This window comes from Nocardiopsis yanglingensis, from assembly GCF_045809185.1.
Classification (GTDB): domain Bacteria; phylum Pseudomonadota; class Gammaproteobacteria; order Xanthomonadales; family Xanthomonadaceae; genus Stenotrophomonas; species Stenotrophomonas yanglingensis.
Window position 1 is genome coordinate 1 of the sequence record NZ_JBJNRH010000006.1, and the last position, 57462, is coordinate 57462.

Genomic DNA, 57462 nt, shown 5'->3' on the forward strand with positions numbered 1-57462 from the left:
AGCCGAGCATGGCTTGTATGTTCCTTCCGGCTCCTACGAGGTATGTAGGAGCCAGGGTGGAGGGACCGTCAACATGATATCTGCGGGTAGCAGCCGACAGACGAGCCGAGCGATCCCCATCCCGCACCTTAACGTCGATAAAGGATCTAGCGGCCTTTGAGGACCGCCGATGTAGGCAAGCCAACGTGGTGCGGTACCACCCCAGCCCTTCAACAATAGCTGGGAGTTGCGCAGATGTCAGATCGTCACGCTGTCGGTATCGATACCGATTCAAGGACCCTGGTGGTGGCGTGCCACGGCACCAAGGGCAGCATCCGAATCGCCAATTCAGCCTCGGCCATCAACAAATGGCTGTCCAGCCTGCCCGCGAAGTCCCGTATTGGCGTTGAGGCAACCAACCGCTACCACGAGCTTGTGGTTCACGCTGCCCAGAAGGCCGATCACGCCGTCTTCGTGCTCAATCCTCGCGATATCAAGCACTACGCCAAGGGCGTGGCCTGCCGCGGCAAGACCGACTCCGGCGATGCCCAGGTCATTGCGCGCTACATCGCCAAAGAGGCCGACAATCTGCACGAGCATGTCGCTCGCTCGCCCGAGCAGGAGCGGCTGCACGTGCTGCTCCAGCAACGTGACAGTCTGGTCCGGAGCAAGGCGAAGTTGAATCTCTCTCTGGGCGCGGGGGCATCGGAGTCCGCCCTCTTTGGGCGCATTTTCAGTAGCCTGAAAGAGGCCATTGCCATGCTGGACCAGCAGATTCAGCAGCTGTGTCGCAGCGGCCAACAGCGCGACCTGTACCGGCGGATCATGACCATCCCCGGGATCGGGCCGACGGTGGCTGCCTTCGTCACCCATCACATCACCCGCTGGCCGCTGGCCAACTCCGACGCTTGGATCGCCTGCACCGGTCTGGATCCGCGACCCAACGAGTCCGGTGCACGGATCGGCCGACGCCGATTGTCCAAACGAGGCAATGCCAGCCTGCGCCAGATCCTCTACATGGCCGCCATGGGCCTGACCCGATCCAAAGGCGGCAAGCCTCTCTACCTCGCCATCCGCGAGCGCGGACACAGCAGCACCGCCAGCTTCAACATCCTGGCCAGAAAGCTGGCCAAGATCGCCTGGGGCGTCTTCAAGAGCGGCAAGGATTTCGATCCCGCCATGCTGAAGGTGGGTCAAACCTGCTTCCAGCAGGCTTGACCGCGAACATAGGATCTCGGCTCTACACAGCTACTTGGCAGACACCCGCCACACCACGTCGCCCACGTCGTCGGCGACCAGCAATGCACCTTCGGCATCCATCGCCATACCCACCGGTGCGCCCATCAGGGTCTTCTCGTCCTTGGAGGCGAAGCCACTGACTACGGTCTGCGGCCGCCCGGTCGGCTTGCCGTCCTTGAACGGTACGTAGACCACTTCGTAGCCGCTCAATGGTGAGCGATCCCAGCTGCCGTGTTCGCCGATGAAGGCACCTCCCTGGTATTGCGGCGGCAGCGCCTGACCGGTGTAGAACAGCAGGCCCAGCGGTGCTACGTGTGAACCGATGGCGTAGTCGGGCGTGATGGCCTTGGCCACCAGGTCCGGCCGCTGCGGCTGCACGCGCTCGTCCACGTGCTGGCCGTAGTAGCTGTAGGGCCAGCCGTAGAAGCCATCTTCCTTCACCGAGGTGAGGTAATCAGGCACCAGGTCGGCACCGATCTCGTCGCGTTCGTTTGCCACCGCCCACAGCTTCCCGGTGCTCGGCTCCCAATCCAGCCCGGTGGGGTTGCGGATGCCCGACGCAAAGATGCGGCTGCCACGGGTGGCCACGTCCACTTCCAGCACCACCGCGCGGCGGTATTCAACTGCCAGGCCGTTCTCGGTGATGTTGCTGTTGGAGCCCACGCCCACGTACAGCTTGCTGCCGTCACGGCTGGCCAGCAGTTCCTTGGTCCAGTGGTGGTTGATGGTGCTGGGCAGGTCGGTGAACTCGCTTCCCTTGTCGGACATGCGGGTTTCACCGGGTACGTAGTGGTACTGCACGATGTTGCCGGTGTTGGCCACGTACAGCGTCTCGCCGATCAACTGGATGCCGAACGGCGAATGCAGGCCTTCGATGTAGACGTGTTGGGTCCACGTGGAAGTGCCAGGCGCACGGCGCAGCAGGGTGACCCGGTTGCCGCCCTTGCCGGCCTTGCCCGAGCGCGCCTTCACCTTGCCGGCGATCCACTGCTTGGGCGTGGTGACCGGCTCCTCGCCCGGGCCATTGCCCTCCACCACCAGCACATCGCCGTTGGGCAGCGTCAACAATCGCCGCGGATGCTGCAGGTTGGCGGCGATGCGTTCGATCTTCAGGCCTTCGGCCACCGTGGGTGACTGACCCTCGGCCCAACCCACGCCGCGCGGCACCTGCATCGGCGGCATCAGGAAGTTCTTCGGTGCCGGCAGCGGCGGCTTCGCACCGGACTGATCGGTGGGGTGGTACTCGGCCTTGCCGGCACAGGCCGACAGCATCACGGCCAACGCCAGGGCGGCCACGGTGGGCAGGATGTACTTAGCCATGACGACCTCCCTGCAGCACCGGCGGCTGCAGTGACAGCAGGATCAGGCCCAGTGCGATCAGGGCCACGGTCAGCGCCGACAGGATCGTGCCCGGCACCGCAACGGCATAGGCATCGCGGCTGTGCACGAAGGCGTTCCAGATGGCCAGCACGACCGCGACCAGGTTGAGGAAGAAGTCGATGCGGTCGACGCGGGTGGCGGTGCCGTTGCGGCGCCAGACCGTGAACAGGTTGATCAGGCGCGGAATGATGGCAATCAGCAGGCCGAAGGTGATCAGCCAGGCGGCGGCCTTGCCCCACATCACCTCGGCGCTGTTGAGATAGATCGCGTCGAAGATCAGCGCGCCGACGAAGAAGCCGAAGGGTATCGGGTTCAACAGGCTGAACAGCGTGGTGCCGAGGCCGCGATGGGCCTGGGCGAGCGGATTGACCATCATCGTGCTCCGTGCGGAAGGGTGCACGGGCTGTAGTAGCACAGCGGGATGTGAGGGCGCGCGATGATGCCCCGGCGGGGCTGCCACACCCTCCGGGCAGGCGCCGCGCTACGCCGATTCGTCCTCGCGCACCTCGTGGAAGGGCAGCATGGTCTCGAAGCCGAATTCGTGTTCCATGCTGGTGCGGACCAGGCCGCCGATGGCGTAGTAGCTGGTATTGGCGTGTACATCGATGCCACTGGGACCATCCTCAGCCAGCAGGTGCAGTGTCTGCGCCCTACGCATCTTCACTCTCTCCTCCTGCAGCAGCGCGCGTCGGTGCCGCTTCATCAGCAGGCGCAGCTTTTTGATCGTGGTGATGTTGAATGCGGCGAGCGCCGGCAGCAGCTCGGCGATATCCGCGTCGGTCCAATAGTCATGGCGACGGTGATACATCGACAGCACCACCTTGCGGATAGCGGCAACCGAGAGCGGGGTCTGGTCCGCGCGCGCACGGCCACGCTGGCGCTTGTTCTTCATGTATGCCTTCACGTGCGTGTGATTACCCAAGTTTCCCGCACCCTGAAGCAAGCGTGCGAAGGCCGCGTGAAGGCATTTGAGTGCCTTGTCATAACTTGACGTACTAAGCGTTTGTGACGCAATCGGCACATCTGCAGATTGGGCATGTGAAGAGGTAGGGGGGTGTTCGTTGTGTCGCGTTTGGCTCGTTGCGATGGGGCAGTTCCGCCCCGCCGTCCTGCCATGCCGATTCACAACAGAAGGATTCGTGTATGAAGCGACACACGCAACGCTCCGCGCCACCGCGCTCCGCGCGCCTGGCCCTTGCCACTGCCCTGGTGCTGGGCAGCCTGGCCGTCACCGCCCAGGCCCAGCAGGCCGATCCGCTGGCCGGGCGTCAGTGGCATCTGCTCAACACCGGACAGGCCGTACTGGGCGATACCCTGCCGGTGGCCGGCAACGATCTGAACGTGGATGGCCTGTTCCGCAATGGCATCCGTGGCCAGGGCGTCACCATCGCCATCGTCGATGACGGCCTGCAGATTGCCCACCCGGACCTGGCCGCCAACGTCGCGGCAGTCGCGGGCAAGAACTTCGCCAACCAGAGCAACAACCCCTCACCGTCCAATCCGGACCGCGACAATCACGGCACCATGGTCGGCGGCATCGCCGGTGCAGTAGGTGCCAACAACCTGGGCGTGCGCGGCGTGGCCTCGGCCGCCACCCTGAAGGGCTTCAATTTCCTGGCGTCCAATGCCCAGGGCAATTCGAATTCCAACATCGAGTACTCGTGGTGGGACGGCGCCGAAGTGGCCGACGTGGGCGTCTTCAACAACAGCTGGGGCTCCAGCCCGGGCAACCCCAACCTGCCGTTGGCCTACAGCCAGAACGACATCGCCGCCTATGAGCAGGCCATGTCCGGCACCCGTGGCGGGCGCGGTGGCATCTACGTGAAAGCCGCCGGCAACAACCACAACAACGGCGCGCGCTCGGATGGCACCGACATCTGCTCGGCAGACACCAAGAACCGCAACACGGGTTGCATTCCGGCCGGCCGCGATCCGCGTAACAACCTGTTCAACGTGATCACCGTTGCCGCCGTACGCGCCGATGGCGTGCGCTCGTCCTACTCGTCCACCGGCTCGGCGCTGTGGGTGTCCGGCTTCGGCGGCGAGAATGGCTGGCAGCGGCAGGTCGTGCCGGGGCAGCTGGCGATCCGCTACGATCCGGCCATCCTCACCACCGATGTCACCGGCTGCGCGCAGGGCAGCAACAAGAACACGAGCCTGCGCAACACTTTGGACGGCGACCAGTCCGCCATCGACAGCACCTGCAACTACACCGGCAAGATGAACGGCACCTCGGCGGCCACGCCGATGGTGTCGGGTGTCGCGGCGCTGCTGCTGGAGACCAACCCGAACCTGTCCTACCGCGATGTGAAGTACATCCTGGCCACCACCGCCAACCGGACCGATCCGAACCAGGCTGCGGTGACCCACTCCGACGGCCGCGTGCTGGTGCCGGGTTGGACGGTGAATGCCGCTGGCCGCGCCTACAGCAACTGGTACGGCTTCGGTGTAGTCAACGCCGCGCGCGCGGTGCAGGTAGCGGAGAACTTCCAGTCGCTGGGTGCATTGGTGGACAGCGGCTGGCGCAACACGACGCGCACCGTGGCCATCGGCAATACCTCGGCCGCCGCTGCACGCCTGACCTTCCAGCTGGCCAATGGCGCGCGCAACATCGAAAGCGTGCAGCTGGGCTTCCGGGTCAACCACAGCAATACCCGCCAGTTGCAGTTCGTGCTGGTTTCGCCCAGTGGCACGCGCAGCGTGGTGCAGCCGGCATTCACCGCGATCGGCTCTGGCCTCAATGGTGTCCAGCGCAACTTCACCAACTGGGACCTGCTGTCCAGCAATGCCTTCCTGGATGAGAACGCCACGGGCACCTGGACACTGGAAGTAACCGACCTGGGGCAGGCCGCGAACGCTGCATCGCGTGGCAACCTCGAATTCTTCAAGATCCGCGTTCTGGGGCACTGATGATGAAGACGACCATTCTGTTGAGCACCCTCGCCCTGGCGGCGATGACCACCACCGCCTGGGCACAGAGCTCGGGCCAGACACCTCCGGCGAAGACCTTGTCGACCGTAGACACGCAGCAGTTGAAGGCGGAGGCCACCGGCCGTTCGTTCAATGTGGGCGGCTCGCGCTTCCAGCTGGCGCCGTCGGCAACCGTGCAGCAGGCCAGCGGCGGTCAGTTCCGGATCACCACCGGGGCTGATGCCAGCGCGGCGGCTGTCGGCACCCGCAGCAAGCGGTCCACCGATGCGTCTACCGGTGTGGCCGCACGTGCGGATGCCGGTGCCAGCAAGTTTGCGGCCGCTGTCTCCAACGATGGCGCGCCAGTCGTGGCGACCTCGCGGGTCAAGGTGTTCTTCACCGATGCGGCCTCGGCCCAGCGTGCGGCCACCGCCACCGGCGGCACCGTGGTGAAGGTATCCAAGGCCTCCGGCCGCGCGATTGTGGAGTACCCGTCGGTGAACGCGGCGCTGGATGCGACCACCAAGCTGCTGTCGACCGCCGGCATCAAGGCGGCCGAGCCGGACGTGGTGCAGTGGGAAGAAACCAAGTAAGGCGTTGAGTGGTACCCCCGGCCGGTTGGCTCTCCTGGCCGGCCGGGGGATTGGTGTGTTGGGGTGTGCCGACCAACGGTCGGCACCCACCGGATCGAATTTGCCGCTACCGGGCGGCAAGCATGTAGAGCCGAGCCTATGCTCGGCTGCTGTTTGTGGGGTGGCGCAGGCGCGGCAAGCGTTGAGCCGAGCATGGGCTCGGCTCTACAGGGTGCAGGATGTGCCGACCAACGGTCGGCACCCACCAGATTCATTCACCGCGTGTCGACCAAGGTCGACGCCTACCGGAGCAGCGGGCGCGACGAACAGGCGGCACCAGCCGCGCATGGCCCGGGATTACCGGGCGGCGAGCGTGTCGCTGTGCTTGAGGTGGCAGCTGGCCAGCGGGCCGTTGCCGGCGGCCGGATGGCCCGGCTCCAGCAGCAGGCGCTGCACGTCGGAGAACAGCTTGTCCACCGGCATGCCGTACGGTGCGAACAGGCGCAGGCGGCCCTGGCGGTCGAACACGTAGCCGCCGGCGATGTGGCTCATGGTGTAGGTCTCCGGCACCTGGCCGGGTTCCTTTTCATAGAACGCCTTGAAGTCGCTGGCCATCGCGGCCAGTTGTGCTTCGTTGCCAACCAGCGCGATGGCCTTGGGGTCGAACGCTTCCACATAGGTGCGCGCAACCTCCGGCGTATCACGCGCTGGGTCGACACTGACGAACACTACCTGCAACTGGTCGGCATCCTTGCCCATCAGGTGCTTGACCTGGCTGAGCTCGACCATGGTGGTCGGGCACACGTCCGGGCAGCTGGTGAAGCCGAAGAACAGATAGGTCACCTGCCCCTGCAGGTCCTTCGGGCCGCGCACGGTGCCGTGGCTGTCAGGCATCGACCACTGCTGGCCGAGCTCTTCGCAGGCGATGTCCTTGGAGTAGAAGTCCATGCGCGACTGCGCGCTGCAGCCGGCCAGCAGGCCGATGGCCAGGCCTGCCAGCAGCGGCAGGCGGAAACGGGGAGAGAACAACGAACGGACAACAGCAGCAGGACGCTTCACGGGTACCACCAACGCAGATGCGGGCGGGGTCTCGGTCAGGCCTGCCCTTGGGGGGAAAGAGGACGGAGGTGCCGGGGTGATCGCGCGGTCCATGCCGATCACCCCGGCCACGGTCAGTTGATCATCATGTGGTAGTGCATGCTCCAGATGATCCACACCGACAACGCGACGATGATGAACAGGATCACCAGGGTGAACACGAAGCTGGCCAGGTTCCAGCCGCCTTCGGACTTGCGGTCCATGTGCAGGAAATAGACCAGCTGCACCAGGATCTGCGCCACCGCGAAGCCGACCAGCAGGAACAGCGTGAGCGGCCGCGACAGCACCGGGTTCATCACCAGTGCGAACGGCACCACGGTCAACAGCGCGCACAGCACGAAGCCGATCAGGTAGGACTTGGTGGAGCCGTGCGCATTTCCGGCGCGCGAGGTTTCGACGTGGGCCATGTCAGAAGGCTCCGATCAGGTAGACGAAGGTGAAGACGCAGATCCACACCAGGTCCAGGAAGTGCCAGAACAGGCTCAGGCACGACACGCGGGTGATGTTGGTTGGGGTCAGGCCGCGGCTGTAGACCTGGTGCATGACCACCGCCATCCAGATCAGGCCGCTGGCCACGTGCAGGCCGTGGGTGGCGACCAGCGCGAAGAACGCCGACAGGTAGGCACTGGTGCTGGGGCCTGCGCCTTCGTGGATCAGGTGCGAGAACTCGTAGATCTCCATGCCGATGAACGAAGCGCCGAGCACGAAGGTCACGCCCAGCCAGCACAGCACAGCGGCCTTGTCCAGACGGTGCATGGCCAGCACGGCCTGGCCGTAGGTGATGCTGGAGACCAGCAGCAGGAAGGTCTCGGCCATCACGAACGGCAGCGAGAACAGGTCCTTGCCGGTGGGGCCGCCGGCGTAGGCGGTGCTGAGCACCGCGTACGAGGCGAACAGCGAACCGAACAGCACCAGGTCGGACATGAGGTAGACCCACATGCCGAACACCTTCATGCCGCCCTGTTCGTGGCCATGGTCGTGTTCGTGGTGGTCCTCGTGCGCCTGCGTGTCGCTGGCCAGCTCGGGGCGGGTCAACAGGTTCATGCGCGTACCTCCTTCAGCTTGGCAAGGTTGGCCGCTTCGGTGCGCGCCACCTCTTCGGAACTGACGTAGTAGTCCACGTCCTCGTCGTAGGACCGCACGATCAGGGTGACGATCATCGCGATGAAGCTGGCCGCGGCCATCCACCAGATGTGCCAGACCAGGGCGAAGCACAGCACCAGGATCCAGATATTGAGGATCAGCGGCACGCCGGTGTTCTTCGGCATGTGGATTGGCGCGTACTTCTTCGGCGGCGGCGGCAGACCACGCTTCTTCGCTTCGTGGAAGGCATCCAGCTCATCGGCCTTGGGCACCACGGCGAAGTTGTAGAACGGCGGCGGCGACGGCGTGGCCCATTCCAGCGTGCGTGCATTCCACGGGTCGCCGGTCAGGTCCAGGTTGCGCTTGCGGTCGCGCACGCTCACGTAGATCTGGACCAGCATCAGGATGATGCCGGCGAACACGAACAGCGCACCGATGAAGGCGGCGATCAGGTACGGCGTCCACGCCGGGTTGTCGTACTGGTTCATGCGGCGGGTCATGCCCATGAAGCCGAGCATGTACAGCGGCATGAAAGCCAGGTAGAAACCGATCACCCAGCAGGCGAACGACCACTTGCCCAGGCGCTCGTTGAGGGTGAAGCCGAACACCTTCGGGAACCAGTAGGCGAAACCGGCCAGGTAGCCGAACAGCGCGCCGCCGATGATGGTGTTGTGGAAGTGCGCGACCAGGAACAGGCTGTTGTGCAGCAGGAAGTCCGCGCCCGGGATGGCCAGCAGCACACCGGTCATGCCGCCGATGGTGAAGGTGACCAGGAAGGCGATGGTCCACAGCATCGGCACGCTGAACTCGACGCGGCCGCCATACATGGTGAACAGCCAGGTGAAGATCTTCACGCCGGTGGGAATGGCGATGATCATCGTCATGATGCCGAAGAAGGCATTGACGCTGGCACCGGAGCCCATGGTGAAGAAGTGGTGCAGCCAGACGATGAACGACAGGATGCCGATCGCCAGCGTGGCACCCACCATCGACTTGTAGCCGAACAGTTTCTTGCGCGCGAACGTGGCGGTCACTTCAGAGAAGATGCCGAACGCCGGCAGCACCAGGATGTACACCTCTGGATGGCCCCAGGCCCACACCAGGTTCACGTACATCATCGGGTTGCCACCCAACGTGTTGGTGTAGAAGTTGAAGTCCAGGTAGCGGTCCAGGGTGAGCGCACCCAGCGCCACGGTCAGGATCGGGAAGGCGGCGATGATGATCACGCTGGTGACCAGCACGGTCCAGGTGAACACCGGCATCTTCATCAGGGTCATGCCCGGCGCACGCATGCGCAGGATGGTGATGAACAGGTTGACGCCGGTCAGCAATGTGCCGATGCCCGAAGCCTGCAACGCCCAGATGTAGTAATCGACACCCACGCCTGGACTGAACTCGATGCCCGACAGCGGCGGATAGGCCACCCAGCCGGTCATGGCGAACTCGCCAACACCGAGCGAGATCATCATCAGTGCAGCGCCGACCACGAAGATCCAGAAGCTGAAGGCGTTGAGGAACGGGAACGCCATGTCGCGCGCGCCGATCTGCAGCGGCACGATGATGTTCATCAGGCCGACCACGAACGGAGTGGCCACGAAGAAGATCATGATCACGCCGTGCGCGGTGAAGATCTGGTCGTAGTGCTCCGGTGGCAGGAAGCCATCACTACCCGGGCCAGCCGCGGCCAGCTGCGCGCGCATCATCAGCGCATCGGCAAAACCGCGCACCAGCATGACCAGCGCCACCACCACGTACATGATGCCGATCTTCTTGTGGTCCACAGTGGTGAACCAGTCACGCCACAACGGGCCCCACAGCTTGAAGTACGTCACCGCGCCAAGCAGCGCGAGGCCACCCAGCACCATGGCCGCCAATGTGACCACGACGATCGGCTCGTGCAGCGGCACGGCCTCCCACGTCAATTTACCCAACATGTTCGTTACTCCTGGGAAACCTGGGCACCGCCGGCAGCGCCCGCCGGGGTCGCAGCAGCGGTGTTCTCACCAACGCCGATGAACTGGTCGATGACCTTCTTGAACAGCAGTGGTTCAACACTGGAGAAGTGCTGCACCGGTGCGTTCTTCGACGGCGCGGCCAGCGCCTTGAACTGCGTGAAACTGAGTGCGTCGGGCGCGCTGCGCACCTCGGCCACCCAACGATCGAAGTCTTCATTGCTGCTGGCGGTGGCGATGAACTTCATGTTCGAGAAGCCATGCCCGCTGTAGTTGCCGGACATGCCTCGGAACTGGCCGGGCTCGTTGGCGATCAGGTGCAGCTGCGTGCGCATGCCGGCCATCGCGTAGATCTGCCCACCCAGCTGCGGGATGAAGAAGGTATTCATCGTCGAGTTGGAGGTGATGTTGAACGCCAGCGGGCGGTTGGCCGGGAAGTTGAGCTGGTTGACCGTGGCGATGCCCAGGTCCGGGTACACGAACACCCATTTCCAGTCGGTCGCGATCACGTCCACGTGCAGCGGTTCACCGGCCACGTCCAGCGGCTTGTAGGGGTCCAGTTCGTGGGTGGACTTCCACACGATCACCGCCAGTACCGCGATGATGATCAGCGGCACGCCCCAGACCACGATCTCCACCTTGGTGGAGTGCGACCAGTCCGGCGTGTATTTCGCTTTGGTGTTGCCGGCGCGGTAGCGCCATGCGAACACGAAGGTCAGCACGATGGCCGGTATCACCACGATCAGCATCAGGCCGATGCAGATCAGGATCAGGTCGCGCTGGGCGAGCCCGACCATGCCCTTCGAATCCAGCAGCACCCAGTCACAGCCCGACAGGCCGACGCAGGCCAGGGCGACCAGCGCCAGGCGGATGCGGTTCCAGCAGATATTCATTGGAGGTCAACCCTGTTGAAGAAGCGCGCTTGACCGGCTCGCCTGCGCGCAGCGCCCGGGCGTGGAGCGGCTACACTGTGGGTACGAGGTCGCCTACAAGCAGGCGAACCACTCCAATCAAGCCCATACAAGATACAGCATTGTATGGACTTGTGCATCTGCACGTATGGAAAAAACTGACCGATGACGCCACCTGCCGCCGGCCGCCGCCTGAAACACCCCAATCGCACCTGGGTTCGCCCCTTCCGCGAGGGCGCCGGCCCGCTGTACCTGCAGATTGCCCAGCAGGTGCGCGAGGCGGTGGATGACGGCGTGCTGCGCCCGGGCGACCGGCTGCCGCCGCAGCGCGACCTGGCCCAGCAGGTGGGCGTGGACCTGACCACGGTCACCCGCGCCTTCGCCGAGCTGCGCCAGGCCGGCCTGCTCGACGCACAGGGCGCCGGCGGCACCTTCATCGCACTGTCGGCCGGCAACCGCAGCACCTCGGTCGACCTGAGCATGAACATCCCGCCGCTGCTGGGCAGCGCGCCGTTCGCACAGGGCATGGAGACCGGCTTCCAGCACGTCGGCCAGCAGCTGGGCCAGGGCGAATTGATGAGCTACCACGTCGGCGCCGGCACCCGCGAGGACCGCGCCGCTGCGGTGCAGTGGCTGGCGCCGATGCTGGGCACGGTGGGTGCCGACCAGGTGGTGATCTGCCCCGGCGCGCAGACCGCGCTGTGCGCGCTGATCCTGGCCCGCACCCAGCCGGGCGAGCTGATCGCCGCCGAGCAGCTGACCTACCCAGGCCTGTTGGCTGCCGCGCGCGTGCTGCAACGGGGCGTGGTGCCGGTGGCGATGGACGCCGAGGGCATGCTGCCGGACGCGCTGGAAGAAGCCTGCGAGCTGCGCCGCCCGCGCCTGCTGTACCTGGTGCCGACCATCCAGAACCCGACCACGGCAACGATGTCGGCGCAGCGCCGGCAGGCCCTGCTGGCGGTGGCGAAGCGCCACGATCTGACCGTGATCGAAGACGATCCCTACTGGTTGCTGGCCGGAGACGCCGCACCGCCGCTGGCCGCCCACCGCGACGCAGGCTGCCCGGTGTACTACATCTCCACCCTGTCCAAGTGCCTGGCACCGGGCCTGCGCACCGCCTACCTGGTGGTGCCGGCCGGCGAGCCGATGGAACCGGTGCTGGACGCCCTGCGCGCGATCGCGCTGATGCCGACCCAGTCGATGGTGGCGGTGGCCTCGCAGTGGATCCGCAGCGGCCAGGCCCAGGACATGGTGCAGCGCTTCCAGCAGGAGCTGCGCGAACGCCAGGCCATTGCCGCGCAGTACCTGCCGTCCCGCGCCCAGGCGCATCCGGCCGGCCTGCATGTGTGGCTGCCGCTGCCGCCGCGGCTGGACCAGTACCGGTTGATCCAGGCTGCACAGGAGCAGGGGCTGGGCATTGCCAGCTCCGATGCCTTCAGCGTGGAAGAGCCGCCACCGGGCAATGCGATCCGCCTGTCGTTGGGCGGCGCAGTCGACCAGGGCGCGCTGGCCGGGGCACTGGCCAAGCTGAACGAGATCCTGTCCGAGGCCCCCGAGGCACGCCACAACGCCATCGTCTGAACGGGGCGCATGGCGCTTTATCCATACAAGATGATATTTTGTATGCAATGTATGGATGAAGGGACGTGCATCGATGCGCGCCGAGAAACTGAAGTTCCACCTGGTGATGGCCGGCTGTGGCGGCTTTGTGGTGCTGATGCTGGCCGCGCTGGCCTGGGTCTGCCTGCAGCCGCAGACCGTGGATGTGCAGGCCGCCGAACGCCACGCCATCGAGCAGTGCGTGCAGCGCAGCGAGGATCCGTCCCGCAGTGAGATCCAGCGCCGCGCGCAGGCCGATTCCTGCCGCGAGATGCGCAAGCAGTACGTGCACAAGTTCGGCGGGGACGCGTCCTGATGGGCGCAGCCGCGCCGCGTCGCCGCTGGCTGCTGCCGACGATGATCGCACTCGCCTGCCTGTTCATGGCCGGCGTCGCGGCTGCGCTGTGGCAGTACTTCGGCTACAGCGCGCAGTCCACCTTCACCGAACAGGCCATCGTCTTCGACGACTCGCAGCTGCGCCTGCCGGCCGATCTGGCCGGTGATACCGGCCGCATCCGCGTGGTGCATTTCTGGGACCCGGCCTGCGGCGTGTGCAACCGCGAAACCGGTGCGCACCTGAGCTACCTGATCAGCATGTACCGCCGCGCCGGCATCGACTTCTATGCGATCCGCCGCCCGGGTACGCAGGGTGAGCTGCCCGAGCCGCTGCGCAACAAGGTGATCAACCTGCCGACCATCGACGGTATCGAACACATCCCGGCCAGCCCTGCCGTGGCGATCTGGGACCGGCACGGCCATCTGGCGTACGCCGGCCCGTACAGCATCGGCATGGTCTGCAACTCGGCCAACAGCTTCGTCGAACCGCTGCTGGACAAACTGGTGCGCGGCGAAACCGTACGCCCGAAAGGACTGCTTGCCGTGGGCTGCTACTGCCCGTGGCAGGCCAAGCGCTGAGGACGCGCAATGACATCATTGACGCTGGCCGGTGTGCCCGCCGTAAACAACAACGGCGGTCACCTGTCCGAACCGACCGATGGTTATGGACAGGCTCCCGCCGTTGGAAGCAACGATACGCCCCGACATGCTCCGTACATGCCGCGACCGGATGTCGCAGCGCGCGAGTGGGTGCAGGACGTGCTCGCGCACAGCGGGCCGATCTACCTGCGCATCGTCAATTCGCTGGAACGCACGGTGCGCCGTGGCGGCCTCGCACCCGGACAGCGCCTGCCCTCGCAGCGCGCGTTGGCGCACCAGCTCGGCGTCGACCTGACCACGGTGACGCGGGCCTTCGATGAAGCACGCAAGCGCGGCCTTATCGAAGCGCGTGGACCACAGGGCAGTTTCATCGCACCGCCCAAGGCCGGCTTCGACCAGGCGGTGGACCTGAGCATGAACGTGCCGCCGGTACCCGACGCCGATGCGCTGGCCGAGACGCTGCGCCGTGGTGCCGCCGCCGTGCTTGCGCGCAGCAACGCACCGAACCTGATGACCTATCACCTGGGAGGTGGCAACCCGACCGACCGCCACGCGGCGGCGCGCTGGCTGCAACCGATGCTGGGAAAGGTGGACGATGCCTGCCTGTTGCTGACCGAGGGCGCACAGGTGGCGCTGGCGGCGATCCTGGTCAGCCAGGGACGCGACGACGATGCGATCCTGTGCGATGCGCTGGTCTATCCGGGCCTGCTGCAGGCCGCCGGCGCACTGGGCCGGCGCCTGCTGCCAGTGGACAGCGACGAACACGGCATGTGCCCCGATGCACTGACCCGGCTGGCACGCGAAAGCGGTGCGCGGCTGGTCTATCTCAATCCCACCTGCCAGAACCCCACCGCACTGACCCTGCCGCTGCATCGGCGCGAAGCATTGGCGCGCGTGCTGGAAAGCGATGGCCTGCTGGCGATCGAAGACGATCCTTACTGGCACCTCGCCGAAGAGGCGCCGACACCGCTGGCAACCCTGGCGCCGCGCCACGTGTTCTACGTGGCGACGCTGTCGAAGGTGATCAGCCCCGGCCTGCGCACCGCCTTCGTGCGTTGCCCGAGCGCGGCGCACGCCGAGGCGATGACCGCTGCGTTGCGGGCGACGCGGTTGATGGGTCATCCGCTGGTCTCGGCGTTGGCCAGCCAGCTGCTGCTGGATGGTTCGGCGCAGTCACTGCTGGCGCAGGTGCGCACCGAGGCGCGCGAACGCGTGCGCCTGGCGCGCTACCTGCTCGCACCGTCGTTGCTGCAGCGCGCGGAAGGGCTGCATGCCTGGTGCCGGATACCAGCGCCATGGACCGACGCCACGCTGGTGCGTACCGCACAGCTGCAGGGGCTGGCGATCGCGCCTTCATCGGCGTTCTGTCCGCCGGAGGTATCGCATCAGAGCGGCGTGCGGCTGTCGCTGGGGCTGGCGGCGGATCGTCGGCAGCTGGAAAGTGCGCTGCGTCGCATCGATCGGTTGTTGTTGTCGGATGCGTTGCCGGCGATCGAGCGGTAGGTGGAGAGCATCCACGCATGGCGTGGATCTACGGGACCCGCTTCGGTAGATGCCAACCTTGGTTGGCAATGCCCGTGCACGCCATGCGTGGATGGAATGTGCCGACCAACGGTCGGCACCCACCAGGCTGGGGGAGGACCGGTAGCGCCGGGCCATGCCCGGCGGAAGATTCCCCGGCACGGACGGAATGTGCCAACCAAGGTTGGCACCCACCAAAGCAGGGTCAGGCCAGGGCGTCCAGCGCCTGCACCAACGCATCCATCTGCTCAGGCCGGGTGAACACTGATGGCGTCACCCGCACACACGCGCCAGACTCCAACCCGTCGCGATGGGTGGTGAACACGCGATGCTCATCCAGCAGGCGCTTCTGCAGCGCGATGTTGTCGGCCACGCTGGTACGCCCGCGCAGGCGGAAACTTGCCAATGCGCTCGCCAACGCCGGATCGGGCGAGGACAGCACTTCGATATGCGCCATCTGCCGCGCCGGCAGCGTCCAGCGCTCACGCAGGTAGCGCAGGCGCGCCTGCTTGTTGGCCACGCCGATGCGCTGGTGCAGGGCAATCGCTTCCGGCAGTGCCAGGTAGGCGGCGAAGTTGACCGTGCCGGTGTGCACGCGGCTGCCCACCCGGCCATCGTCGGTCTCCCCCATGTACGGGTCAAGATCGGCCACACGGCCCTTGCGCACGTACATCGCGCCGACGCCGACCGGCGCACCAATCCACTTATGCAGATTGATGCCGACGAAATCAGCTTTGAGCTGCGGCACCGCGTAGTCGATCTGGCCAAACCCATGGGCCGCATCAACGATCACATCAATACCGCGTGCACGCGCACGTTCGGCGATCTCGGCCACCGGCAGCACCAGCCCATGGCGGTGGCTGACCTGGGTCAGCAGCACCAGCTTCAGACGCGGCAACCGCGCGAATGCGTCCTCATACGCCTGCAGGATCTGCGCGTGGTCAGGCACCGCCGGCAGCGCGATACGCTCGACCTGCACGCCACGCCGCTGCTGCAGCCAGCGCATCGCGCCGATCATGCTGTCGTAGTCGATGTCGGCGTAGAGCACCTGGTCGCCAGGCTGCAGGCGGTTGTAGCCGCCGATCAGCGCCAGCATCGCCTCGGTGGCACCACGGGTCAGTGCGATCTCGTCGGCACCCACGCCCAGCAACTCGGCTACCTGCCGCTGCACCACCATGTACTGCGCCGGAAACTCACGACGGCCGTACCAGGCGTTGCCACGGTTCACTTCAGCGGTGTGCCGCTGGTAGCTCGCCAGCGTCTCGCGGCCCATCGCGCCCCAATAGCCGTTCTCCAGGTGGTTCACTTCATCGGTGATGTCGAAGTGGCTGGCCACGGCGGCCCAGTAGCCTTCATCGCGGGCCAGCACGTCCGGCGCCACGGTCGTTGCGGGAATCTGCATGGGCGCAGCGTAACGCGTGGCGGCCATGGCGGGCAGTGAAGACAGTGCAACTGCGGCCGGCAGCAAGGTGCCGGCACGCAACAGGTTACGGCGGCGGCTGTCCATCAGAAGCTCAGCCGGTACTGTGCGTACAGGTTGGCACCGTCGGTGTCGTACGGCGCGTTGCGCGAGTAGACCAGGCCACGGCTGGCCTGGAAGACCGCCTCGTCCGGGTAGCGGTCCAGCACATTGTCGGCGCCGACGCGCAGGCTGTGGTGCTCGTTGATGCGATAGCCCACGGCCAGGTCGAGGAAGCTCATCGCGCCGAAGCGCTGGTAGATATCGCCCACCGCATTGCCGCTGGCGTCGGTCCAGGCACCGTAGTAGCGCATGCGTGCCATCAGCGACCAGGCGCCGACATCCCAGCTGCCGGTCAGGCTGCCCTTGTGCTCGGGCAGGCGGTCTTCGAACAGCACGCGCTGGGTTTCGTTGGTGGCTACCGAGGTGCTGCCGTTGTCCACCCGCGTACGGTTGTAGTTGTAAGCCAGAGTCAGCGTCATGCGGCCGGCACCGAGGTCGCGCAGGTAGTTGCCGACCACGTCCACGCCGGTGGTGGTGGTATCGAAGTCATTGGTGAAGTAGTTCACCGAGGTATAGCCCAGCGGATTGGGAGTACCGGCCGGAATGGCGAAGCTGGCCGACTGGCTGAAGCGGTCGGTGAGCTTGATCTGGTAGACATCCACCGAGCCGGACAGGCCCAGGTCGGTGCGCCAGGTCAGGCCCAGCGACGCGGTACGCGATTCCTCCGGCTTCAGCGGCCTGGCGCCGAGCAGCTGCGCCAGCGGATCGTTCGGCGACAGGCGGCCACTGGTGAAGATCTGCAGCGTGCGCGTATCCAGGCCCTGGGTGGTGCTGGTGGTGTTGAGCTGCGCCGGGGTCGGCGCACGGAAGCCGGTGGACACCGTGCCGCGCAGGGCCACGTCCGGGGTGATCGCGAAGCGTGCCGACAGTTTGCCGTCCAGCGTGCTGCCGAAGCTGGAGAAGTCCTCGTAACGGCTGGCCGCGCCGATGCTCCAGCGCTCGCTCAGCGGCACTTCCATATCCACGTAGGCCGCCTTGCTGCGCTGGCTCCACTGCCCGGCCTGGCTGGCCGAGAAGCCCGGCGCACCGTTGGAATTGGCTTCCAGGCCAGCGGCAGCGCCCGGGCCCACTGCGTACGAAGCCGGATCACCGGCACGCACCTGGTAGGTTTCCTGGCGGAACTCGCCACCGAAGGCGACGTTGATCGGCTTGGCCAGCGCGGCTACGTCCCACTCGTAGTTGAAGTCGGCGTTGGCGTTCTTCTCGGTCTGGGTCAGGCGGCCGAGATCGAACGCGGTCGGGCTGGCCGGACCGAGCGAGGCGTTGATGGAGTTCTTCAGGCTGTAGTCGATGGCGTTGCGGCCATACGAGGCGCTGACATCCCAGCGCAGCTTCGGCGTGATCTCGCCACGCAGGCCGCCGACCAGCTGCAGGTCATTCTGGACGTTGCCGTACTGCGGGCTGAAGCCCACCGGATAGATCGAACGCAGGTTCCAGCCGGGGAAGATCGCCGTGGTGCGGTAGGCACCGGTGGTGGTGTCCGGGTTGCGCCAGTTGAAATCGCTGACGCCATCGCTGTGGCTGTACAGGCCAAAGGCATAGAGCTCCAGCGTGTCGCTGGCGTTGGCCTTCACGTTGAAGCCGACGCGGCGGCTTTCCAGTTCCGGTTGGCCCCAGCGCTGCACCGGGTTGGGCACGTCCAGCTCCGGATGCGCAGCCTGGAAGGCGATGGCATCGGGGCGCTGGCGGGTGCGCGAGGTGGCGTCGGAGTTGGACGATTCGGCGAACAGCACCAGGCTGCCATAATCACCCAGCGACCAACCGGTGCGTGCACTGAAATCGCGCGACGCGCCATCGCCCTGCGCATACTGCGAATAGCCGGCAGTGATCTCGGTGCCGGGGCCATCCTCGAGAATGATGTTGATGACGCCGGCGATGGCATCCGAGCCGTACTGCGCCGAGGCACCATCGCGCAGCACTTCGATGCGCTTGATCGCACTGGTTGGAATCTGTGCCAGATCGGCCGCCTGCGCGCCCCGGTTGCCAAGCAGCGCGCTGCGGTGGAAGCGACGACCGTTGACCAGCACCAGGGTCTGGTCCGGCGACAGGCCACGCAGCGTGGCCGGGCGCACGAACACCTGGCCGTCCGCCATCGGCAGGCGCTGCACCACGAACGATGGCACCAGCTGCGCCAGCACGTCCTTCAGGTCGGTGGATTCCACCGACTTGATGTCCTCCTTGGTGAACACGTCCACCGGCGCCAGCGTTTCGAACTGGGTGCGGTTGGACGCGCGGGTGCCGGTGACCAGCATCGCATCGAGCTGGGTGGGCGCCGCACGGCTGCTGCCCGCGGCATCGACCGCATCGGCCTCCGCTGCGATCGCGCCTCCTGCGCTGGCCATGGAAAGGGCAAGGAGGATGGAACGCGAAAGCTTCGAACGATGCACGGCAGGGCTCCGGGAGGACGCGACAGGGCCAGCACCTGCAGGGATATCGCAGGCCTGGACAAGGCGCGCAGTCTCGGCGCGATCTGTGAAGGAGCCATGACGTCAGTGCGACAACTTGATGCCGCTTGAGCGCAAGAACTGCTAAACGCGCTGTCTGCCGATCCGCTACTGTGCCCGGCATCGGAATCGGGGAACGGCTGGATGAGCGCGGCAGGCAAGGCGTTGTGGTACATCGAAACCCATGCGGACCAGCCGTTGGCACTGGCCGATATTGCCGCTGCGGCGGGGCTGTCGCCGTTCCACCTGTCGCGCCTGTTCCAGGCCCGCACCGGCACCTCGGTGGTGCGCTATCTGCGTGGACGGCGCCTGACCGCTGCCGCGCAACGACTGGCCGACGGGGCGGGCGACATCCTGCAGGTCGCGCTGGGCGCGGGCTACACCACCCATGCGGCGTTCACCCGTGCCTTCAGCGAACAGTTCGGACAGACTCCGGAGCGGGTGCGCGAACAGGGCACCGATGGGCTGGCACTGGTGCAGGCGATCCGCGTGGACGATGCACCTACTGCCTGCGGCGAAGCGCCACGCCTGCTCGACACCCCCGCCTTCCAGGTCGCCGGTATCGGCATGCGGCATACTCGCGACAGCGGTGGTGCGATACCCGGACAGTGGGCGCAGCTCAACCGCGAATGGCCGACACCCGCACCAATCAGTTTCGGCGTGTGCTGCAACAGCGATGACGACGGTGGATTCGACTACGTCGCCGCGCTGCCAGCAAGCGCAGTGCCGAGCGTGCCTGCGCACTGGCAACGCGTAGACATTCCGCCGCGCCGCTACCTGGTGGCGTGGCACGGTGAGCATATCTCGACCATCCGCTCGACCTGGTTCTGGCTGCTGGACCACTACCTGCCCGGCTCCGGCCTCAGCCTGGCCGATGCACCCGATCTGGAGCGCTACGACATGCGTTTCGATGAGCACACCGGCAACGGTGGCGTGGAGATCTGGCTGCCGGTGGACGAATGTCCTCACTGACAAGGAGCTGAAGATGCGCGTGATGGACGCTGTGTTGGGAATATTCCTGATGGCCTCCGCAGGTGTCGCCAGCGCCAGCGAGCTCTGGATGGCAGGCGAACGCCACGGCACCACCACGGTGGCCAGCGCCGTGGTGCGCGATGCACAGCAGCACGACGCCCTGCGCTACACGGTCTGGTATCCGGCGCCCGCTGGCAGCAGGGAAACCGCCCTGACCATCGGCCCGCCCGATGCACCGCTGTTTGACGTCGGCCGCTCAGCCATGGATGTCCCGATCGCGGGCGAGCGCCTGCCGACCCTGCTGCTCTCCCACGGCAACGGCGGCAGCGCGCGCATGATGGGCTGGCTGGGCACCGCATTGGCTCGCGCCGGATACCTGGTGATCGCGGTCGATCATCCCGGCAACAACGGCGTGGACGAGATGACCCTGCCCGGCAGCGTACTGAGCTGGTTGCGTGCGGATGATCTACGCGCGGCACTCGCTGCAGTACAGGCCGATCCGCAGCTGGGTGCGCACGTCGACCCTGAGCGACTGGGTGTGGCCGGGTTCTCGGCCGGGGGCTACACCGCGCTGCTGGCCGCCGGTGCACGCCCCGACCTGCAGCGGCTGCTGGCCTTCTGCCGCGCGCATCCGGGTGACGGCGTCTGCCGGCCACAACAGGAAACCGCCACGCACACAATGGAGGCGCGTGTTGCCGCCGCGAGTTCATCCGTGCTTTCACCGTGGATCTCCCACGCCAACGAATCGCGCGCGATCCCCGGCGTGCGCGCCGTGTTCCTGCTGGCGCCCGCGATCGTGCAGGCGTTCGCGCCCGAGCAGCTGTCCTCGCTGAGGCAGCCAGTGTCGATCGTGCTGGGCGAGGCTGACACGGTTGCGCCACCGCAGAGCAATGGCGAGGCTGCACAGGCACTGATTCCAGGCGCTGCGCTGCTGCGTCTGCCGGATGTCGGTCACTACGACTTCCTGGCGGCCTGTACCGCGGTGGGTGTGCAAAGGCTGCCCGAGCTCTGCAGCAGTTCGGTTCCAAGGGCGGGCACCCACGCGCAGGCAGTGGCTGCCGCGGTGCAATTCTTCGCCGAAGCACTGCGGTAGTGGCCGCCGGGCATGTCCCGGCGCTACAGTGGGCGCGTACAGGGAGGATCGATCATGCGCCTGCTTCATCTCACCCTGCCGGTGTCCGACGTCACCACCGTCGCCGCGTATTTCCACGATGTGCTGCAGCAGCGCGTGGTCGGCAATCATGTGCACATCGGCTGGAGCACGATCGAACTGCAGCCGGCGGCTGATCATCCGGTCGGTGGCGTGCACCTGGCCTTCAACGTACCGGACAACCGCTTCGGCGAGGGGATGACCTGGTTGCGTGAACGCACGCCGCTGCAACGCAATCCGGCGGGACTGGACTACTTCGCGCTGGAAAGCAGCTGGCAGTCGCAGTCGGTGTATTTCACCGGCCCCGATGGATTGATCCTGGAACTGATCGGCCGCCGCCGCTTGCCGGCCAGTGCGCGTCAGGGCGCCTTCCGCGGCAGCGAACTGATCTGCCTGAGCGAGGTCGGCCTGCCCAGCCACGATGTCGACGCTGTGCGCGAACAGTCCAGCCTGCGGTTCGGCCTGCAACCGATCAGCCCGCCTTCGTCGCAGTTCGCGCCGATGGGCGACGACGAGGGCCTGCTGATCGTGGTCGCTGCGGATCGACGCTGGTTCCCCGAGCAGAAGGACCTGCCGAACGCGCGCGGCCTGCTGCTGCAGGTCGGCGACGTGGCCGGCCCGGGTGTTGTGGAGGACGCCTCGCTCGGCTGGCGGGTGCAGGCGGCCTGAGAACTACCAGCTGCCGGACGCGCCGCCTCCGCCGCTGCGGCCGCCGCCTCCAGACCAGCTGCTGGAACTGCTCGACGACGAACTCGACGAGGACGACGAACGGGACGACGTGCGTTCGCGGGATGATGAAACCCGGCCACGTGCGCGCTCGCCCGGCAGCATGGTGAACAACCACACGAAGTACAGCAGTACGCCGCACACCCCGGACACGATCATTGCCAGCAGCCGTGGATCGTCACCTTCGGCACGATGGATCGCCAGCAACGCGCCCGCGGTATAGCCGAGGGTCAACAGCACCAGCACCGTCATGCGCACGACGAAGCTGCCGCGGTTCTTCTTCCAGCGTGTGCGGCAGGCCTGCACCAGCAGGAACACCATCAGGGTGAGAACGCCCGCGGCGGCCTGCAGCAGCAGGTGCCGGGCCAGGCTCGGTGGCAGCTGGCCACGAAGCAGCGCCTGCACCAGGAAGACCGCGCCGAGTACCAGCATGCCGCACAGGACGATGCGCACCCCGCGGCTGCGACGCCAGCACCAGCCGAGCAGGGCCGCCACCGGCACGCCCAGCACCATCACGAAGCACAGGCCCGGCAGCAGGTGGCGTGGCAGCAGCAACGCCACGGACAGCGCGCCTGCGGCAACCACCGCTGTCAGCAGCATCGGACGCCCCCAGGCCGGCAAGGTCGGCCAGCTCGGCCTCGGTGCCGACGCATTGGCGGCCAGTGCCTTGCGCCGCCGCTCCCGACGGCTGCCGCTGAAATCGTCCTCGGTCTTCGCCGGCGGGAGGGGCGGCGGCGAGCGCCACAGCCCGGCCAGGAAGCCGGCCAGCAGGGTCAACGCCACCACCGAGTCTGCACGTCGCCAGTCCGCAGGCAGCACGTTGCTGGCCGACGGTTCTTCCCATGCCGGCAGGTCCTCACCCTCGATCAGTGCCACCATGAACGTCGTGCCATCGAGCACGCCCTGGTCGAAATCACCCTCACGGAAGCGCGGCACGATCGCGTTATCGATGATGCGAGCCGCGTACGCGTCCGGTAGCGCACCTTCCAGGCCGTAGCCGGTCTGGATGCGTACGCGGCGGTCCTGTACCGCCACCAGCAGCAGCACACCGTCGTCGACACCGGCGCGACCCAGCTGCCACTGATCGAACACCCGCTGTGCATAGGCCTCGATGCCCTCGCTGCCGACGCTGGGTACCACCAGCACCTGCAGCTGTGCACCTTTCTGCACCTGCAGCTGCAGCGCCTGCCTGCGCAGGGTGGCGCGGGTTTCAGCGGACAGCGCGTTGGCAGTGTCCACCACGGGATCGTCCAGCGCCGGGACCGGGATTGCCGCCAGCGCTGCCATCGGCAGCAGGCACAGCAGCAACAACAGCCACGTCATTGCTGCAGTCCGCTGCCCTGTCCGCAGCAGGCTCACGTACCCTGCCCTGCCTCGATCCGCGCATGCAGCGCCTGCAGCTGTGCCGCCGTCTGGTTGAACACCTGCAGATCGGCATCCACCAGGGCCGCCCAGTCTGGCGCGTGCCCCAGCAGTTGCGCCACCTGCTCGTTCGGCGAGCGATCGAAGCCCTCGCCAAGCACGGCAAGATAGCGCTCACGGAAGCCTTCGGGGTCGCGCTGGTCCTGCACATACAGCTGCACGGCCAGCAGCCCTGCATACAGGTAGTTCACCAGGTAGTTCGGGTCTTCATACATCAAGCGCTTGCCGATCCAGGTGTTGCGCAGCTGCGGGTAGCGTTCCGGTTGCTGGCCGAAGCGCGCCAGCACCTGCCCGGTCAGCGCGTCCAGGTCATCGGCGGTACCCAGCGTGCCGGCGGCAACGCCCTGGTAGATCGACTGCTCCAGCTGCGCCTCCTCGGAAGAGGTGAACAGCTGCAGCACCATGTCGTCCAGCAGCGACTTCAGGTAATAGGCCTTGGCACGCGGGTCCTGTGCCTGCTGGTACAGCTGGTCGCGGAAGCGCAGCTCGTTGTAGATCGCGAACGCCTCGGTCAGCCACTGGCTGCCATTGCGCTGCAGCGGCGACGCATGACCGCGCTGCATCCACTCGCCATGCACGGCATGGCCAGCTTCATGGGCGATCTCGACGTCGCTTTCCAGATCACCACGGCGCACGCCAACGAACAGCATTGCCGGCACACCGGGAGCGCTCACTGGGAACGCGTCCTGGCTGCGGTCACCGCGTTCGGTGGCCAGATCCATACGCCGGTTGGCCGGATCGAGCAGCGCGCGCAGCTCACCGACGTACGCCGGCCCCAGGTGCTGCATGGCATCGGCGGCGTTGTCGCGCAGCTGCGCCAGCGTCAGCACCGGTGGCGTGTAGCCGGCATCGGGCACGGTGGTATCCCAGATCTGCGGCGCGTCGATGCCGGATCGCGCAGCGTGGTGCAGCAGCATCTCCTGGTAGGCGCGGCGGTCCCCCGCGTGCTGTTCGATCGCCACCAGCGTTGCATCCACGACGGCGGTATCCAGACCCATGCGCTGGTAGCCGTGTGCCGGCGCCGAGCCATCGCCCTGCAGGCGCGCGGCGGCATCGTTCACCTGCACCAGGCCCAGCAGCACCGAGGCCATCGGCTCGCGGCGCGAGTGCAGGCCCTGCCAGTAGCCCTTCCAGCCGGCCTCGCGCAGGGCGCGGTCGGGCTGCTGGGCCAGCGCCTGCTTGTCGCGCCCCGTGTCCCAGTGCCGGCCGCCGTGCTCGAGCTGCGGGTACTCGGCGCTGCGCAGGATCTGCCCACGCAGGCGCGCGAAGCTGTCCAGCGCCGGATCGGCCAGTGCCCCCACCGCCTCGTCCAGCGCCGCGTTGGCCGGGGTGGCAGCCTCCTTCAACGCGCGTGCGCGCAGGAAGCCATACGGTGCTGCCCACGCCGCATCTGCGGGCGCCTCGCGCAGTGCGGCGCGACCACTGCGAGCGATGCGGCTGCACAGCCCCGCTGCCTGCTCCATCGCCTGTGCCGGACGCTGATCACGCGCATTGCGGGCGGCCTGCAGGTGCAGGTAGCTGTGATGGCGCAGGCACCGCGCCTCCAGTGCCTCGGCCTGCTGGAAGCGTTCCGCGGGTGCAAGGTTGGACGCCTGCTGCAGGGCCTCGACGCGCTTGCCCAGCGCGTCACGCGCGGTCTGCTCGGCGGTGGCATTGGCGAAGTAGGCGCGGTCATCGGCATGCACCGACTGTGCCTGGGCGCCGCTGAAGGGGGCTATCGCCAATACGGCAGCGACGGCGGCGGCGGTGGTGGTGCGCTTCCTGAAAGCCTGCATCGGCGTCTCCCTGCCTGGACCAGGGATCGAGCCTAGCAGCCACTGGCCCACCGCGCCTGTGCCGGATCAGGCTTCAGATCGACTCGTCCTCACGCTTGACCAGCGTCCAGCACGGTGTCTGCGCAAAGGTGTAGGTCTGCTGGTCACTGCTGTCCGGCGTACGGATCTGCACCTGCCGCTGCCCATCAGCCAGGGGGCTGACCTGCATTTCGCGGCCCTGCCCGGCCAGCGCGGCAGGATCGGGCATCACCGGCCACTCCACATCGGCCAGCGCCAACCGGCTTTCCACCTTGCGCGGTTCCGGCTCGGCCTCCGCGTCGATGTAGCTGTCCAGCAGCGGATCGGCAGTGGCCTTTTCCTGCAGCGCGATCTCGTTGCCGAAATGCTTCAGAAACGTATCGAATTCCGGGTAGGGGCACTCACTGCGTGCAGCCACAGGTGTGGGCTCGGTGGCGGCGGTCGCCGGGGCCGCTGCGGCAGGCACGGCTTCGGCCGCGGTCTGCGGTGGCTGCGGCGCTGGCGTGCAGGCAACCAGCACCACGCCACAGGCGAGCATCAGCACTGCAGCAGAACGGTATCGACACATGGGCTCATCCTGAATCCGGTCCGGTCGCTCCATGCTACCGCGCACCCTACAATTCCGGCATTCCGCCTGTCCGAGAATGCTCATGCATCGCCTCCTGCTCCTGATCGGCCTGCTGCTGCCCGCCCTGTGGCCGGCGGTAGCGAAGGCCGTCGATGTCCACGAAGGCGACCTGCTGTTCGTCACCGCCGGCCACAGCGGCCTCAGTGCGGCCATCGACGATGCCACCGGCAAGCAAGGCACGCCCAGCTTCGATCACGTCGCGCTGGTCGCTTCCGCGCCGAAGGGCTGGGAGGTATTGCATGCAGACGAGAAAGGATCTCGCCGGCAATCGCTGGTTGAATTCCGCCAGGAGGCGCGCGACAAGCAGCGGCAGATCGTGGTCTATCGCCTGCGCGCGCCGCAGCAGGCGGCGATCAAGGATGCGGTCGCCACCGCGCGCACGATGCTGGGCAAGCCGTACAACACGTCGTATGTGTTGAACGAGGACAGCTACTACTGCTCGGACTTCATCGAACGCGCCTTCCGTGCGCACCACGTGTTCGCATTGCAGCCGATGAATTTCCGTAACCCGAAGACCGGGGAGATTTCCCAGCACTGGATTGACCTGTACCGCGGCATGGGCATGGACGTGCCGCAGGATCAGCCCGGCACCAATCCCAACGACATGTCGGCGGCGCCGGTGCTGCAGCGTATCGGCGTGCTGGAATAAGCAAAGCCCCGCACGGGGCGGAGCTTCGCCGGTCACGTTGCACGCGCAACGCGGTCATTCTTCTTCGTCGTGGCCGCCCTGCTGCTGGTTCTGGTTGCGCTTCTGCTGTTCCTGCTGCTGTTGCTGCTGCTGGTCGCGGCCACGGCCCTGCTGCTGATCCTGCTGGTTCTGCTGGCCCTGCTGCTTCTGGTTCGGGTTCTGGTTCTGCTGTGCCATGTCCGATCTCCAAAGCCACTCGCGGAATGCGGTGGACGTGGCCATCGTCTGCAGCGAATGGTTAATCACGCGTGGGGGGGCGGCTACATCTGTGTGTACGCATGTGAATGAACGCGCAGAAGCCCTTGTGGCACAAGCGCCTGAAGGATTCATGCGGGATCGGCATGTGCTCATGCCATCGTCAGCCTGCACGCATTCATGGCGTTCGCAGCCGGAAACACGCGCTGAACCAGGTTGGCTTCCCGGCTCACGCAGGGAAGCCAACCCTGCATTCAGGGCATCACCGGCGGCACATACGCCAGGGTCATGCCCAGCAGCCACAGCAGGCCCAGCACCAGCGGGATGTGCACCAGCAGCTGGATGAAGGTGAAGCCCACGATGTCGCGTGCCTTCAGGCCCAGCACGCCCAGCAGCGGCAGCATCCAGAACGGGTTGATCAGGTTCGGCAGCGCTTCGGCTGCGTTGTAGACCTGCACCGCCCAGCCCAGGTGTGCCTTCAGTTCGTTGGCGGCCTGCATCACGTACGGCGCTTCGATGATCCACTTGCCGCCACCGGAGGGCACGAAGAAGCCCAGCACCGCCGAGTAGACGCCCATCACCAGCGCGAAGGTATCGGTGCTGGCCACGTGCACGAACAGGCTCGACAACCGGTGCGCCAGCGTCTGTCCATCGCCGCCGGCAGCGTGGGTGAGGATCATCGCGATGCCACCGTACAGCGGGAACTGGATCAGCACGCCGGTGGTGCTCGGTACCGCTTTGGCGACCGCATTGAGGAAGCTGCGCGGCCGCCAGTGCAGCAGCAGACCCAGCGAAATGAACATGAAGTTGTAGGTATTGAGGTTGGCGATGGCGGTGACCACCGGCTTGTTGGCGAACTCGTTGAACAGCCAGCCGAACGCCAGCAACGAGAGCAGCACGGTCAGCAGCGGGCTGTATTCCAGCCACTCACCCGGGCGCGTGCGGCGCTGCAGCGGCTCCGGCTCGGCCTGCGCGGCGCCCGGGAAATCCTCAGCGGTACGCGCACTGCCGGCGGCGGGTGCGGTCAGCCAGGCAATCAGCAGCGAGACCAGGATCAGTACCGAGGTCAGCGCGATCGACTGCCACAGGAAGATGGTTTCGGTGAACGGCAATACGCCGGTGATCTCCACCAGCCCCGGCGGCATGCTCGCCGGGTTGGCCTGCAGCTGCGCGGCCGAGGAACTCAGCCCCATCGCCCACACCGCACCCAGGCCGAGATACGCCGACGCACCGGCCGCGCGGTAGTCCATGCGCAGTTCGGTACGGCGGGCCAGCGCACGCACCAGCAGGCCGCCGAACACCAGCGAGAAACCCCAACTGAGCAACGAGGCGAGCATGCTGACCAGGCCCACGTACACCACCGCGCCACGACCGGTGCGCGGCACGCGGGCCAGGAAGTCGATGAAGCGCGCGACCACCGGTGCAGTGGCCACGGCATAGCCACCGATGACCACGAAGGCCATCTGCATGGTGAAGGGGATCAGGCTCCAGAAGCCGTCACCGAAGGCGCTGGCGGTGGCCTGCGGGGTCGAGCCGAAGCCCATCGCGGCCAGCGCGACGATGACCACGCCCAGCACCGCGAACACGTACGCATCGGGGAACCACTTTTCCGCCCAGGCCGCCGAGCGCAGCGCCGCGCGCGCCATCCAGCCGTCCTGTACTGCTGCCGTCGAGGCCATCGCCTACCCTCCCAGGTTCGATGGATCGATTCTGGGCGGTGGGATGCGGGCTGTCAGCCACCTATTGGTCGTAGGTGGCGGGGTCAGAGCCCTTTCCCACAGGAAAAGGGATCCGACCCTGAGGTATCCCCACGTTTTCATGGCAGCAAAGTCATTTGGTCCAAGGCCTTCCCTGGGGGCGAGCGCAGAAGATCAAGCCACCGTGCCGGTGGTCCTAGGGGCCAGCCTCTGACTAGTGCCTCACGCCCAACGCGTGGGGTGGAATAGCGTTTGCGGGTGCTTTTGCTGGGCCAAAGCCAGTGGGCGATGTCTGCCGCTTCACACACCAAGCCGGCCAGCCAGCTGACGAAGGTGGCCAGCGTGCTGATCAGGAGCAGGATCTGCAGCCTGGGCCCTTGCCGGGTCAGACTGTCTTCCAGGGCATGCCCGTAGCGGTGTGATTTGAGATCTCGAAAGGCCAGTTCGATCTGCATCCGGCGGGCATAGAGGTTAACCAACTGTCGAGCGCTGGCCTGACTCAATTCGGGCGCGGCCACGATAAGCCAAGGCTCTCGCTCACGAGCGGCAGCCTTCAGGCTCACCGCCGAACGAGAGGCCTGCTGTGGAGTACGGCGGGTGGATTTTTTGCGGCCCTTACGCGTTTTGGAACACACCACCACGCGGCAGGCCAGCGGCGAGCTGCGGTTGACCAGCGATGGTGGGAGCTCGCGTGGCGCGGTCCTGGCCTTGGCGTGCAGGGTGCGGCTGTCATGCCAGTGTTCCGGGTAGTTGGGAGCCTTCTGAAGTTTGATGCGTGTTGCCCCACGCAGACGCCCCACCCAGTGCCAGCCCAGCGCAGAAACCGCGCGAAACCAAGGGGTCCGGAACCCAGCATCGGTCACCAGAATCGGAGTTACCCCTTCTGGAATAAGCTTGCGCAATTGCTGCAGAAAATGCCTCTCGGCCTCGGCGGAGCCTTGTTCTTTCCCGCGAACAATCGTGTCCAGCAGCGTCAGCGTGCGGCCGCCCACGGGAACCGCCGCGCGAAGCAAGCACCAGCTTTTGTCCGGCTTCAAGTCAGACCAGTCGATGAGGATGACCGGCTGTGGGCCACGTAGCAGCCAGCGAGCCATGTCGGCCTCAATGGCACTGCGTTCGCCATGTAGATGCCGATTTCCCAACAGGCGATCAAACGCCTTGAGGGGAGCTCGTACACGCTCGGCCCCAGGCCACGCTCGAGCGATATCGGTCAAGGTCAACCGTCGCCCAACGATCAGCGCTTGCACCGCGCTGAGAAGGGCCCGCATGCGCAGGACATGCATGGCCGATAGTGAGTTGGGCAAGCACTTCTGCAATACTTGGCTGGCGCGCATGACCGCATTCTTCTTTTGGTTTAGTCACCTTGAAGGCTGCGGCATGCGCGCACTTGTTTCCAGAGCCTGATGCGTAAGCCATTGCTCTGTCTGAGGAAAACGTGGGGATACCTCAGGATCCGACCCCGGGCAATCAACGCAGCGCCAGATCCACGGCAATGCCGGCGAACAGCGCGGCGCCCACCCAGTTGTTGTGCAGGAACGCCTTGAAGCACGGGCCGCGCTCGCGGTTTCGGCAGATCCAGAACTCGTACACCACCAGAACGGTGGCCACCGCCACGCCGGCCAGGTAGTACCCACCCAGCCCGCCGCGCACGCCGACCAGCGCCATGGTGGCCAGGAACAGCGCGTACAGCACGCCCTGGATGACCAGATCGAGATCGCCGAACAGGATCGCGGTGGAGTGCGAGCCCATCTTCAGGTCGTCCTCGCGGTCGACCATGGCATACCAGGTGTCGTAGGCGGTGGACCACAGGATGTTGCCGGCATACAGCAGCCAGCCCAGCATCGGTACCTCGCCCTGCACCGCAGCGAAGGCCATCGGGATGCCCCAGCCGAACGACATGCCCAGGTAGACCTGCGGCAGGTGGGTGTAGCGCTTCAGGTAGGGGTAGCTGGCGGCCAGGAACACGCCGATGAAGCTGAGGCCGATGGTCAGCCCGTTCAGGGTCAGCACCAGGCCGAACGCCACCAGCATCAGCACCGCGAACAGTGCCAGCGCAGCGCGGCCACTGATCGCACCGGTGGCCAGTGGACGCGCCTTGGTGCGTTCCACATGCGGGTCGAGCCAGCGGTCGGCGTAGTCGTTGATGACGCAACCGGCCGAGCGGGTCAGCCACACGCCGGCGGTGAACACGAACAGCGTCCACAGCGGCGGCAGGCCGCCTGCGGCCAGCCACAACGCCCACCAGGTGGGCCACAGCAGCAGCAACGTGCCGATCGGGCGATCAGCGCGCATCAGACTCCAGTAATGCCGCCAACGCGGCGTCGCCGGCGACTGCGGCGAAGTGAGGGGGGTATCAGCCATGGCGATAGGATACTCCTGCGCTGGAAGGACTGCGGCGCGGCCCTGGAAAAGACAGAGCCCGATGCGCCTGCGCGCACCGGGCCCCGGTGTCCTACCCTGCGAAGTGGTCAGGCCTTCTCGTCGGACTTGTACTCGTAATAGCCGTAGCTGTAATAGCCGGTGGCACGTTTCTCGACCGCGTTGAAGATCGCGCCCTTGATCTGCACGCCATTCTGCTCGAAGCGCTGCAGCGTCAGCTCGATTTCCTTGGCCTGGTTCACGCCGAAACGGGTGACCAGCAGGCTCGAGCCGGCATGAGTGGCGACCAGCGCCGGGTCGGTTACGGCCAGGATCGGCGGGGTATCGACGATCACCAGATCGTACTTGCCGGACATTTCCTGCAGCAGCTGCGCGAAACGCGGGTGCATCAGCAGTTCGGCGGGATTCGGCGGAATGTCACCACGCACCATGTAGTGCATGTGATCCAGGCCAGGTACAGGATGGATCACGTCCTCGACAGTGAGCTTGCCACCTAGAACGTCCGACAGGCCCTTCTGGTGCGACACACCCAGGATCTTGTGCAGGGTGCCCTTGCGCATGTCGGCATCGATGACCAGCACACGCTGACCCGCCTGCGCGATGACCGCGGCCAGATTGGTGGACACGAAGGTCTTGCCCACGCCCGGGCGCGGGCCCGAGATGGTCAGGATGTTGTTCTTCGCTTCCAGCATCGCGAAGTGCAGGCTGGTACGCAGGCTGCGCAGTGCCTCCACAGTCGGGTCGGCTGGCGCGGATACCGCCAGCAAGTGCTGGCGACCGTCGGCCACCACGCGTGTACCATGCTTGCCCTTGCGCAGCTTGGGCAGCGTGTTGGACACGCTGAGTGGGATGGCGGCATAGACCGGCAGGCCCAGAGCTTCGATTTCGGCGGGGTCTTCGATGCCGGGGTTCAGCATGCGCTGGAGGAAGACGAAGGCGACCGAGAGGAATGCGCCGAGAAGCGTGGCGATGGCGACGATAAGCGCCTTGCGGGGAGCAACCGGATTGGCGATATCGACGATGGCCGGGTCAACGATTCGGACGTTGCCCACGGCACCCGCACGCGCCACGTCCAGCTGCTGCGCCTGGTTAAGCAGCGCCGTGTAGAGCTCGTTGCTGACCTGCAGGTCACGCGTCAGGCGCAGCAGTTCCTGCTGGGTTTCCGGCAGGTCACCGACCTGCTTCTGGAAGCCGCCCTTGCGGGCTTCCAGATCACCAATCTGCTTCAGCAGCGCACGATAGGCCGGATGCTCGCGCGTGAAGCTGCGATCCATCTCAGCCTGCTTCAGGCGCAGCTGCTGGATGCTGGCCTCGACGGCCACTTCCTGTTCCAGCAGCCCCTTGGTCTGCATGGTGATGTCGACTGACTTGGAGCGGGACTGATAAGCGCTCATGGCAGCCTGCGCCTGCTCCACCTGGCGACGGATGGTTGGCAGCTGGTCCTTCACGAACTGCAGCTGGGAGGCTGCTTCGGCCGAGCTGCGATCAACGTTCTGGCGGACGTAGGCGTCGGCTACGTGCTGGACGAGGGCCTCGGCGCGCAGCGGATCAGTGTCCCGGTAGGTCAACAGCAGAATGCCGGAATCCTTGCCCTGCTCGGAAGCCAACAATTCCGTCTGCAGCAGGGCCACTACGTCCAATCGACGCAGCCGGGTCACCTTGAACTGCATACCCGGGTTGGCGCGCAGCGAGTCCACTTCCAGAGTTACGCCTCTGCCCTTGGCCTGGGAGCCGACCTGACCACGCAGCAGCTCATCGCCCTCTTCATCGAACAGGACGAAATCCTTGCCGGTATCGCCAACCTCCAGCAAGAGCGTCGTGTCGATCAGAGTCGCAGGAACGTCCAGTCGCTGGATACCCAAGACCTCCCCACCCCAGCCGTAGCGGGCCATGCCCAGCTTGGGTGCGGCAACGTCGCCTTCATTTTCGGGCTTGAAGCGTCGCTCGATGAAATTTCCGAACAGCGGGAATCGCTTCGGCTCAATCTGGACTTCCAAGTTGAGCTGATCGACGGCCGTACCGATTACGGTGCGCGAGGTCAGCAAGGCCACCTCAGTGGTCGAAGCCGTGCTGCCGCTTCCACCCAACGATGCAAGGTCTGCAAGCCCCGGAATGCTGGGCATCTTCGACTCGACCTGAACCAGCGCCTGCGCCTGATAGATGGGGGCAGCAAGGATCGCGTACAGGGCACCAACAACCATGAAGACCGCGACCGACCCTGCTACCAGCCATTTGCGGTCCAGCAGTGCACCCAGCAGATCTCGCAGGTCGATCTCATCTTCCTTGACAACTCGGGATTCCGATTGCTTCGTCATCGCTTCCACTTCAGTTCAAGAGCAGCGGCATTGGCACCGTCTGCCTGTTGGGTACTCCAGCCTTCGAAGGCTTCGGCTCACACCTGGGGCAACGGTGAGCAACGGGCTTCCACAGCCTGCACACGCCATTGATCGACCATTCGCACGCTTCCCAGAGCCCAGGCGCTCCCCTGCCTAGCCGGTCAGTCTACCCCATTAGGGTACGACGGCGAACCGCAAGCCTCTCGAAAGTGCGCGAGGTGCCACGTGAACGAACATGCCGGTCCTGCCTCGGAGCAAGCAAAAAGCCCAGCCCGCTGCGGTTTCCATGCCACTGACCTCCGACTGGCCTGGCGAAAACCTGAACAGCCACGGTCGACAGTCGGGCGGCTCGCCACAGACGCGCCGGCGGGCAACAGCCACCCATGGCAAGCCCGCCGGACGTGCGACGTGTAGTAGGATTCGCGCCTCCAAAAGTTCTCGCCCCGAGCAGAAGGCATCCCGCTGCCTCTGATTGCCATCGCAGAACAAACTGAATTCTGAATGTGCACAGTAAGAACACCCGCGATGAGGTGCCCTTCAACACCCGGCTCGCCCCGGCCCGTTTTTACCAAGAGTTGATACAAAAGGAATTGAAATGAAAATCGCCGTGGTTGGCACGGGTTACGTTGGACTCTCCAACGCTGTGCTGTTGGCACAGAATCATGAAGTTGTGGCGGTCGACATCGATGCCGATCGTGTGGCGCTGATCAATGCCCGACGCAGCCCCATCGAGGACCGTGAGATTGAAAGCTACCTCGCCACGGGTACGCTCAATCTCACTGCAACGGCAGATGCTCGACAAGCCTACGAGGATACCGAGTTCGTAATCATTGCAACTCCAACCGATTACGACACCGAAACCAATTACTTCGATACCAGTTCAGTTGAATCGGTGATCGCAGACGTCATGGCCGCTAATTCCAATGCGGTCATGGTTGTTAAGTCAACGATTCCCGTCGGCTGCATTGATGCGCTGCGACTGAAGACCGGCAGCGACAAGATTATTTTCTCGCCAGAGTTCCTGCGGGAAGGGAAGGCACTGCATGACAACCTGTATCCCAGCCGTATCATCGTCGGCGAGCGTTCGGAGCGCGCCAGTGTCTTCGCCGAACTCCTGAAAGAAGGCGCCATCCGCAAGGATATGCCGATCCTGTTCACGGATCCGACCGAAGCGGAAGCAATCAAGCTTTTTGCCAACACATTCCTCGCAATGCGCGTCGCGTATTTCAACGAACTTGATACCTACGCAGCAAGCCACAACTTGGATACACGGCAGATCATCGAGGGTGTCGGCATGGACCCCAGGATTGGCAATCACTACAACAATCCCTCGTTCGGCTATGGCGGATACTGCCTCCCCAAGGATACGAAGCAGCTCCTCGCAAACTACAGCAACGTTCCGCAGAACCTCATCCACGCGATCGTGGAGGCGAACCGGACGCGCAAGGACTTCATCGCAGACGAAGTGATAAAGCGGAAGCCCAATGTAGTCGGCATCTACAGGCTGATCATGAAGGCGGGATCGGATAACTTCCGCGCCTCTGCGATACAGGGAGTAATGAAGAGGATCAAGGCGAGGGGCATTCGGGTCATTCTCCACGAACCTACAATCAAGGGCGGCGATTTCTTCAATTCGGCGGTGGTCAACGACCTTGCCGCATTCAAGAGCGAGTCTGACGTCATTATTGCAAACCGCGTTGACCAGCAACTGGAAGATGTTCTGCACAAGGTTTACACGCGCGATATTTTCAATAATGACTGATTAGAGAGAAGCCCTGAAGCAGCCATGGCCAGTTCTGAGAAACTGAAAAAAATAACCTATGTCGCGAACCTGTTTCCCTCCAGGAAAAATCCGTCATTCGGGACATTCGTCAAGAACTCCAGCGACGATCTGGCCAAGCGAGGCTGGCAGACCGAAACCATCGTGCTGCCGGAATTTGGCAGTGGACTCAAAGGCTACGCCCTGTTCTATGCCAGCGCCTTCACGAAGCTGCTGAAACAGCGACACCCGGTGTACGTACACTACGTAAGTCATTCCGCTCCACCTGTGATCCTTGCAAAGTTGTTCAACTGGAAGCTCCCGATCATCCTTCATTACCACGGTAGCGACGGGTTCCCAGAGTCGTCCGAAGGCCTGGCACGTAGAGCCCTCAAGCGTCTGGTCTGCAACACTGCCAATCTTCTGGCCTCTGTTGTCATTGCGCCAAGCAACGGATTTCTCGCACGCCTCCGTTCCAGCTATTCACTTGAGGGCAAGCACTCCTTCGTCAGCCCTTCGGGCGGAGTAGACACAGATGTCTTCCACGACACGGCCTCCGAACCGCGCTCGCTGGACTTGGCCTTTGCAGGTCGAATGATTGCGGGAAAGGGCGGAATGGAAGCGGCACACATCTCACTGCAGGTGCTGCGTACCCGTGCCGACTCCACTGCATTGTTCGTCGGCGCAGGACCGGAGCGAGAGCAGATGCAGCTACTACTTGCCGAATACATTGCTTCGGGCCGCGTTAGGTTTCTCCCTGCCCTGCCACAAGCGGAACTGGCACAGGTTTACAGAACGGCAAGGGTCTTCCTCTTTCCCTCCACAAGAAAGGGTGAATCACTTGGCTTGACCTGGGTCGAGGCCGCCATGTGTGGAGCGCTACCGCTGGTACTTCGCAATGGCATTACAGAGAATCTGCTTCCGCCAGAAATGAGCCAGCAGCTATCGGCACAGGGTGTGGACATGCTGGCCGAACGTACACTGTATTTCCTTGCGGATGGCGCAGCCCGTGATGATGCCGTCGCAACCATTCAATCGACACTGGCCATGGACTACAGCTCCGACGAAGTGAGTTCAAAGCTGGACGCGTTCCTGACAGATGCCTTCCAAACAACCGGAGCAATGAATTGAAGAAGCGAGCAATCGCAGCAGCGTCATTTGGAGGGCACTGGGTTCAGCTGCTTCGCATGAGACCGCTGTTTGACAGGTATGACACGACCTATGTCTCGACCCGTGCCGAACTACAAACCATGGTCGACGGACAGAAGTTCCGGGTCGTGAACGACGCCGCCGCGGAATCAAAGCTGAAACTGCTGATTACGTTCGCACGAGCGCTCTGGATCGTGCTTCGCGTCCGTCCCCATGTGATCGTCTCGACCGGCGCTGCGCCTGGATTCGCTCTGCTGTTCTGGGGCCACATACTGGGCGCAAAGACCGTTTGGGTGGACAGCATCGCAAATGCCGAAGAGATGTCGCGGAGCGGCCGGCTCGCAAAGCGCTTTGCCACACTGTGGCTTTCTCAATGGGAGGATGTCGCCAGCCGCGCGGGCGCCCAGTACATGGGGCGGGTCATATGATTCTGGTGACAGTGGGGACGCAGTTTGGCTTTGATCGACTCATCCAGTGGATGGATCTGTGGGCAGTCGCACATCCCGATGTAGACGTGTTCGCCCAGATCGGCGAGGGCGATTTCCAGCCTGCCCATATGCGCTGGACCAGGGAGATCTCGCCAATGGAATTTCCATCGGTGATATCGACGGCGTCCGTGATCGTCTCGCATGCAGGCATGGGAACAATCATTTCCGCCAATCTCTCATCCAAGACAATCATCATCGTTCCCCGGCGCGCGGGCCTTGGCGAGCACAGGAACGAGCACCAGCTCGCCACTGCGCGCCGTTTCAGTGACCTGCCAGGATGCCGCGTGGCCGAGACCCAGGAACAGCTTGACGCCCACCTGGCCAATCTGGATTCATCCGTCTCAGCCTCGATGGGTGCCGCAGCAGGGGACCTCAGCCAGAGGATTTTCGAATTCCTCGAGCGGGAGCCTTCCGCTTGAAGTCATCAATGCTCTCCAGACTGCTCGGAATTTCGGGAATGCGCGGCGTAGGCGCCGTTTTCACATTCCTGGTCAGCCTTCTTGTTGGCAGATTGCTGGATATCGACGATGCGGGTCGCGTCCTCTGGGCCATAGCGGCGACATCGCTCCTCGCTGTTTTCGCCAGAGCCGGCCTCGACAAGGCGTTCATGAAGCTGGGCGCGGTCGAGTCACGTAGTACGGATGCACGAAGCGCAGCCGGCTTGGTAATTGCCGCGTATGGACTGCGCATCGTCGTCGGTGCTGTCGCGCTCGCCATTCTGCTTGTGGCATACGGTGCCTGGCTCGATTCGACCATGCACTGGGATGCAAATCTTCTGTGCCTTGCAATCCTGTCCATCGCCATTGCAGGTATCGCGCTCGCCAACGCTGCTGGCACTGCTGCGATAGGCAGCGGTGCCGCAGTCCACGGAACCGCGACCATCTCCGTACTGCCATCAGCCATCGCCTTGGCCGCGTTGGCAATCCTGCTTTTTCCTCTGGCGTACGCACCTTCCGCGCTCATCTTCTCCATCGCCTACACGGGCGGCTGGCTGCTTGCGGCTGCATTCGCCATCCTGACCCTGAGGCCCCCAGCTTCGGGCCCGAAAAGCGCCAAGGTGAGAATTGCGGAAGGTGAAACCCGACCGTTTGCGGTCATTGGCATGTCCAATACGCTCGAACAATGGCTTCCAACCTTCATCGCGGGCATTTTTCTCTCCTCAGCGGATGCCGCAGGCTTTGCGCTGAGCGCGCGCCTGGTCGCGATAATCCAGCTTCTGATGGTATCCGCCACATCGGTTTATGCACGCACATATGCCACAACCAGCATCAAGGATCTGCGGGGCGTTGCAGCAAGTGCCTCGCGAAGCATTTCCCTTATCGGCCTGCCGGCAATCATTTTGCTTTTCATATTTGCACCCCAAGCACTGTCAATATTCGGGCCCGAATACTCGCAATCCAGCACCATCTTGCGGATACTGCTGCTCGGCCAAGCCGCAAACATGGCAATGGGTACCTTCTCGGTTGCACTTATCATGCACAATCAGGTATCACGTGTTGCCGGAATATTCGCCGCCAGCTCTGCAATCCAGCTGGCAGTGGCGCTGACAGCCGCCTACATTGGATCCGCCACCCTGCTCGCCGCATCATCGGTGGCAGCTGTATTGATCCATACCACTGCCTGCGCATTCACGGTTGCGCGGATAACCCGAAGCATGGGTTTGAACCAGACCGGCACTAGTGGATCTGAACGCGGTACCGAAAAGTGAGCATGGATGCACCGGGTCGACAGAACAATGATTAACAGCCGAATCACCGCAGATTCGCCCGGCCGATCAGCCTGGCAGACGACCAATTCAGTTCCGGCGATCGTGGCGCAGTTGATACTGCTGCTTACGCCGTTCCTGATCGTTGTGGACACCATGAACGGCGCCCTCATGCGAGGAATTGGCATTTCCGGGCTGTCTCAGGCATTCAAGGTCGCGTACCTGCTGCTGCTGTTCATATACAGCGCACGGACCAGATCTGGATTGCTGACGATCTGCGCCTGTTTGCTGAGCAACATCATTTTCGTTGCCATCCATATCATCCCGAATGGCACCTTGGAGGCGCTCACCTCGGATGTCCAGTGGCTGCTCAGGTTCAACATCGTCTGGCTGGGATACCACGTTTTCAAGCAACTCCTGGACCGTGGCCGAATCGGTCTATCGTGGATCTACAAGTGCATCGCCTTCGTGTCAGCCGTACTCTTCATCAACCTGATGCTTGGCACTCTCGGTTTTGGCTACTCGCAGTATGGCAAGTACAGTGATTCCGAGCAAATCGGGGCCGTCGGCTTCATCTATGCCGGCAATGAGATGTCATTCCTTCTACTGCTGTGTCAGGTTGTCCTGTGCGGAATTACCTATCACAGCCAGAACCGATCAAGCATGGTGAAGTACCTTCTGATCTGTGCGGTTTTCTTTGTGGCGTCCGTTCTCAAAGCAACCAAGGCCGCCATGCTGGGGTCTCTGATCATTTCCTTTGCATTCCCCGCAATCGAGTTCGCCAGAGGACTTCTTACCTTCAAGATGTCGTCCCTGAAGGCGCTTGCGATAGGCGTATTCTCTGCAATCATTGCCATTGCAGCTGCGCCATTCGCTATTTCCCTGATCGAACGCACCGGGCTGCTGGCGCGTATGGAGTACTTCTTCGACGAATTTGGTCTTTTGTTCGTCATCTTCAGCGGAAGAGACCAGTTTGCCCGGGATTTCCTCGATAACGTGTGGGCCGACTACACCATTGTAGAATCGCTGTTCGGACCCGGCCGGCACGAGATGCTTGTTCGGTTGGGGCACCCCGTTGAGATCGATGTTCTGGACATCCTCGGCGGATTTGGAATCACAGGCCTCGTGATCTACTACCTGCCCTATCTTGCGCTCTTCTTTAAATCCACCACTGCACTATTGAGGAAGAGTCCAGCCCTTTCCACTGGCCTGGTTTTTTCCACCATACTACTGGCGGTCAGTGTCACTGCAGGACACGTCATCTATAGCGGACTTGCGGCACCTTACATGGCAATGTGCATGGGGTTTTTCGCCTGGTGGCGCACACCAGACTTCAACGTAGCGGCGCGGTGACGCCCATTGGGCACTGAAGACCCATGCCCATTGCTGACAATCGGCTACGGACCATTCAGAACAGGCTACAGGACATGAATTGCTGGAACGAGAACCCCGTAATTGTTCGCGCGGCCATCCTCCTGCTCATTGCGACGGCTCCGCTCAGTGCAGGCTGCGTGCGGGCCAGCCAAGCGTCTGTAGATGGGATTCCGGAGCTTCAACGTGAGGCCCCTTTCAGCTACTCGATAAAGACGACGCCTTCACTTCGAGCAGCCGGCTCAGGCAACGCCTCAGACGCGGGAAGCGGCACGACTTACGATTTCGACTGGAGAATGGCTGACTGGGACGGTACGCGCGCCACAAAGGGCACTGAACTCAGAACAAAGCCGATGCCTTGGCTCAAGGAGCAGTGGCTATCCTTCAAATTCTTTGCAGACGAGAAGTATTTTGCAGGTGATTCACGGTTCTCAATCATCCTGCAGTACCACAGCATGCCTGACATCGACCTCGGAGAAGAGTGGCGAAACCCCGTTTCCAGTTTCGTCATTCGCGGCCGGAACATCCAGTATGACTACCGGTCAAGCAGTGAGCGGGTCACCCCCAAAGACGCGTCTGGATTCATCTACACCAACAAGGGGACTGTTCAACTCGGCGCTGTCAGATTCGGCCAATGGAACGAGGTAGTCGTCCATCAGACGTTTGATTACTACAACGGGCACATCAAGATATGGATGAACGGTAAAGCCTTTGAACAGACCGGCGGCATAGGGTTCAACGACAGGCGCGGGTTGTTCGTAAAGTTCGGGCTCTACTGCCCAGAGCGCTCTGATCTTGCTGAGAAGCGCATCTCGTTCCGCGACGTACGAATGATACCCGCGAAGCCAAATGACCCGATTCCAGGTACCGAGGAAGCTGCCTTCAGGCAGCTCGGGGTCACGAGAGGCTAGCTGACTGTGTTGAAGTCGGCTGACAGGCATGCATAGCCAGACGCGACTGGGATCAGCGTGGACCAGGTCAAGCAGTCACTGGGGCCAGCAGTTGGTACTTCGGGGAAAACTACGTACAATCCTCAGATTGGGAGCGCCAGTCTCGCTCTCTGCAGTACAACGCGCCCGTAGCTCAGCCGGATAGAGTAGTGGCTTCCGAAGCCATTGGTCGGGGGTTCGAATCCCTCCGGGCGCGCCATCTTCCCCTGCTCGTACCCGTCACTCCGGGCCTCTCGCTTGCGCTTCCACGTCAACGCGGCTCAGGAGCGAACGGCATCGAGCGATGTGCGCAACCTTGAAGATCGCGCACGACGATGGAAAGCTCCTGCCCTTTCTGCACCGCCCCGGGCAGGAAGGCGCCCTTGCCGTCGTACAGGAAAGTTTCAATCTCACCACGTGCAACCACCAGGTCCGCAGCCGGCGGCTTGAGCTCTTCCAGAACAACACTAAAGGGACGCCAGGCCAGACCGTGTTCGTCCCGGATATCGGTCGATACCGCGTGTGCATGTGCCTGACGATCCACGCTGGCCAGCGGCAGCCGTAGTGCCTGCGATCCCTCCGTACTGATCTGGAACCTGCCAAGGACCACGGCATCCACAGTTTCACTGCCGATGTAGGTGATCGTGGCCTCGGGGCACTGCACGGCATCGGCTGGGTGCGATGCACACGCGGCCAGGCTTGCGGTCAGGAGGGCAATGATCGGCCGGATCATGGGCTGGCACCTGGCACGTCGCTACCCTGCCCAGCGTTTGCAGCAGCGCGCGTAGTGGAAGCACCCGGCCTGCGCGCATAGCTGTAATCGGGATCGCGCCAGGCGCGCACGATCGGACTTCGCGCATGCCTGATCGAGCCGGGGACCCAGCACAACGCCAGCACCACGGCCCAGATCACAGCCAACCAGAACCATCGGCCCAAGGCATAGGCCCAGATCATGGGCAATGCAGCCAGCAGCACGATGATCTGCGTATACAGCAGGTAGAACGTGTGCAGACCCAAGCGGGGATCCGAGCGCAGCACCACGCCACATTCCCTGCATGCCGTCTTCGCCTGCCGTCTCGATGCGGAAAGCAGCGGAAACCGCTGCCCGGCAGCGCCGCAACGTGGACAGGTGAAGGTCGGCAGGCGCATCAGGCAGCTCCTCTCTGTCGATTGACATCAACTGTCCGGCACGAAGCCGAGCCTAGCATGGGCGTGGCAGGGGGGCGCCACAAACAGCAACGCCGGGCGATGCCCGGCGTTGTGTTCAAAACCAGTCGAGCATGGCTCGACTCTGCACAGAGCAGATCAGTACTTCCCATCGAACGCAAAAATCGGCTTACGCTGCTTCCACGCACCTGCAGTGAAGTCCGGGAACTCCAACGTCTGGAAGCTGTTGGCGATCGACTGCTCGCTCAACGGCGTGATCGCGCTCCAGGTCACCGCGTCATAGATATCGATCGGCATCGGCGCCTTGGCCTTCAGCGCTTCCACGAATGCATGGATCACAAACCAGTCCATGCCACCGTGGCCGGCGCTGGCAGCGGTCTCGGCATTCTGCTTCCACAGCGGGTGCTCGTACGCGTCCTGGTACTTCTTGAACTCTTCCCACTGGTGCGGCGGGCTGCGGCCTTCGATGTGGATCGAATGGTTCACATCCATCCACAGGCCCTTGGTGCCCTGCACGCGGAAGCCCATCGAATACGGACGCGGCAAAGAGGTGTCGTGCTGCAGCAGGATGGTCTCGCCGTTCTCGCAGGCCAGCGTGGTGGTCACGATGTCGCCCAGCTTGAACTTCACCTTGGTACTGGGATGGGTGGTGCCGCCACTCTTGGCCACGGTGTATTCGTGCAGTCCGCGCGCCTTGGTCGCGAAGGCGTTGATGTGGGTGAAGCGGTTGCCGCGGTTGATGCCGGTATACATCGCGCACGGGCCGATGCCGTGGCTGGGGTACAGCTCGCCATTGCGCTCCACCGAATGCTCGGTGCGCCAGCGGGCTTCGCTCCAGCCCTTGGGACCGAATTCCACGCCGCTGTCGTAGGGCTGGTTCGGGTCGCCGGAATTGAACTTCACGCCGCGCAGGTCGTGCTGGTAGCCGGCCTGCAGGTGCACCAGCTCACCGAACAGGCCCTGGCGCACCATCTGCAGCGCGGCCATCACGTCGCGGCGGTAGCAGACGTTCTCCAGCAGCATGTACGGGGTGCCGGTGCTCAGCTGGGTCTTCAACACGTCCCAGTGGTCCTGCAGGGTGATGCCGGCCACCACTTCGCAGCCCACGGCCACGCCAGCCTGCATTGCGGCAATCGCCATCGGCGCGTGGTACTCCCACGGCGTGGCGATGATCACGCCATCGATGCCCTTCTGTTCCAGCAGGCGCTTCCAGGCATTGGTGTCGCGATCCTGACCGTAGGTCTTCGGTGCCGGCTTGCCGGCCTTGCTGACCATCTCCACGGCGCGGCCAAGCATGATCGGCTCGATATCGCAGACGGCGACAACCTCGACGTCGTCGCGGCGCACCAGTTCCTTCAGCAGCACCAGGCCACGCATGCCGGTACCGATCATGGCCAGGCGCACCTTGCGCCCGCGTGCCCATGCCGGGGTCTGCGGCAACAGGCTGCTGGCGGCGACAGCGGCACTGGCCGCAATGAATTCCCTACGCTTCATGGCAAACATCTCTCCTCTTGGCAGCGTGCCGGCCGAAGCCGGCACGCCAGGTCACGCAAACGGAATTACTTGAACCGGTAACCGACAGTCACACTGTAACCACGACCGAAGATGGTCGCGTAGTCACTGGAGTCACCCAGGAAGCTGTTCGGGTCGTAGAACGGCAGGCGATTGAACAGGTTCTTGACCGTGAAGCTCAGGTTCCACGCATCATCCGGGCGCCAGGTGACGCTCATGTTGGCGGTCCACCACGACGGTGCACCATCACACTTGCTCTTCTGCAGGGCCAGGTAGCCGCCGGTGCAGGTTTCCTTGTTGTTGCTCACCTCATCAACCTGGTCGGTGGCCCACTTGGTGCCGCCGACGTAGTTGACGAACATGCTGGTGGTCACCTGCTTGTAGGTCCAGTCGGCGTTGAGCGTGGCACGCAGGCGCGGGTTGTTGTAGTAGCCCACCACGTCGCCGTAGTACCAGCCGTTCTCGGCGTCCATGTAGAAGCGGTTGCGGTTGGCGATGGTGGCGGCCAGGCCGATGTTCAGGTTGCCCCAGTCACCCAGCGAGAAGCGGCTGCGCGCATCGATGTCGAAGCCGTCGATCAGGGTCTTGCCGCGGTTCTTGTACTGACCCACCACGCTGGCCACGTTGCCGGCGGAGTAGCCCGGCAGGTTCGCCGGGCAGCTCACGCCGCTGGCCGGGTCGGCACACATCGCCGCCAGCTGCGCCAGGTTGGCCCGGTCGCTGTCGGTGATTGGCGAGCGCGACGAGGAGATGATGTCTTCCATGCGGCGGTAGTCCGGCGCGACGATTTCATTGTCGCGATAGATGAACCAGTAGTCGGCCGACACCGACAGCCAGGTTGCCGGCTCGTAGACGAAGCCGAGGGTGGCGATCTTCGCCTTCTCCGGCTTCAGGTCCTTGTTCGGCTGGGTCATGCGGGCCACGGTGCGGCTGCAGTCGACGTTCAGCAGGGTCTTGCCCAGGTCGACATCACCCGGCCGCTGCGACTTCAGCAGCAGGTTGGCAATGGCGTTGGTCTCGTTGCAGCGCAGCTCGTCACGGTAGCCGCCCAGCTGCGCGAACACGCCACCGTTGCCGGATTCGGCCAGGCTCGGTGCACGGAAACCGGTCGAGTAGGTACCGCGCAGCATCAGCTGGTCGAATGCCTGGTACTTGAAGCCGATCTTCGGCGCGACGTTGGCGCTGAAGTTCGGGTATTTGTCCACGCGCACCGCCGCATCCAGTTCCAGCTTGTCGGTGATCGGTGCCACGGTCTCGGCAAACAGCGCGTAGGTATTGCGCTTGCCGTCGAACCACGAGCCGCCCTGCTGGGAAATCAGGCCGTTGGCCGCATCGGCGTTGCCCGGGGTGTAGAAGGTTTCGCGGCTGGCGTTGAAGCCGAACGCAGCGCGCATTTCACCTGCCGGCAGCTGGAACAGCGGGCCTTCGATCTTGCCGTCGAGGGTGTGCAGGCGGGTCCACGACTGGATGTCGAAGGTCGGGAACGCTTCACGGATCAGTGCGGCGTTGGCTTCGCTGATCTCGCCGAACTTGTACGCCGGGTGGTCGGAGATGATCACGCGGCCGGTGGTCGGATCGACCGAGTACGGGCCGAACGCCTTCTCGAAGCCCTTGATGTTGACGTTGATCGTCTGGTACGTGGTGGAGTGGGTACCGGCACTGGCGAAGGCAGTCTCCCAGTTCCAGTCACCCCGGTTGCCACGCGCACCGGCCAGCACGCGGTAGCTCTTGTCCGTGTTGCGCTGGCCGAAGTAGTTCGGGCCGGCATCCTGCAGCAGGTAGTTCAGGCCGACCACGCCGCCCATCATCGCCCTCATTTCCGGGCTGGCGTGGTTGTACTCGTTGTTCGGGCCCAGGAACGGGTACAGGAACTGGTTGACGGTGTTGCCGGTATTGCGCGAGAACCAGCTGGTCGGGTTGCCGGTGGTGGTGCCGTAGGTGCGCGGCGTGCCGCCGTTGGCGCGCAGGTCGATGTCGGTGTAGGTCGCCTCGGCGAAGATCTCGGTGCTGTCACCGACCAGGAACGTGCCGTTGAGGTAGGCGGTGTTGCGCTCGGACTTGGCGCCGGCATCGATCTCGTTGTTCATCCAGGTTTCCCAGACGCAACGCGGACCGGCCGCTTCACTGGTCAGCACGTTCTTGCAGCCCGGCGCAGCTTCCTGCACGCGACGGCCGGTGACCGGATCGAAGGCGAAGTAGCTGCCCGGGTTGAACTCGCCCGGCTTGCTGCCCACGCCCAGGCGCAGGTTGTTGAGGTAGTTCGGGTTGTTGACGTAGTACTGGTCGGGCCGCTTGTCGTAGAAGTCGCTGAGCGGGATCGCGTCGCGGCGGTACATGTTCACCGCGCCGTAGATGTTGAAGCGGTTCTCGGTCAGGTCACCGAAGCCGGCGGTGATGCTGGCCTGGCGCTCGCCGTAGGAGTCGATGCGCGAGGAGGTGTCGTTGGTGAAGCTGACCTCGGCACCCTGGAAGTTGCGCTTGGTGATCACGTTGATCACACCGGCCACCGCGTCGGTGCCGTACACCGCCGAGGCGCCGTCGGTCAGCACTTCCATGCGCTCGATGGCCGCAGCCGGGATCGCATCGATGTTGACGAACTGGGTCTGGAAGCCGGCCGGTGCACCGTAGTACGACAGGCGGCGACCATTCAGCAGCACCAGCGTGCCCTGTGCGCCCAGACCACGCAGGTTGGCCTGCGAGGCACCGTCGGAACCGGTGAACAGCGAACGTGCATCCTGCTGCGCCGGACGTGCGGCCGGCAGGTTGTCCAGCACCTGCAGCAGCGTGCGCGCACCCATGTTCTGGATGTCCTGCTTGCTGATCACCTGCACCGGCGAGGCGGTTTCAACGTCGGTGCGGCGGATGTTGGAGCCGGTGACCTCGATGCGGGCCAGGTCGGTGGCCTTGTCCTTGCTCTCCTGGGCGAAGGCAGGTACGGCGACCGAGAGCAGCGCGCCGGCGATGGCCAGCGACAGCGGAGCAATCGAACGACAGGGGGGGCGGTGGTGGCGTGCGGGCAACATCGGGGTTCTCTCCTGGCAGGGGTGCGGCGCGAATGGTGAATCGGCGGGCAAAACGCTCCCGGGCCACGGCCACGAGGGCCGTAGTCGGAATGGGCGGGGGAGGAGCGGTGTTACGAAGGGGTCATGGGGCGACGATGCTGGCGGAGTCGCCCTCCTGGCCGATCAGCACGGCATTGGCCCAGTTGGCGCAGACCTGGGCGGGTTGGCTGCCCTGCGCACCCAGCGTGCGCAGGCTCAGGGTGGAAAGGCCTCGGATGTCCAGCTCCGGCTTGACCACGCCGGGCGCCTTCACCAGGCCGCTGTCGTACAGCAGGCGGTTGTCACCCCAGACCTGGAACTGCAGGCCACCGGCAGCGCGGCAGGCGTCGTCGATTCCGAGGTCGGCACGCAGCAGGTGCCAGCCGCCCTGCAGGCGCAGGTCGATGCGGCTGTTGGCGCCGACGCCCAGGCCACGGCGGAACTGCAGTCCGTTCATGCGCATGCCGGCGTCGCCACGGAACGACTGGTCGGTGCGCACCTGGCTGGCCAGCGCGGCCGGCACCGGCAGCTCGGAGAGATAGCGCTGCCGGGCCGGTCGCTCCGGTTCCTGGTGTTCAAGAATGTGGAAGGTGGACAAGGCGATCGGGCCGACATCGCGCGGCTGCAGCGCATCGAAGGCGCGGGCGCTGCCCTGTGCGGCGGTCACCATCGGGTCGGTGCTGCTGGCGCCGTCGCCTTCGGGGTTCTGCACGCTCAATACGCGGAAGCGCAGCAGGCGGCCGGCGTGGGCCGGGAAGTCGATGCGCTGCATGCCTTCCTTCAGCTGCAGGCGGCCACGGGCGATCGGCTCGCCCCACTCGCCGTTGCTGTCGCCCAGGTACACCTCGTAGTCGCGCACCTGGCCATGCTTCCAGTTCTTGTCGTTGCGTGGCGCGATGTCGATGCCATCGATCATCTTCCGCTCGCCGAAGCCGATCACCCACTCGTGCGCACCGGTGCGCACGGCCTGGTTGCGCACGCTGCGGAACCAAGTAGCCGGATCGTCGTCGAAGGCATTTTCCAGCGCATGACCAGGCTCTTCGGCCGGGCGATTCACCACCAGCAGGCTGTCGGCCGGCAGTTCGCGGCCCAGCACCGGCGCGGCCGGATAGACGTCGTCGGCGACCGCCGCAGCCACCGCGAAGTCGAGCTGCAGCTGCAGCGGCTGGCGGATGTCCTGGGTGGCGGTACGCACGTGCAGCGTGCCACGGCGTTCCTTGGCATCGAAGTACCAGCCTTCGTTGGCGCTGTTGAAGGCGGCGACATCGGCCAACGCCGGCAGCGCGCGACCACCGGCCTGCACCGCGCGCGGCGCCTGGCGGCTGAGCACGCGCAGGCCGTAGCGGCGCTGCGCCAGCTGGCCGTTGTACTGGCCTTGCACGGCGTCGATCTGCACCTGCACCGGGCCACTGCCCTGTGCCGGCGCCTGCACGCGGATCTGCTGCGTGCTCGATTCGCCCTGCTGGTAGCGGCGGGTGTTGCCGTCGTCTTCATACAGCGTGTACTGCGAATCGCCCTGCGGGTACAGGTCGAACGTCACTTCGTCGAGAGGCTTCTCGCCGTCGAACAGCATCGACGGGTACATCGGCAGGATCGCGCCGGCACGCACGAACACCGGCAGCGTGTCCAGGTCCACCTGGCGGTCCAGCTGGCGGCCGTCGGCAGCGGCCTGCACGCGGCGGCCATCCCAGTAGTCGATCCAGCCACCAGCCGGCAGATGGATGTCGCGGCGCCAGCCACGGCTTGCGGCCTGGCTGCGGTACACCGGCGCCACCAGCAGGTCGCGGCCGAGCAGGAACTGGTACTTGTAGGTTTCGTCCTGCGCGTGCGGATCGCGCGGGTTGTCCCACATCAGGCCACGCACCGGCGGCGCGCCGGTCTGCGCGGCCTCGTGCACCAGCCCGTACATGTACGGGGTCAGGCGCATCTTCAACTTCAGGTAATCGCGGTTGATGCTTCGATAGGGCTCGTCGTACCACCACGGGTGCTTGCGCGCATTCGACGACCAGCCGCTCATGCCCATCAGCACCGGGGTGAAGGCCTTCCACTGCAGGTCGCGGGTGAAGGTCTCGGCGCTGCCACCGAAGATCGCATCGACATCGCCGCTGGCGTAGGCCATGCCGGACAGGCCCGAACCGACCAGGGTCGGCACATGCCAGCGGATGTAGTCCCAGCTGCTGCTCTGGTCGCCGGTCCATGCCACCGCATAGCGCTGGATGCCGGCCCAGCCCATCACCGTCCACAGGAACGGGCGCGAATCGGAATTGTCGAGGATGCCGTTGAATGCCTGGCGGTTGGCGTCCATCGCGAACTGATAGCCCTTGCCGGTCCAGGCCACGTCCAGCTTCTGCACGCGGCTGCCGGCCTTGCCCACTTCCCAGGCGATCTTGTCGACGCCGTTCTCGGTCCACAGGCCGGTGCGGAAGCCGTACTTGGCCAGCCCCTTCACCGTTTCCGGCAACTGCTTGTAACCGCAGCCGTAACCATCATTGGGCAGGATCCAGCCTCCGGGCATGTCGTTGGCGCGGTACTGCCTGGCCACGCTGTCGATCACATCCGGGGTGGTGCCGGTCGGGCCATCGCTCCAGCCTTCAGGAACGGTGCCGAGCTTCTTGCTGTTGTCGCCGTCGTTGTAGCAATCGGCATCGCCGTAGGACAGCGCCCAGCGCGCGACCATGTTCGGGCGGCCGGTCAGCTGGGTGTAGCGTTCGATCAGCTTCGGCAGATTGGCGCCGACGAAGTAATAGGCATCGAAGCGGTCTTCGCGATGCAGCAGCGTGGCCTGGTCGGCCTCGCGCAGGTCGTAGCTACCATCACTCCACGTGTTTCGCAGCATGCCCCAGCCGCGGCTGCTCAGCAGCATCGGGGCCGGGCTGGGGCGGTCGCCCTCTTCCCAACCGCCGGAATAGGACACTTCCAGCTCGCGGCCCTTGAACTGGTAACGGCCGTTCTGCTGGCCGCCACCGAAGTAGCCTTCATCGGCCTGCGAGGACAGCACCTGCACGCTCTGCGCCGCATCCAGATCCAGCGGTTGCAGTTCCTGCCAGAGCGCGGTGGGCTGGCCGTTGTCCAGCCGTTCCAGGCGCATGCGCAGCGGCTGCCGCTGTACATGCAGCACCAGTGCATCGGTGCGCACGCGTATTTCCTGTGCGTCTTCTTCCAGCTGCGCCTGCACGTTCGCCTTGGGCTGCGGCAGTACGATCGGTGCAGCCTTGTCGCCGGCACCGGTCAGCGTGCCGTTGCGGCCGGCCTGCACGCGGATGATGTCAGTGGCCGGCAGTTCGATGCGGATGCGCGCGCCCTTGTCGGTCTGCAGATCCCAGCCCTGCACGCCGTCGCGGCTGGCGCTGGCGCTGAGCGAACGCAGGTTGCCGACCGGCTCGGCCTGGGCCGGCATGGACGCCAACATCAATGCCGGCAACAGGGCCAGCATCAGCGGCGAGCGACGAACGCAGATTTCCACACGGACTCCCAACCCGTTCACCGGGCGTTTCGAAAGCGGTTGGGCCGACTCTAGGGCAGCGATTCGAAAGATGTCAACAAATTGAAAGGAAAAAGGAAGATATATTCCATTGAAACGAAAGTTGTTGCGCTGCAATACTTTGTGTAAGCGCTTGCAGCGGCCTGTTAAGCATTGTGCGATACGGCATTCGGCCCGTTCTTTCGTTTTCCCGAGCACACCCGGGCGGGAAAAGTCACCACGCCATTTTCTTTCTTTTTACTTTCGCTATTTGACATTTCGAAAGAAAACACAGATGGTGCGCTGGCCCAACTGGAACCTCCGAATGGACGTCACCCTGCTTTCCGATGTGTCCGCCTGGCAGCGCCTTGGCGGAGCCGATACCGCTACCGAAATCGCCCAGCAGCCTGCGCTGTGGGACGCCCTCGCACAGGACCTGTCGCGTGCCCGCGACCGCCTGCAGGCCTTCCTTGGCGACAGCCTCAACGATCCCAACCAGCGCGTGCTGTTCACCGGCGCCGGCAGCTCAGGCTTCATCGCCGAAATGGTGGCCGATGCGATCAATGCGCAATGGCCGGCCGAAGTGCGCGTGGTGCACACCACCAGCCTGCTGACCCACCCGGCGCTGTACCTGCAGCGCGAGCGCCCGACCCTGCTGGTCTCGTTCGGCCGTAGCGGCTCCAGCCCGGAAAGCGTGGCGGCGGTGGACCGCGTGCGCAGCGACGTGGATGACGCGCGCTTCCTCGACATCACCTGCAACGCCGATGGCGAACTGGCCCGTCGTGGTGCCGGCCGTGCCGATACCTGCACCCTGCTGATGCCGTCGGCCAGCTGCGACCGTGCCTTCGCCATGACCAGCAGCCTGACCTGCATGCTGCTGGCCGCACTGACCGTGTTCGACCGCTCGCCGTGGGATGCGCGTATCGCACGCCTGAAGCAGATCGCCGCGCTGGCCCGCGAAGGCCAGGCACAGTGGGATGCACCGGTGGCGGCGCTGGCGAAGCGCCCGTTCAACCGCATCATCTACCTCGGCAGCGGCCCGCTGGAAGCGCTGGCACGCGAGTGCGCGCTGAAGGTGCTGGAGCTGACTGCCGGCCGCGTGCTGGCGCTGGCCAACACGCCGCTGGGCTTCCGCCACGGCCCGAAGTCGACGCTGGACGGCAACACCCTGGTGGTGGTGCTGCGCAGCGTGCAGCCGCTTGCGCGCCGCTACGAACAGGACCTGCTGGAAGAACTGCGCCGCGATGGCGTGGCCGGCCACGTGCTGGCAATCGGCCCGCATTCGGACATCGGCGCCGATGACGAGTACACCCTCACCGTACCGGCACTGGACGATCCGTGGCTGGCACCGGTGTGGCTGGGCTTTGCGCAGCTGTTCGCGCTGCAGCGCTCGGCTGCGCTGGGCCTGACTCCGGACAACCCGTTCCCGGACGGCACCGTCAACCGCGTCGTCAAGGGTGTCACCATCCACCATGGCTGAGCTGATCGCCCACGCCTGCTACGGCATCGACATTGGCGGCACCAAGATCGAACTGGTGGCGTGCGATGCGGCGATGCAGGTCAGCTGGCGCCGCCGGGTGGCCACCCCGCAGGGTGACTACGACGGTTTCCTGCAGGCGGTGGTAACCCTGGTCGCCGAGGCCGATGCCGCGCTGGGCCGCAGTGATGCGGCGATCGGCATTGCGCTGCCCGGCGTGCGCGACCGCCGCAGCGGCCGCCAGCTCAGCGCAAACGTGCCTGCGTTGACCGGCCACAGCGTGGCGGCCGACCTGCAGGCGCGCCTGCAGCGGCCGCTGCATTTCGGCAACGACCTGCAGTGTTTTGCCCTGTCTGAAGCACACGGCGGTGCCGCCGATGGCTACCCCAGCATGTTCGGCGCCATCCTCGGCACCGGCGCTGGCGGTGGATTCTGCCTGCAGGGCCGCCTGCTGTCCGGTTTCAACGGCCTGGCCGGCGAATGGGGCCACTGGAGCGTGCCCGGTCATCTGCTGCAGCGCCATGGCCTGCCGCTGATCGACTGCGCCTGCGGCCTGCAGGGCTGCGTGGAGCGCTATGTGTCCGGCAGTGGCGTGGCGATGATCGAGCGTCACCTCGGTGGCAGCGCCGCCGACGCCAGCGCGGTGATCGCCCTGGCCGAAGCCGGCGATGCGCGCGCACGCAAGGCGCTGGACATCCATCGCGACCTGCTCGGCCACAGCCTGGCCGCGCTGGTGCTGGCGCTGGACCCGCACGTGATCGTGCTCGGCGGCGGCCTTTCGCAGTACGCGCCGCTCTACGAGCAACTACCCGCCGCCATCGCCGCCCATCTGTTCAAGGGTGTGCAGGTGCCACCAATCGTGCCGCCACGCTTCGGCGATGCCGGTGGCGCACGTGGTGCTGCCCTGCTCGCCTGCCAACCCTCGTTTTCCTGATGTCCGGAGCCTGACCATGTCCCCGTTGCAGACCCTGCTTGCCTCCCACCGCGCCGGTGCCAACGTCGGCCTGTACAGCGTCTGCTGCAGCAACGAGCAGGTGCTGCGCGCGGCCATGCACGTGGCGCTGGCGCATGGCACCGTGCTGCTGGTCGAGGCCACCTCCAACCAGGTCGACCAGTTCGGCGGCTACACCGGCATGACCCCGCCGCAGTACCGCGACTACGTGGGCACGCTGGCCGATGAAGAAGGCTTCCCGCGCGAACGGCTGATCCTGGGCGGTGACCACCTCGGCCCGAATGCCTGGCAGAAGCGCCCGGCTGCCGAAGCGATGACCCACGCGCGCGTGCTGATCGAGGCCTACGTCGCCGCCGGCTTCCACAAGATCCACCTCGACTGCAGCATGTCCTGCGCCGATGACCCGGTACCGCTGCCCGATGCCATCGTCGCCGCGCGTTCGGCCGAGCTGGCCGAGATCGCCGAACGCACCGCCGCCGAACACGGCCTGCCGCCGCCGGTCTACGTGATCGGTACCGAAGTGCCGATCCCCGGTGGCGAAGCCTCGCTGGCCGAAGGCCTGCAGGTGACCACGCCGGTCGCCGCCGCGCAGACCCTGGCCATCCACCAGCAGGCGTTCGATACCCCGCAGCTTCGCGATGCGTGGCAGCGCGTGATCGCGATGGTGGTGCAGCCCGGCGTGGACTTCGACCACAGCAGCGTGCACGAGTACGACGCGGCCGCCGCCAGCGCGCTGGCCGGCTTCCTCGAACAGCAGCCGCGCATCGTGTTCGAAGCGCATTCCACCGACTACCAGCGCGAAAGCGGCCTGCATGCACTGGTGCGCGATCACTTCGCCATCCTCAAGGTCGGCCCGGCCGCCACCTTCGCCTATCGCGAGGCGCTGTTCGCGCTGGCCGCGATTGAGGCCGAACTGCTGCCAGCCGCGCAGTGCTCGCGCCTGCCGCAGGTGCTGGACGAGGTGATGGTGGCGCAGCCGAAGTACTGGCAGTCCTACTACCAGGGCGATGACGCCGCACTGCGCCTGCTGCGCAGTTACTCCTTCAGCGACCGCTGCCGCTACTACTGGGGCGAGCCGGCGCTGGTGCAGGCGGTGCAGACCCTGTTCGCCAACCTGGAACAGCACGCGCCGCCGCTGGTACTGCTCAGCCAGTACCTGCCGGAGCAGTACCGCGCCGTGCGCGAGGGCAGCCTGGCCAACACCCCCACCGCGCTGGTGCAGCACCGCATCGGCCTGTGCCTGGGCGAATACGCCCGCGCCTGCAGCGCCAACCAGGCCGGAACCCGCGCGCACCACGCAGGCTCGGCTCCCGCCGTTGCTGCGAACGGCTAATCTCTACCTTTTCCCGCGAAACCGAGAATGGCCATGCGCAACACCCGCTCCCGCCGGCAACAGATCCTGCAGCTGCTGATCGAGCATGGCTCGGTGCAGGTGGCCGATCTGGTCGAGCGCTTCGGCGTGTCGGCGGTGACCATCCGTGCCGACCTGACCCACTTCGAGTCGCAGGGCCTGGCCAACCGCACCCACGGCGGCGCCACGCTGGTGCGCACGCCGCCGCAGGAACAGGACATCCACGAGAAGGACGCGCTGAACCTGCCGCTGAAGGAATCGATCGGTGCGCGCGCCGCGCGCCTGGTACAACCCGGCGACAACATCATCATCGACTCCGGCTCGACCACGATGACCCTGGCCCGCCACCTGCGCGCGCATCGCGACGTCACGGTGATGACCAATGGCCTGAACATCGCCTGGGAACTGGCCAATGCGGCGGGCATCACCGTACTGCTGACCGGTGGGCTGCTGCGCCAGCAGTCGCTGTCGCTGCAGGGCAGCCAGGCCGAAGCCAGCCTCAACTCGTACAGCTTCGACACCCTGTTCCTGGGCGTGGATGGCCTGGATCTGCAGTTCGGTCTGACCACCCACGACGAGGCCGAAGCCCGCCTCAACCACCGCATGGTCGAGCGCGCGCGCCGTATCGTGGTGCTGACCGACGCCTCCAAATTCGGCCGCGTCAGCCTGCACCGCATCGCACTGCTGGATCAGATCCACGCCATCATCACTGACGCCGGCATTGACGATGCAACCCGTGAGGGGCTGCAGCGGCTGGGCATCGAAGTGATCATCGCCGAGCCCACCGCATGACCGACACCCGCGCCCTGCATGGCCGCATCCTCACCCCGCTGGGTTGGCGGCGTGGCCACGTCCACTTCGATTCACACGTACGCCAGCTGCTGGTGGACGACCACAGCGGCGCTGACGACCTGCAGCTGCCGGTGATCCTGCCCGGCTTCATCGACCTGCATGTGCATGGCGCAGCCGGCGTGGACCTGATGCAGGGCGGCGACGTAGCACGCACCATCGCCCGCACCCATCTGCGCTTCGGTACCACCACGCTGCTGGCGACCACCATGACCGCCGGGCTGGACGAGATCGAATACGCGCTGCAGGGTGTGGCCGCCACCATGGCGGCGCCGGATGCCGACGCTGCCTGCATTGCCGGTGTGCATCTGGAAGGCCCGTTCATCAGCCCACAGCGCCTGGGCGCGCAGCCCAACCGCACGATCGAGGCGACGCTGGCGCTGGTGCAGCAGCTGCATGCGTTGGCGCCTATCCGGGTGATGACGCTGGCTCCGGAGATCGGTGAGCACACCGCGCTGATTCCCGCGCTTTCGGCAATGGGCATCCGTGTGCAGCTCGGCCACAGCGCCGGCACCTACGAAGAAGGTGTTGCTGCCCTGCAGGCCGGTGCCTCCGGCTTCACCCACCTGTTCAACGGCATGACCGGCGTCGATCACTATCGCCCGGGCATTGCGGCGGCGGCACTGGCACATGCGCAGTACGCCGAGATCATCCCCGACCTGCAGCACATCCATCCCGGCGTGATCCGCCTGGCCGCGCGCGCGATTCCGCGCCTGTACGCAGTGACCGATGCTACCGCCGCCACCGGCATGCCCGATGGCGAGTACGCGCTGGGCGAGCAGCGCGTGCACAAGTGCGGCGGCTGCGTACGCCTGGCAACCGGTTCGCTGGCCGGCAGCGCGCTGACCATGGACCAGGCGCTGCGCAACCTGGTGCGTGTGGGCTTGGACCTTGCCGATGCCTCGCAGCGTGTTTCCACCTTCCCCGCCGCGTATCTCGGCCTGGACGATCGCGGCCGCATTGCGCCCGACGCCCGCGCCGACCTGGTGGTGCTCGATGCCGAACTGCGCCTGCAGCAGGTGGTGGTTGGTGGGCGCGTAGTTGATCTGACCTGACGCACGCGATGCGGCCCGGACGCCGCGCGGGCTCCCTGTAGAGCATAGCCATGCTCGGCTCACCGCGCGAAGCGCGGCATGGGGAACCTCGATATCGGAACGGAAAGCAGCCGAGCATGGCTCGGCTCTACATGAAGCGCGCAAGCGCAATGCCTCAGCCACGCACCATCCCCGTTATTCCAGGAATACGCCGATGACCGCAGCCGCCGCACCTGCCGTACCCGTTTCCACCGCCCCGCGCTGGCCCGTACGCTACCTGCTCTTCATCGGCGGCCTCGGTGGCCTGCTGTACGGCATCGACATCGGCATCATCGCCGGCGCCCTGCCCTACCTGGAGGCAACGGCCAGCCACGCCTGGCAGCTCAGCAGCCAGCAGCTCGGTTTTGTCGTGGCTGCGGTGCTGCTGGGCAGTGTGTTGTCCTCGCTGTTCGCCGGCATGGTCGCCGACCTGATCGGCCGCCGCGGCGCGATGCTGCTGGCCGGCCTGCTGTTCACTGCCTCGATCCCGATCATGGCACTGGCCTCCGGCTACACGCCCTTGCTGCTCGGCCGGCTGCTGCAGGGCATCAGTGGCGGCCTGATCGGCGTGGTGATTCCGCTGTACCTGGCCGAAGTGCTCAGCCCGGAGCGGCGCGGACGCGGCGCGGCCATGTTCCAGCTGCTGCTGACCGTTGGCCTGGTGCTGGCTGCCCTGATCGGCCTGTACCACGCCCACGCCGTGGATGCCGCCGCTGAAGCCGTGCGTTCGCTGCCGGTGGCACTGCAGGCGCAGGAGCTGTTTGCGGTGAAGGACCACGCCTGGCGCACGATCTTCTGGACCTGCCTGGCGCCGGGTCTGCTGTTCTGCGCCGGCATCTTCTGGCTGTCCGAGTCACCGCGCTGGCTGGTGCGCCGCGGCCGCATCGATGACGCGCGCCGCAGCCTGCAGCGCGTGCTGCCGGCTTCGGAGGTCGAGCCGACGCTCGCACAGATCCAGGCACCGGAATCGAGCAGCAGCAGCGGCAAGCGCGACCCGCTGCTCAGCCGCCGCTACGTGGTGCCGTTCCTGCTCGCGTGCGTAGTGCTGGCCTGCACCCAGGCCACCGGCATCAACTCGGTGCTGGCCTACGCGGTGAACATCCTCAACCAGGCCGGCCTGTCCGGCTCGGTGGCCAACGGCGCCGACGTGGCGATCAAGCTGCTCAATGCGGTGATGACCGTGGTCGCACTGCTGCTGGTCGACCGCAAGGGCCGCAAGTTCCTGCTGATGCTCGGCAGCGGCGGCATCTGCGTGGCCCTGCTGGCAGCGGCGACGCTGTTCTTCCAGGCTGAGCGCGGTCGCACCGACGTGCAGCCGCAGCTGCAGGCGGCGGTCAGCGGCGATGGCCTGCAGCTGGTACTGGACGATACGCAGTGGCAGCGCTTGGGCGCTGGCATCGACAGCGAAGGCCGGCCGATGCAGCTGACCGTGTCGTATGCCTACGGCGACTTCACCAATGTGCGCGCCCTGCGCAGCGACAACCTGACCGACCGCGAGCTGCGCATCGAGCGTGCTGGCACTGTGCAGCCGGACAGCGTGATCGGCGCGTTCTTCCGCAAACTGCATCTGAACCCGTTCGCCGACCCGGCCGCTGCTGCGCAGGCGCCGCTGCGCATCGAACAGGCCCGCATCGGCCGTGTGCCGCCGCCGGCACACGGCTGGGCCGTGGCCGCCTGCATCCTGGTGTTCGTCGCGTTCTTCGCGGTCGGTCCGGGCGTATGCGTGTGGCTGGCACTGTCGGAGCTGATGCCGAACCGCATCCGCTCCAATGGCATGAGCATCGCGCTGCTGATCAACCAGTTCGTGTCGACCACCATTGCCGCGATCTTCCTTCCCACGGTGGGCCACTACGGCTACGCCAGCATGTTCGTGTTCTGGGCGGCGTGCACCTTCGTGTTCTTCCTGGTGGCCGCGTTCTGGCTGCCGGAGACCAAGGGCAAATCTCTGGAAGAGATCGAAGCCCGCTTCGCCCGGTAGTGGTCGACCTTGGTCGACCTCCGCGCGCAGCGCGGGTTCATGGCGCACCCGTCATTCGCCAGTGATGTG

General features: G+C 65.0%; 48 protein-coding genes and 1 tRNA gene (1 of these 49 only partly in view). 25 read left to right on the forward strand and 24 right to left on the reverse strand.

Features of this window, described 5'->3' with window-relative positions; translation table 11 throughout:
* The first annotated feature begins 234 nt into the window (after positions 1 to 234).
* Positions 235 to 1197 carry an IS110 family transposase gene (locus ACJ7C5_RS10235; protein ID WP_088026673.1) on the forward strand — a complete coding sequence of 321 codons (963 nt, stop codon included), beginning with the start codon at positions 235 to 237 and terminating at the stop codon, positions 1195 to 1197.
* Positions 1198 to 1227: 30 nt separating this feature from the next.
* On the opposite strand, the gene ACJ7C5_RS10240 is transcribed toward ACJ7C5_RS10235, so the two are convergent.
* From ACJ7C5_RS10240 to ACJ7C5_RS10250, 3 genes are all read right to left on the reverse strand, one after another.
* Positions 1228 to 2538 (reverse strand): PQQ-dependent sugar dehydrogenase, encoded by a 1311-nt coding sequence (locus tag ACJ7C5_RS10240; protein WP_412703809.1) that lies wholly within the window; start codon positions 2536 to 2538, stop codon positions 1228 to 1230.
* Positions 2531 to 2971 (reverse strand): DUF2231 domain-containing protein, encoded by a 441-nt coding sequence (locus ACJ7C5_RS10245; RefSeq protein WP_088027739.1) that lies wholly within the window; start codon positions 2969 to 2971, stop codon positions 2531 to 2533. The genes ACJ7C5_RS10240 and ACJ7C5_RS10245 overlap by 8 nt, the downstream gene beginning before the upstream one ends.
* A 108-nt stretch (positions 2972 to 3079) precedes the next feature.
* Positions 3080 to 3490, reverse strand: coding sequence for a hypothetical protein (locus ACJ7C5_RS10250; RefSeq protein WP_412703810.1), 411 nt, complete (start codon positions 3488 to 3490; stop codon positions 3080 to 3082).
* A 251-nt stretch (positions 3491 to 3741) separates the two neighbouring features.
* Between ACJ7C5_RS10250 and ACJ7C5_RS10255 the strand changes: the two genes are divergently transcribed.
* Together ACJ7C5_RS10255 and ACJ7C5_RS10260 are read left to right on the forward strand one after the other, a co-directional pair.
* A complete protein-coding gene (locus ACJ7C5_RS10255) occupies positions 3742 to 5508 on the forward strand; it encodes a S8 family serine peptidase (protein ID WP_412703811.1) in 1767 nt (588 codons plus the stop codon).
* 2 nt (positions 5509 to 5510) lie between these two features.
* Positions 5511 to 6101 carry a S8 family serine peptidase gene (locus ACJ7C5_RS10260; protein WP_223224677.1) on the forward strand — a complete coding sequence of 197 codons (591 nt, stop codon included), beginning with the start codon at positions 5511 to 5513 and terminating at the stop codon, positions 6099 to 6101.
* 336 nt (positions 6102 to 6437) lie between these two features.
* On the opposite strand, the gene ACJ7C5_RS10265 is transcribed toward ACJ7C5_RS10260, so the two are convergent.
* From ACJ7C5_RS10265 to cyoA, 5 genes are all read right to left on the reverse strand, one after another.
* A complete protein-coding gene (locus ACJ7C5_RS10265; protein ID WP_412703812.1) occupies positions 6438 to 7139 on the reverse strand; it encodes an SCO family protein in 702 nt (233 codons plus the stop codon).
* A gap of 113 nt (positions 7140 to 7252) precedes the next feature.
* Positions 7253 to 7585 (reverse strand): cytochrome o ubiquinol oxidase subunit IV, encoded by a 333-nt coding sequence (cyoD, locus tag ACJ7C5_RS10270; RefSeq protein ID WP_005411473.1) that lies wholly within the window; start codon positions 7583 to 7585, stop codon positions 7253 to 7255.
* 1 nt (position 7586) lies between these two features.
* Positions 7587 to 8222 (reverse strand): cytochrome o ubiquinol oxidase subunit III, encoded by a 636-nt coding sequence (gene cyoC, locus ACJ7C5_RS10275; protein ID WP_412703813.1) that lies wholly within the window; start codon positions 8220 to 8222, stop codon positions 7587 to 7589.
* Positions 8219 to 10195, reverse strand: a complete 1977-nt coding sequence (cyoB, locus tag ACJ7C5_RS10280; protein ID WP_006474876.1) for a cytochrome o ubiquinol oxidase subunit I — start codon at positions 10193 to 10195, stop codon at positions 8219 to 8221. The genes cyoC and cyoB overlap by 4 nt, the downstream gene beginning before the upstream one ends.
* Before the next feature lie 5 nt (positions 10196 to 10200).
* Positions 10201 to 11106 (reverse strand): ubiquinol oxidase subunit II, encoded by a 906-nt coding sequence (gene cyoA / locus ACJ7C5_RS10285; protein ID WP_049418470.1) that lies wholly within the window; start codon positions 11104 to 11106, stop codon positions 10201 to 10203.
* Between the two features lie 183 nt (positions 11107 to 11289).
* Here cyoA and ACJ7C5_RS10290 point away from each other — a divergent pair, with 183 nt between their 5' ends.
* From ACJ7C5_RS10290 to ACJ7C5_RS10305, 4 genes are read left to right on the forward strand one after another with little or no spacing between them, the layout of a single operon-like run.
* The gene (locus ACJ7C5_RS10290) at positions 11290 to 12705 is read left to right on the forward strand and encodes an aminotransferase-like domain-containing protein (protein ID WP_412703814.1); all 1416 of its coding nucleotides are present in this window, start codon (positions 11290 to 11292) and stop codon (positions 12703 to 12705) included.
* Positions 12706 to 12760: 55 nt separating this feature from the next.
* The gene (locus tag ACJ7C5_RS10295) at positions 12761 to 13039 is read left to right on the forward strand and encodes a hypothetical protein (RefSeq protein ID WP_005420041.1); all 279 of its coding nucleotides are present in this window, start codon (positions 12761 to 12763) and stop codon (positions 13037 to 13039) included.
* Entirely contained in the window at positions 13039 to 13638 is a 600-nt protein-coding gene (locus tag ACJ7C5_RS10300; protein WP_088027748.1) for a DUF6436 domain-containing protein, read from the forward strand. Before ACJ7C5_RS10295 ends, ACJ7C5_RS10300 begins: the two co-directional genes overlap by 1 nt.
* 9 nt (positions 13639 to 13647) lie before the next feature.
* The gene (locus ACJ7C5_RS10305) at positions 13648 to 15162 is read left to right on the forward strand and encodes an aminotransferase-like domain-containing protein (RefSeq protein ID WP_412703815.1); all 1515 of its coding nucleotides are present in this window, start codon (positions 13648 to 13650) and stop codon (positions 15160 to 15162) included.
* A gap of 223 nt (positions 15163 to 15385) precedes the next feature.
* Here ACJ7C5_RS10305 and ACJ7C5_RS10310 read toward each other — a convergent pair whose 3' ends face one another.
* Positions 15386 to 16687 (reverse strand): aminotransferase class V-fold PLP-dependent enzyme, encoded by a 1302-nt coding sequence (locus tag ACJ7C5_RS10310; protein ID WP_412703816.1) that lies wholly within the window; start codon positions 16685 to 16687, stop codon positions 15386 to 15388.
* The gene (locus ACJ7C5_RS10315; RefSeq protein WP_412703817.1) at positions 16687 to 19089 is read right to left on the reverse strand and encodes a TonB-dependent receptor plug domain-containing protein; all 2403 of its coding nucleotides are present in this window, start codon (positions 19087 to 19089) and stop codon (positions 16687 to 16689) included. Before ACJ7C5_RS10315 ends, ACJ7C5_RS10310 begins: the two co-directional genes overlap by 1 nt.
* A gap of 201 nt (positions 19090 to 19290) precedes the next feature.
* On the opposite strand from ACJ7C5_RS10315, the gene ACJ7C5_RS10320 reads away from it, so the two are divergent.
* From ACJ7C5_RS10320 to ACJ7C5_RS10330, 3 genes are read left to right on the forward strand one after another with little or no spacing between them, the layout of a single operon-like run.
* Entirely contained in the window at positions 19291 to 20118 is an 828-nt protein-coding gene (locus ACJ7C5_RS10320; protein ID WP_412703818.1) for an AraC family transcriptional regulator, read from the forward strand.
* 13 nt (positions 20119 to 20131) lie between these two features.
* A complete protein-coding gene (locus ACJ7C5_RS10325; RefSeq protein WP_412703819.1) occupies positions 20132 to 21211 on the forward strand; it encodes an alpha/beta hydrolase family protein in 1080 nt (359 codons plus the stop codon).
* Positions 21212 to 21265: 54 nt separating this feature from the next.
* Complete coding sequence (locus ACJ7C5_RS10330) at positions 21266 to 21937, forward strand: VOC family protein (RefSeq protein WP_412703820.1); 672 nt, start codon at positions 21266 to 21268, stop codon at positions 21935 to 21937.
* A 3-nt stretch (positions 21938 to 21940) separates the two neighbouring features.
* Here ACJ7C5_RS10330 and ACJ7C5_RS10335 read toward each other — a convergent pair whose 3' ends face one another.
* The 3 genes from ACJ7C5_RS10335 to ACJ7C5_RS10345 all read right to left on the reverse strand — a co-directional run bounded on the left by ACJ7C5_RS10335 (position 21941) and on the right by ACJ7C5_RS10345 (position 25777).
* Positions 21941 to 23317: a TPM domain-containing protein gene (locus ACJ7C5_RS10335; RefSeq protein WP_412703821.1), complete on the reverse strand. Its 1377-nt coding sequence runs from the start codon at positions 23315 to 23317 to the stop codon at positions 21941 to 21943.
* A 32-nt stretch (positions 23318 to 23349) separates the two neighbouring features.
* Positions 23350 to 25191: a M3 family metallopeptidase gene (locus tag ACJ7C5_RS10340; RefSeq protein ID WP_412703822.1), complete on the reverse strand. Its 1842-nt coding sequence runs from the start codon at positions 25189 to 25191 to the stop codon at positions 23350 to 23352.
* 73 nt (positions 25192 to 25264) lie between these two features.
* Positions 25265 to 25777, reverse strand: a complete 513-nt coding sequence (locus ACJ7C5_RS10345) for a hypothetical protein (RefSeq protein WP_094001261.1) — start codon at positions 25775 to 25777, stop codon at positions 25265 to 25267.
* 82 nt (positions 25778 to 25859) lie between these two features.
* Here ACJ7C5_RS10345 and ACJ7C5_RS10350 point away from each other — a divergent pair, with 82 nt between their 5' ends.
* Positions 25860 to 26486: a YiiX/YebB-like N1pC/P60 family cysteine hydrolase gene (locus ACJ7C5_RS10350; RefSeq protein ID WP_412703823.1), complete on the forward strand. Its 627-nt coding sequence runs from the start codon at positions 25860 to 25862 to the stop codon at positions 26484 to 26486.
* A gap of 54 nt (positions 26487 to 26540) precedes the next feature.
* Here ACJ7C5_RS10350 and ACJ7C5_RS10355 read toward each other — a convergent pair whose 3' ends face one another.
* From ACJ7C5_RS10355 to ACJ7C5_RS10375, 5 genes are all read right to left on the reverse strand, one after another.
* Positions 26541 to 26702 carry a hypothetical protein gene (locus ACJ7C5_RS10355; RefSeq protein ID WP_010482135.1) on the reverse strand — a complete coding sequence of 54 codons (162 nt, stop codon included), beginning with the start codon at positions 26700 to 26702 and terminating at the stop codon, positions 26541 to 26543.
* A 272-nt stretch (positions 26703 to 26974) separates the two neighbouring features.
* Positions 26975 to 28399, reverse strand: a complete 1425-nt coding sequence (locus tag ACJ7C5_RS10360) for a short-chain fatty acid transporter (protein WP_176510700.1) — start codon at positions 28397 to 28399, stop codon at positions 26975 to 26977.
* A gap of 137 nt (positions 28400 to 28536) precedes the next feature.
* A complete protein-coding gene (locus ACJ7C5_RS10365) occupies positions 28537 to 29751 on the reverse strand; it encodes an IS4 family transposase (protein WP_412703824.1) in 1215 nt (404 codons plus the stop codon).
* A gap of 133 nt (positions 29752 to 29884) precedes the next feature.
* Positions 29885 to 30778 (reverse strand): 4-hydroxybenzoate octaprenyltransferase, encoded by an 894-nt coding sequence (gene ubiA / locus ACJ7C5_RS10370; RefSeq protein WP_049461703.1) that lies wholly within the window; start codon positions 30776 to 30778, stop codon positions 29885 to 29887.
* A gap of 107 nt (positions 30779 to 30885) precedes the next feature.
* Positions 30886 to 33111 carry a polysaccharide biosynthesis tyrosine autokinase gene (locus ACJ7C5_RS10375; protein WP_412703825.1) on the reverse strand — a complete coding sequence of 742 codons (2226 nt, stop codon included), beginning with the start codon at positions 33109 to 33111 and terminating at the stop codon, positions 30886 to 30888.
* Positions 33112 to 33727: 616 nt separating this feature from the next.
* Here ACJ7C5_RS10375 and ACJ7C5_RS10380 point away from each other — a divergent pair.
* From ACJ7C5_RS10380 to ACJ7C5_RS10415, 8 genes are all read left to right on the forward strand, one after another.
* Positions 33728 to 34894 (forward strand): nucleotide sugar dehydrogenase, encoded by a 1167-nt coding sequence (locus ACJ7C5_RS10380; RefSeq protein WP_412703826.1) that lies wholly within the window; start codon positions 33728 to 33730, stop codon positions 34892 to 34894.
* Between the two features lie 24 nt (positions 34895 to 34918).
* Positions 34919 to 36022, forward strand: coding sequence for a glycosyltransferase family 4 protein (locus ACJ7C5_RS10385; protein WP_412703827.1), 1104 nt, complete (start codon positions 34919 to 34921; stop codon positions 36020 to 36022).
* A 56-nt stretch (positions 36023 to 36078) separates the two neighbouring features.
* Entirely contained in the window at positions 36079 to 36468 is a 390-nt protein-coding gene (locus ACJ7C5_RS10390) for a glycosyltransferase family protein (protein ID WP_019336798.1), read from the forward strand.
* On the forward strand, positions 36465 to 36947 hold the full coding sequence (locus tag ACJ7C5_RS10395) for a glycosyltransferase (RefSeq protein ID WP_412703828.1): 483 nt from the start codon (positions 36465 to 36467) through the stop codon (positions 36945 to 36947). Before ACJ7C5_RS10390 ends, ACJ7C5_RS10395 begins: the two co-directional genes overlap by 4 nt.
* 8 nt (positions 36948 to 36955) lie before the next feature.
* Complete coding sequence (locus ACJ7C5_RS10400; RefSeq protein ID WP_412703829.1) at positions 36956 to 38236, forward strand: lipopolysaccharide biosynthesis protein; 1281 nt, start codon at positions 36956 to 36958, stop codon at positions 38234 to 38236.
* 6 nt (positions 38237 to 38242) lie between these two features.
* A complete protein-coding gene (locus tag ACJ7C5_RS10405; RefSeq protein ID WP_412703830.1) occupies positions 38243 to 39586 on the forward strand; it encodes an O-antigen ligase family protein in 1344 nt (447 codons plus the stop codon).
* Between the two features lie 23 nt (positions 39587 to 39609).
* On the forward strand, positions 39610 to 40515 hold the full coding sequence (locus ACJ7C5_RS10410) for a heparin lyase I family protein (protein WP_412703831.1): 906 nt from the start codon (positions 39610 to 39612) through the stop codon (positions 40513 to 40515).
* Positions 40516 to 40676: 161 nt separating this feature from the next.
* Positions 40677 to 40753 (forward strand) — tRNA-Arg (locus ACJ7C5_RS10415).
* A 51-nt stretch (positions 40754 to 40804) separates the two neighbouring features.
* Here the strand turns inward: ACJ7C5_RS10415 and ACJ7C5_RS10420 are convergent.
* The 5 genes from ACJ7C5_RS10420 to ACJ7C5_RS10440 form a co-directional block, all read right to left on the reverse strand.
* Positions 40805 to 41266 carry a hypothetical protein gene (locus tag ACJ7C5_RS10420; RefSeq protein ID WP_412703832.1) on the reverse strand — a complete coding sequence of 154 codons (462 nt, stop codon included), beginning with the start codon at positions 41264 to 41266 and terminating at the stop codon, positions 40805 to 40807.
* Positions 41263 to 41682 carry a hypothetical protein gene (locus ACJ7C5_RS10425; RefSeq protein WP_412703833.1) on the reverse strand — a complete coding sequence of 140 codons (420 nt, stop codon included), beginning with the start codon at positions 41680 to 41682 and terminating at the stop codon, positions 41263 to 41265. The genes ACJ7C5_RS10420 and ACJ7C5_RS10425 overlap by 4 nt, the downstream gene beginning before the upstream one ends.
* A 156-nt stretch (positions 41683 to 41838) precedes the next feature.
* Entirely contained in the window at positions 41839 to 43194 is a 1356-nt protein-coding gene (locus tag ACJ7C5_RS10430; RefSeq protein WP_164089820.1) for a Gfo/Idh/MocA family protein, read from the reverse strand.
* Positions 43195 to 43259: 65 nt separating this feature from the next.
* Positions 43260 to 46235, reverse strand: coding sequence for a TonB-dependent receptor (locus tag ACJ7C5_RS10435; protein WP_412703834.1), 2976 nt, complete (start codon positions 46233 to 46235; stop codon positions 43260 to 43262).
* A gap of 121 nt (positions 46236 to 46356) precedes the next feature.
* On the reverse strand, positions 46357 to 49716 hold the full coding sequence (locus tag ACJ7C5_RS10440; protein WP_412703835.1) for a TIM-barrel domain-containing protein: 3360 nt from the start codon (positions 49714 to 49716) through the stop codon (positions 46357 to 46359).
* Positions 49717 to 50038: 322 nt separating this feature from the next.
* Between ACJ7C5_RS10440 and ACJ7C5_RS10445 the strand changes: the two genes are divergently transcribed.
* The 6 genes from ACJ7C5_RS10445 to ACJ7C5_RS10470 all read left to right on the forward strand — a co-directional run bounded on the left by ACJ7C5_RS10445 (position 50039) and on the right by ACJ7C5_RS10470 (position 57393).
* Positions 50039 to 51193, forward strand: a complete 1155-nt coding sequence (locus ACJ7C5_RS10445) for an SIS domain-containing protein (RefSeq protein ID WP_412703836.1) — start codon at positions 50039 to 50041, stop codon at positions 51191 to 51193.
* Complete coding sequence (locus tag ACJ7C5_RS10450) at positions 51186 to 52124, forward strand: ROK family protein (protein ID WP_412703837.1); 939 nt, start codon at positions 51186 to 51188, stop codon at positions 52122 to 52124. The genes ACJ7C5_RS10445 and ACJ7C5_RS10450 overlap by 8 nt, the downstream gene beginning before the upstream one ends.
* A gap of 16 nt (positions 52125 to 52140) precedes the next feature.
* Positions 52141 to 53475: a D-tagatose-bisphosphate aldolase, class II, non-catalytic subunit gene (locus ACJ7C5_RS10455; protein ID WP_412703838.1), complete on the forward strand. Its 1335-nt coding sequence runs from the start codon at positions 52141 to 52143 to the stop codon at positions 53473 to 53475.
* Between the two features lie 33 nt (positions 53476 to 53508).
* Complete coding sequence (locus ACJ7C5_RS10460; protein WP_014038836.1) at positions 53509 to 54285, forward strand: DeoR family transcriptional regulator; 777 nt, start codon at positions 53509 to 53511, stop codon at positions 54283 to 54285.
* Positions 54282 to 55397, forward strand: coding sequence for an N-acetylglucosamine-6-phosphate deacetylase (gene nagA / locus ACJ7C5_RS10465; protein WP_412703839.1), 1116 nt, complete (start codon positions 54282 to 54284; stop codon positions 55395 to 55397). Before ACJ7C5_RS10460 ends, nagA begins: the two co-directional genes overlap by 4 nt.
* A 193-nt stretch (positions 55398 to 55590) precedes the next feature.
* A complete protein-coding gene (locus ACJ7C5_RS10470; RefSeq protein ID WP_412703840.1) occupies positions 55591 to 57393 on the forward strand; it encodes an MFS transporter in 1803 nt (600 codons plus the stop codon).
* Positions 57394 to 57444: 51 nt separating this feature from the next.
* On the opposite strand, the gene ACJ7C5_RS10475 is transcribed toward ACJ7C5_RS10470, so the two are convergent.
* A protein-coding gene (locus tag ACJ7C5_RS10475) for a SecDF P1 head subdomain-containing protein (RefSeq protein ID WP_412703841.1) crosses the window boundary here: on the reverse strand, positions 57445 to 57462 show its 3' end. It continues 399 nt past the right edge of the window; the window shows 18 of its 417 coding nt (coding positions 400-417); its start codon lies beyond the right edge, outside the window; the stop codon is at positions 57445 to 57447.

Coding starts and splice junctions, on each gene's coding strand:
- ACJ7C5_RS10235 (WP_088026673.1), top strand. CDS start 235: ATGTCAGATCGTCACGCTGTCGGTATCGATACCGATTCAAGGACCCTG.
- ACJ7C5_RS10240 (WP_412703809.1), bottom strand. CDS start 2,538: ATGGCTAAGTACATCCTGCCCACCGTGGCCGCCCTGGCGTTGGCCGTG.
- ACJ7C5_RS10245 (WP_088027739.1), bottom strand. CDS start 2,971: ATGGTCAATCCGCTCGCCCAGGCCCATCGCGGCCTCGGCACCACGCTG.
- ACJ7C5_RS10250 (WP_412703810.1), bottom strand. CDS start 3,490: ATGAAGAACAAGCGCCAGCGTGGCCGTGCGCGCGCGGACCAGACCCCG.
- ACJ7C5_RS10255 (WP_412703811.1), top strand. CDS start 3,742: ATGAAGCGACACACGCAACGCTCCGCGCCACCGCGCTCCGCGCGCCTG.
- ACJ7C5_RS10260 (WP_223224677.1), top strand. CDS start 5,511: ATGAAGACGACCATTCTGTTGAGCACCCTCGCCCTGGCGGCGATGACC.
- cyoD (WP_005411473.1), bottom strand. CDS start 7,585: ATGGCCCACGTCGAAACCTCGCGCGCCGGAAATGCGCACGGCTCCACC.
- cyoC (WP_412703813.1), bottom strand. CDS start 8,222: ATGAACCTGTTGACCCGCCCCGAGCTGGCCAGCGACACGCAGGCGCAC.
- cyoB (WP_006474876.1), bottom strand. CDS start 10,195: ATGTTGGGTAAATTGACGTGGGAGGCCGTGCCGCTGCACGAGCCGATC.
- cyoA (WP_049418470.1), bottom strand. CDS start 11,106: ATGAATATCTGCTGGAACCGCATCCGCCTGGCGCTGGTCGCCCTGGCC.
- ACJ7C5_RS10290 (WP_412703814.1), top strand. CDS start 11,290: ATGACGCCACCTGCCGCCGGCCGCCGCCTGAAACACCCCAATCGCACC.
- ACJ7C5_RS10295 (WP_005420041.1), top strand. CDS start 12,761: ATGAAGGGACGTGCATCGATGCGCGCCGAGAAACTGAAGTTCCACCTG.
- ACJ7C5_RS10300 (WP_088027748.1), top strand. CDS start 13,039: ATGGGCGCAGCCGCGCCGCGTCGCCGCTGGCTGCTGCCGACGATGATC.
- ACJ7C5_RS10305 (WP_412703815.1), top strand. CDS start 13,648: ATGACATCATTGACGCTGGCCGGTGTGCCCGCCGTAAACAACAACGGC.
- ACJ7C5_RS10310 (WP_412703816.1), bottom strand. CDS start 16,687: ATGGACAGCCGCCGCCGTAACCTGTTGCGTGCCGGCACCTTGCTGCCG.
- ACJ7C5_RS10320 (WP_412703818.1), top strand. CDS start 19,291: ATGAGCGCGGCAGGCAAGGCGTTGTGGTACATCGAAACCCATGCGGAC.
- ACJ7C5_RS10325 (WP_412703819.1), top strand. CDS start 20,132: ATGCGCGTGATGGACGCTGTGTTGGGAATATTCCTGATGGCCTCCGCA.
- ACJ7C5_RS10330 (WP_412703820.1), top strand. CDS start 21,266: ATGCGCCTGCTTCATCTCACCCTGCCGGTGTCCGACGTCACCACCGTC.
- ACJ7C5_RS10335 (WP_412703821.1), bottom strand. CDS start 23,317: ATGACGTGGCTGTTGTTGCTGCTGTGCCTGCTGCCGATGGCAGCGCTG.
- ACJ7C5_RS10340 (WP_412703822.1), bottom strand. CDS start 25,191: ATGCAGGCTTTCAGGAAGCGCACCACCACCGCCGCCGCCGTCGCTGCC.
- ACJ7C5_RS10345 (WP_094001261.1), bottom strand. CDS start 25,777: ATGTGTCGATACCGTTCTGCTGCAGTGCTGATGCTCGCCTGTGGCGTG.
- ACJ7C5_RS10350 (WP_412703823.1), top strand. CDS start 25,860: ATGCATCGCCTCCTGCTCCTGATCGGCCTGCTGCTGCCCGCCCTGTGG.
- ACJ7C5_RS10355 (WP_010482135.1), bottom strand. CDS start 26,702: ATGGCACAGCAGAACCAGAACCCGAACCAGAAGCAGCAGGGCCAGCAG.
- ACJ7C5_RS10360 (WP_176510700.1), bottom strand. CDS start 28,399: ATGGCCTCGACGGCAGCAGTACAGGACGGCTGGATGGCGCGCGCGGCG.
- ACJ7C5_RS10365 (WP_412703824.1), bottom strand. CDS start 29,751: ATGCGCGCCAGCCAAGTATTGCAGAAGTGCTTGCCCAACTCACTATCG.
- ubiA (WP_049461703.1), bottom strand. CDS start 30,778: ATGGCTGATACCCCCCTCACTTCGCCGCAGTCGCCGGCGACGCCGCGT.
- ACJ7C5_RS10375 (WP_412703825.1), bottom strand. CDS start 33,111: ATGACGAAGCAATCGGAATCCCGAGTTGTCAAGGAAGATGAGATCGAC.
- ACJ7C5_RS10380 (WP_412703826.1), top strand. CDS start 33,728: ATGAAAATCGCCGTGGTTGGCACGGGTTACGTTGGACTCTCCAACGCT.
- ACJ7C5_RS10385 (WP_412703827.1), top strand. CDS start 34,919: ATGGCCAGTTCTGAGAAACTGAAAAAAATAACCTATGTCGCGAACCTG.
- ACJ7C5_RS10390 (WP_019336798.1), top strand. CDS start 36,079: ATGAGACCGCTGTTTGACAGGTATGACACGACCTATGTCTCGACCCGT.
- ACJ7C5_RS10395 (WP_412703828.1), top strand. CDS start 36,465: ATGATTCTGGTGACAGTGGGGACGCAGTTTGGCTTTGATCGACTCATC.
- ACJ7C5_RS10400 (WP_412703829.1), top strand. CDS start 36,956: ATGCTCTCCAGACTGCTCGGAATTTCGGGAATGCGCGGCGTAGGCGCC.
- ACJ7C5_RS10405 (WP_412703830.1), top strand. CDS start 38,243: ATGCACCGGGTCGACAGAACAATGATTAACAGCCGAATCACCGCAGAT.
- ACJ7C5_RS10410 (WP_412703831.1), top strand. CDS start 39,610: ATGCCCATTGCTGACAATCGGCTACGGACCATTCAGAACAGGCTACAG.
- ACJ7C5_RS10420 (WP_412703832.1), bottom strand. CDS start 41,266: ATGATCCGGCCGATCATTGCCCTCCTGACCGCAAGCCTGGCCGCGTGT.
- ACJ7C5_RS10425 (WP_412703833.1), bottom strand. CDS start 41,682: ATGCGCCTGCCGACCTTCACCTGTCCACGTTGCGGCGCTGCCGGGCAG.
- ACJ7C5_RS10430 (WP_164089820.1), bottom strand. CDS start 43,194: ATGAAGCGTAGGGAATTCATTGCGGCCAGTGCCGCTGTCGCCGCCAGC.
- ACJ7C5_RS10435 (WP_412703834.1), bottom strand. CDS start 46,235: ATGTTGCCCGCACGCCACCACCGCCCCCCCTGTCGTTCGATTGCTCCG.
- ACJ7C5_RS10445 (WP_412703836.1), top strand. CDS start 50,039: ATGGACGTCACCCTGCTTTCCGATGTGTCCGCCTGGCAGCGCCTTGGC.
- ACJ7C5_RS10450 (WP_412703837.1), top strand. CDS start 51,186: ATGGCTGAGCTGATCGCCCACGCCTGCTACGGCATCGACATTGGCGGC.
- ACJ7C5_RS10455 (WP_412703838.1), top strand. CDS start 52,141: ATGTCCCCGTTGCAGACCCTGCTTGCCTCCCACCGCGCCGGTGCCAAC.
- ACJ7C5_RS10460 (WP_014038836.1), top strand. CDS start 53,509: ATGCGCAACACCCGCTCCCGCCGGCAACAGATCCTGCAGCTGCTGATC.
- nagA (WP_412703839.1), top strand. CDS start 54,282: ATGACCGACACCCGCGCCCTGCATGGCCGCATCCTCACCCCGCTGGGT.
- ACJ7C5_RS10470 (WP_412703840.1), top strand. CDS start 55,591: ATGACCGCAGCCGCCGCACCTGCCGTACCCGTTTCCACCGCCCCGCGC.